This window comes from Saprospira grandis DSM 2844 (assembly GCF_000275825.1).
Lineage (GTDB): Bacteria > Bacteroidota > Bacteroidia > Chitinophagales > Saprospiraceae > Saprospira > Saprospira grandis_A.
The window spans coordinates 1,309,257-1,366,927 of the sequence record NZ_JH719942.1; the positions used below are offsets into that span (position 1 = coordinate 1,309,257).

Genomic DNA, 57,671 nt, shown 5'->3' on the forward strand with positions numbered 1-57,671 from the left:
GCATATATTTAAGGCGCTACAAACTAAAAAGGATGGACTTTTATTCGCTTTTTATAAAAAAAATGCGACATTTGCCCACACTTTCAGAATATTACAAATTTCAAGAACCGCTTTAAATAGATAGGAGAGCATGAGAAAAGCTGATTTGGTAGCTCGTATCGCCGAGAAAACAGAAATCCCCAAGGTTGATGTTTTGGTAACACTTGAGGAATTCTTCAAGCAAGTGAAGGATAGCATCGCAGAAGGCGAAAACGTCTACGTTCGCGGTTTCGGTAGTTTTATTGCTAAAAAACGCGCCCGCAAAGTGGGCCGCAACATTAAAGCAAACCGTGCCATTGAAATCCCCGCACACTATATCCCCGCTTTCAAGCCTGCAAAAGTATTTGTAGAAAAAGTGAAAACAAACTTGAAGGTAGAAGAAAAGGAGCAAAAAGAAACAGTTTCTAAATAAGCTGCTTTTTTAAGCAAGAATTTTTCAAAGATGGACAAAACCTCTAACTAGCCCGTTTGTTGGCTAAAAGGGTTTTGTCCATTTTTTTTAGGGGCCTTCAAGGACCAAAAATAAAAAGTTATGAATGCAAAAACTTGGCAGTGGGCTGCCGTTACTATCGCCATCTTGAGTTTTATTGGATTGATTGCCTTGGGGAGAACCACCCCCAACAAAAAGAAAGTAGATGGCCAAGACCCAGAAACCGATAGCCTTGCCTATACCGACGATGTTTTGATGGCTGGAGCTCGAGCCGCCCTCGATAGTAGCCAATTGGCCTATATGAATAGCCTAGAACAAGAGCTCAAAAAAGCGCAAGACCCCGAGCAAGAAATCCTTACGCTCAAACTTCTCTCTAGAACCTGGAATGAGTACAAAAACTTTGGCGCAGGAGGCTTCTATGCCGAAAAAGTGGCCCAATTTGCCCCAGAAGCCGAGGCTTGGAATATTGCCGGAAGTACCTACGGCATCGCTTTCAATAAAGAAAAAGCAGATGTGAAACTAAAACAGTTTTTGGCCCGAAAATCTATCGCCGCTTTTGAAAAAGCCATAGAACTGGCCCCAGATTCTGTCAACTACGCCATCAATGAAGCGCTAATGTATATTGACCTCGCTATGGTCGATGCCTCCGTTATGCCCATGACAGGCGCCCAAAAGTTATTGGCCCTAGATAAAAAATTTCCGAATAACCTTAAATTGCAAATGCAAATGGGCCGCCTCTCCCTAAACCGTACAGGCGATATTAAAAAAGCCATCCCCAGATTCGAAAATGTAGTGGCCCTCGCCCAAAACGAAGAAGTCAGCGAAACCCTTCTGCTCGAAGCCCATTTCTCTCTGGTCGAATGCTATAAACGACAAGAAAATCCCGAAAAAGTCCTCGAACACTACGATGCTTGCATCGAATTAGCAAAAAATCGCCCCGATTTAGCCATTGAACTGAAAAAGGGTAAGCAGAATTATGCAAATAATAGAAAATAAGTAGTAGATTTGCAGCCCAATATGTTGGGATGCTTCCCAATACTATTTATGAATTTTAACTTTTATCTAATTTTATAAAAAACTAACGCCTATGCCATGTGGAAAAAAGCGTAAGAGACATAAGATTGCTACGCACAAAAGAAAGAAGCGCCTCCGTAAAAACCGTCACAAGAAGAAGAAGAAGTAATTTCTTTTTGTAGATGGATGGGCATGCTTCCTATCTATATAGAATTGTTGGCGGGTCTAATATAGACTTTGCCTCTCCAATATTTAGGGTAAGCTGGCTTTGTTCAACTTGCCCTTTTTTTGTTGGTTCCGACCGCCTAAGGAACCACAAACAGGCCACCCCTACCTGAGTGGTCCTACTGCCCGCCTTAATTAGCTGTTTGTTTATTTAAGCCTAACTCATAAAAATGCCTTTTTTTATGAGCCTTTCATATATCTAGCTAGCCACAAAAGAGTGGCTCGCCAGTACCGAATTTGCGCCAAGCCCTTGGCGCCTCGCTTTTTATCAAACAGAATGCCTTGAACTCATTGCCAATGGGTTCTTTATGGGCTATAAACTTCCTCGCCAACTCCTTGGCAAAAAAGAAAAGGAAGTCAATAAATATATATCATTTTGGAAAAAGAGTTAATCATCAGCTCTGGCGGCAAAGACACAAGAATTGCCCTGCTTGAGGATAAAAAACTGGTGGAGCTCCACTATCAAAAAACAGTCAATAGTTTGGCTGTTGGAGACATCTACCTAGGCCGAGTGAGCAAGCTGCTCCCTGGCCTCAATGCGGCCTTTGTCAATATTGGCCAAAAAGGCAAAGACGCCTTTTTACATTATACCGACCTCGGCCCACAACTCCGCTCGCTCGTTAAGTATACCAATGGTGCAATTAGCGGAGGCCAAGAAAGCCATCTTCTCGATAACTTTAAGATGGAAGCCGATATCCCTAAAATGCCTAAGGGAAAAATTACAAACGTGCTAAAGAAGGGCCAACTCATTATGGTCCAAGTACTCAAAGAACCGATCTCTACAAAAGGACCTCGCCTCTGCTGTGAAGTGACTATCGCTAGCCGCTACCTGGTCCTCAACCCCTTTAGCGAAACCATCGCCGTTTCTAAGAAGATCCAATCGGATGATGAACGCAACCGCCTAAAACTCCTGATCGAAAGCCTGCGGCCAAAAAACTTTGGCTTTATTGTTCGCACCGCCGCCGAAGGCCGCAAAGTGGCCGACCTGCATGAGGATATCCAACAACTGATGGCCAAATGGGAGGAGATCTATAAACAAATGCACAATGCAAAAGGCCCCCTTAAGTGCCTGAGCGAACTTAATAAAACGCAAACCCTTATTCGCGATTTCTGGAACGATGACTATAGCCGAGTGATCGTAGATGATGAAGTGATTTATGAGGATGTTGTCGAGGAACTCAATAAGGTAACCGATGGCAAAAAAGATTTGGCCAAACTCTATAATGGCCAACGCCCACTCTTTGACCAATACGGAATCACTCGCCAAATTAAGGCCTCTTTTGGCAAAACTGCAACTATGCCTAGCGGCGCTTATATCGTTCTAGAACATACCGAAGCGATGCACGTGGTGGATGTGAATAGTGGCCACAAAATGAGTAGCAACGACCAAGAAAAAAATGCACTCCGCGTTAATCTTGAAGCTGCCGAGGAAGTGGCCCGCCAACTCCGCCTCCGCGATATTGGTGGAATTATTATTATCGACTTTATTGATATGCGACAGGCCCCGCACCGCAATGAGCTCTTTCAGCATATGCGAAATGCCATGAGCAACGATAAGGCAAAACATACTATTTTGCCCATCAGTAAGTTTGGCCTGATGCAAATCACCCGAGAAAGAGTTCGCCCGCAGGTGAATATCCAAACGACGGAGACTTGCCCCAGCTGCCAAGGCACCGGTAAGGTGCAACCCACGCTCCTTATCACCGATGATATCAAAAGAGATCTGGATTTTGTGATGAAGTCGCAAAAACCCAATAAGGTGACTCTACTGGTCCACCCCTTTGTTCAAGCCTATATCAAAAAAGGCTGGTTGCACAATCTGCAAATCAAATGGTGGAGAGAATACAAAAAGTGGATCAATGTGCGAGCCGATAACGACTTGCCCATTACTTCCTATAAGTTGTATAATGAAACGAATGACGAAATTCGGCTAAACTAATCAAAAAGGCCTCAGCAATAGCTGAGGCCTTTTTTGCTGTAGGGCCAAAGCCGCCAGCTTAGTAGCAAAGCCGCCAGATGAGCGGCCTAGTGCTGTGGAGGGGTGGCCGAAGGCCAGACCGAGCTTTTGAGCAAAGCGAAAAAGCGAAGGGCCGAGCAGAGCTGCGAGCCCCGCAACATAACGCCCGCAGCTTGCTGCGGGAGGCCCCAAAACAGCCCCTATTTTTCAGGAATCTCTACTAATAATTCATCAAAGGCCTCTACCATGGCGGGCCAAGCATAACGCTTTTTGGCCGCTTGCAAATAGCTCTTGAAGCCATCGTTTTGGTCGTACTCAAAGAATTGCAAGATGGCGTCTGCCACGGCCTTGGGGTTTTCGGGCGGAACCACATAACCCGCCTTGCCATGAGGCACGATTTCGGGCAAACCGCCCACCTCGGTCACCAACATGGGGCGCTCAAAATGATAGGCCAGCTGAGAGATGCCGCTTTGGGTGGCCCGACGATAGGGCTGCACCACCAAATCTGCCGCACTAAAAAATTGGCCCACCTCTTCTTCTGGAATAAAGTCATTGTAGAGCTGTAGCCGATCGCCCAGTTCTAAGCGCTCTATTTGCTGCCGAAAAGGGGCCTCATCTTCATAAAACTCTCCGGCCACCAAGGCCTTAATGTTATATTGGGCCAGACGGGGGTCGCCTAGGGCCTCGAGCAAAATATCTAGGCCCTTGTATTGCCGAATGAAGCCAAAAAAGAGCACATATTTGCCCTCAAGATCTAGCTTCAACTTCGATCTGGCCTCCGCCTTAGGCAATATAGGCCCATAGCTGTCATAGACCGGGTGCGGATGAAAATGGGCAGGCCGAGGCGCGGGCAAAAACTCCTGAATATCTTGAACGACCTTCTTAGATAGGGCCATAAATCCATCTAATGGGCCCACAAAATAGCGGTTGAAAAGCGCATCGCCAGGGCGGCTTTCGTGGGGAATCAGGTTGTGCACCAGCCCCAGTAGTTTGGTATTGGGCGAGTACTTCTTGACGATCCGTAGGACGGTCCCAAAACTAGGCCCCATAAAAGGCAACCAATAAGAGACAATCAGAACATCGGGCTGGCTTTTGGCGATCTTGCGGCCTACGGTCCACCAATTGAAGGGATTGACCGAATTGAGGCAGACCTCAATGTCTAAATCTGGCGCCTTGGCCGTAGAAAACTGGCTTTTGCCCGGAAACAAAAAACTGGGATACTGTAAACTAAAGCTATAAATTTTCACCACTCGCCCCTCCTCGATAAAGGCCTTGGCGAGCCGCTCATTAAAAGCAGCCAGCCCGCCCCGCAGGGGGTGGGCTGGCCCAAGAATAGCGATTTTTTCTGCTTGCTTAATCATGTTTAAGATTCGGCGATGAATTGTTGTGCCTGTTCCTGCCAATTATAGCGTTCTAGGCGATTTTGAAAACCCGAAATTTCGAGATCTAAAGCCTTTATATCCTCTGGCCCTAGCTCGGCCAACTGCTCAAAACGATGAATACCCGCAGCCGCCAATTGCTCCGCCATCACTTTTCCGATGCCCTTAATTTGGCAAAGGTCATCTTGGGCGGGGGCTTCCTCTTCAGGGCTGGGGTTTGTTTCTTCTTGGGCAGCCTCTTCTTCTTGGGGGGCTTGCTGCTCCGCCAACTGGTCCAATCGTCGATTCAATACATCCGAAAGCTCATCAATGCGGCTTTCAAGGCTTTCCAGACGATCTTCTAGATGTCCATAAACACGATGCTCAAACTTCTGGAAAAGGTCCTCCATCTTCTCATAGCGCTTCTGCAGGTCCTTTTTGATCATTTTCTTGGCCTTTTTAAACATGGGATCTTGGTTTTGTAGGGCCTAAAACTGCAAACCGACAAAAAACTGCAAGCTAAAGTTGCGGTCAAAGTCATCTCTTAGGATGAAGTTGCGGTTGTCGTCTAGACGCTGTTGTTCTATATCATAATTATTATTCGTAATATCTAGGAGACCATAATAGGCCCGAGCCCCCATTCTCAACCCTTTGGTAAAGTAGTAAGAGGCGCCAAAGTTGAGGCCCATATCAAAGTAGCGGTAGGCGGGTCCATCTTTTTCATCAAAGAAATAGTAGCCGCCCAAATCTGCTGGATAACTAATGCTGCGCTGGTCCAATTGCCCCGTTCTTGTAAAATCACTATTGAGCTCGCCAGCCGCATCGGTCAAATAACTATGGTCCAAATTGATTTCTACAAAGTCATCGCCCAAAACCGCATCCTCGCTAAGGTCTCCATACTTTAATATACCTAATCCTCTAGAAGAGACCAAAAAAGAAAAGCTCGGTCCAAAATCTAATTGCAGTTTGTCCTTAATCGGGCGGACATAGAACAAGATCGGAACCTCTACATAGCCATTGGTAATATTTACGGATTTCACCCGGCTTTGTCCCTCAAAGGTTTCACTAAGTTCAGGGATGCTCAGGTAGGCATTATCTGCCTCAAAGCGGTAGCGGCTGCCCCGCTGAGAAAAGCCCAGTTCTGCCGCCAAACCTATACGTTCATTGATCGGAATCTCTACGGTGGCCGAAATATGCACCTTGGTGGCCCAACTATAGCCATCTAGGCTTTCGCCCTGGTCATTCTCTTCCGCAGGCCCTATGATGGTCCCAAGGTTGGCCCCCGCCTTAAATCCAAAACGAGCATCAATTTGCGCAAATAAAGCGGTCGATAAGCTGCTAAGCAAAAAACAGCAGAGTACTAAGAAGTTTTTCATGATCATGATTTTAATTTAGGAGCCTAAAGGTACTGCGAAGAGATTTAAAATAGAATTTTTTTATACAAGGCCTTAGATTTGGGGCCTCCGCTGCGGCCTGCGGCCTTGCGGCGCTACGCTTCAGGGCTCGCAGGTCTGCTCGGCCCTTCGCCAGCTTTGCTGGCTCGGTCTGGCCTTTGGCCACCCTTGCACATCGCTAGGCCGTTTGGCCTTCGGCCATAGGCTGCAGCTACAGATTTAGCGGTTTAGCAGGCGGCGAAGCCGCCGCAGGCCCAGCGATGTGTAGGGGTGGCCGAAGGCCAGACCAAAGGCGAAACGAAGTGAAGCCTGCAGGGCCGAGCGAACAGCGAGCCCCGAAACGTAGCGGCGGCCAGCTTGCTGGCCGCGGGCCCCAAAACAAAAAACTAAGGGCCTAACAATCAAAGTATTGAAAAGCAGGACATCTGCTAGGGCGCAAATAAGAGTATAAGTAGAAGGGAAAAGGGAAAGACGAACTATTTTCTGTTAGAAGTTTAATTTTTTCTTAACTTAGCCCAGTAAAATAGGGTCTAGACAGCAGCCCCAACCAACAAAAAGCAAGCAGAGCAACTCACTGCTTGCTTTTTATTGCCTTAAAGTCATTTATTAACAAATAATATCTTTTTATGAGATTATTTTACACTATGCCAAAGCGGAAAAGCTGGCTAGCTTTACTACTCTTTCTTTGCCTGCCCTTTTTGGCTTGGTCGCAAGGCCGCATTGAGGTCAGAGTAGTGAGTATGTCTGTAGCTAACAACGTAGACTGCGACGGCTTTTTGAATGGAGACAGTGATTTTGTCTTTGAATTTTTGGCCACAGATAATACCATTGGTTTGGTCAATAACAACCCTGCAGCTATTGGTGTGTTGGGTGATTTTAACTATGGGTTTCGGAATGGGGACAATGGGCCTTGGACCGTTAGTGCCCCTAGTGGAGATTTGCGTCCCAATGATGGGATATTCTTCAACCAAGAGTATATCTGCCCTGCAGATGTGCCCAGCTTAATCAATATTGATTGGCGGGCCTATGAAAATGATATCTTGGGCTTTAACTACAGCTTGACGGGAACCAGCTTTGATGAGGACCTACAGACAGGAAATCAGACGGCGGGGATTGCCGTGCCCGCAGTAGGAGCTGTAAATACCCAAAGCTTTACGGCCACCGCTACTGATGGTTGTGGCAACCAGAGCTATACTTTAGTTTTGGAGGTGGAGCATTTTGCTTTGCCCGTTACTTATTTGCCTGATCTGATTTGTTCGGCTCCTCTGCTCAACCTCAACCAAACCTATACTTATGGTTGGTGCCCAACGGTTACTCTAGAGCCCAATGAGCCCAATGCTAGTGATGTGAGCAACAACGGTTCGGTTTGGTTTGCCTTTACGGCTCCTGCTTCTGGAGAGGTACAGATTACCACCGACCTAAGCGGTACCGAAATTGGGACCTATATGCAGTTTTATCATGCTGCCGATGGGCATGGCTGTACGGTGGGAAATAACCTGAATACAGGCGCCCAAGTAAAAGATAAATTTGAGTACCTCTCGCATTTAGAATTTGCTGATGGAGTAGATGGTTTGGGCCTCGACCCTGAGGCAGAAATTGAATTTGATGCTTGTGATCCAGTAGGAGGAGTAAGCTACCAAAAGCTACATCCTGGCGAAGTATATTACGTTCAGCTCACTTCTGATGATGCTGGAGAAAGAGGCTGGGTACAGGTCCGAATCAATGATTTGGGCGGTTCTTCGCCCCCCAATGTAGAGGATATTCCCTGTACTGCTCCGCAGATTGCCTTAGGTACTAGCCCTATCTCTTCAGGGGCCAGCTCTACGCCTAGCATTACCCTAGACTTTGACTGTGCCTTTGATGGCGGAAATGATTATGGCGAAACGGGAGCGGCGCATACCAACTCCAATCCCGAGAACTACCACGCCTATGATTATGATCATCCCGCCAGCAATAACAACACCGTTAATGAATCAGTTTGGACGCATTTCACGGCCCCAAATAGCGGTCGCGCTTATGTAGAAACCGACTATACAGGATCCGTCTTTAGCGAGAACATTGCCTTTTTTGGACCAGATCCTCGCTTTTCGCCTGGTACCCCTGGCGATTTCTCTTGTGCCAACCTGACCAACCTAGCTGCTGCCGATGGTGGCCGAAATGGGGTGTTGGGCAATGCCCAAGAAAGTGCTATTGTCTATAGAGAATGTATGGAGCCCGGTTATGAGTACTATGCTATGGCTGACCCCGTTAGTGGACTCAACCCCTTCAATGACCAATTTATTGCGGTTTGGGCCTATGATCCCTCTGTAGATGAACCCTTGGAAAACCCTCCACCCAATGATATTCTTTGCCTTACATTACCTGACCCCTTCTATAAGATTCCCGTTCAGTTGATCGGGCAGCCTCCTCTCCCCTTTCAGGCGGTAGCAGGAAGTAACCAACGCGCCTGTATTGAGCGCTTGGCTGGAGAGCCCGTTTCTGACCCCAACCCTGCTAATCGCGCAGATCAGACGGTATGGCACTACTTTACTGTTCCGCCTTCTGGGGTGGTAGAGATTCGCTTGAGAGCCTACACTAACCTCAACCGCTTGAACTACGCCATCTATCCTTTGCTCAATGGCACGGATTGTTATGGTGGTTTGCAGCCCGCTACTTATACCACTACAGGGGCAGCCAATGGTGGCGCACTAACGCCAATTGCCTCTGGGCATACAGACTTTAACGGCTCTACGATTAGTCTTTGCTGCCTAGAACCAGGTACCACTTACGCCCTTCAGTTGGATGGTGGTTCGCCTGGCGACCAAGGCCAATACATCATCGAATATATTGAAGAGATTGAGGTTTATGCTGGCGACTCTCAGTATGAGACCGAGCAAGGCGACACCATTGCTTTTAATAGCATGGACACCGCTTATATTTGCTATGGCGATAGCATCTTCCCTTCTGTTATGCTAGATCCTTTGGGCCAAACTACTTCTGTAGTGCCTGGCTGTTTGCATGTGGGCTTTATGCTACACAATACCTTCCCTATTCCCGATACGATTGCCAATATTGGCTTTATGTATATTGACTCGACCCGAGATAGCTCGGCTTACTTTGTCAATAATACCAACAACTCAGGCAGTATGGGCAACCCGCTTTTCAACCAAGTATACTATGTATCGGCTGTAGCTGATGAGGATGTAAGTTGGGGAGATTTGACTTGTTCTAGTGCCAGTATGGAAAACGGAGCCCCTCTGGTCTTCCTACAGCCCTTGAACATTCTTACGGGCTACGATCCCAACAACTGTACAATTAGCCTAACGCTCTCTGGTGGTTTGCCCAGCTATGATGGTAGCAGCTATGACTATCTATTGGTCAATAGCTTTGGCGATACGATTCAGGGCCAGGCCTTGGCCAACCAAACCCTTAGCCTCCCTATTTTGGGCGCCGATATTTATGATATCTATATCAATGATGGCGTAAATTGCACAGCCCAGTCTAGCGTTAATGCCAGCCCTTGTAATGACCCTTGTTTGAGCGACCCCATCCGCTTCTTGCCTAGCCCAATTGATAGCACCATCTATCAATGTCAGGCCGGAGGGAATGTAGCCACGGCCACGGTACTCATCAATGGTGGATATCCTGCCCAGAATGGATCGAACTATACTATTGTAGTAAATGGATCTTCTGTAGCAGGCCAAAACGGTAGCTATACCATAGCGGGTTCTGGAAACACCACCGCCATTTCCTTTAGCTTTGATGTAGCCGATGGCGATAGTTGGAGCTTAATTGTAAGTGATAGCGGTGCTTGTAGCGATACTACTAGCCATCTATTTACCTATGATCAGACCAACTGCCCTGATTTCTGTGTGGCGAATCCAGTAGTCGCTAGCTCTGGCTACAACTGTTTCCCTACAGGCAGTGCCTTGGTGGAAGTCACTTTGGGTGGTGGAGCGCCTTCTATCTTTGGCTCTAACTATACCGTTAGCGTTTCTGGCTCAACAGTATTTGGACAAAGCTACAGCAATGCTCAAATTCCAGGAACTATTGGTAGTACTAGCTACCTCTCTTTCTTGGTTAATGATGGCGACAACTGGACCGTTACGGTCATAGATGATAATGGTTGTACAGATACCCTCAGCAATACCTATATCTTTAATAGTACCAACTGTCCGATTAGCTGCGATTCAGTGCCTTTGGCCATTACGCCTTCTAGCTACAACTGTAATCTAGATGGTACCGCAGAGGTCACTATTGATATTACAGGCGGTACGCCTTTCTTTGATGGCTCTGATTATAGCTTAACCATTACAGGACTAAGCACTGGAGACAATGTCTTGAATACAGCAGTAGCAGGCAACATTGGTGGTTTGGCCACTTATAGCTTTACCGTAGCCGATGGCGACATCTGGCAGGTCTTTGTGGAAGATATCGAAGCTTGTCAGGAGACGCTTATCGATACCTTTGCTTGGAATGCCACAAACTGCGGCAACATTTGTACAGCCGCAGGCTATACCCCCATCTTAATCAATGGCGGATCGGATTCGGTTAGCTATGATTGTGATGGCCAAGGCAATGCGGTCTTGTTCTTAGAACTTACGGGCGGTCTGCCTGCAGCAGGAGGCCCCAATAACCTCTATACAGCAAGCATTACCATCAATGGCCAAACAACTAGCCAGCAGGCGCTCTATAGCGGCGGCTTTGCTAGCCTAGGGCTCAACTTGACTTCTGGCGACGACTGGAAGGTGGTTATTACAGATGCTTTGGGCTGTTCTGCCGATAGTATTGAGGCGACTTTCCAAACCGTTACGGCTGTAGCCACTAGCGATGCTGGTTTTGAGATCTTGGTAGGAGAAGCCGTTACCCTAGATGGTACAAGCAGCCAAGGAAACATTACTTCTTACCTTTGGACGCCCATGACGGGCCTCAATGATCCAACTCAAGCCACTACCATCGGTTTCCCGATTGAGACCACCACTTATAGCTTGGAGGTACGAGATGACAATGATTGTGTAGACTACGATAGCGTGACCGTTAATGTGGGCGCTTGTGTGGCCCAGCATTCTGGCTTTACCCCCAATAATGATGGCGTCAATGACCTTTGGGAAATTCCTTGTTTAGGTTTGCTAGAAGGCGACCTAGAGGTCTATAACCGCTGGGGGCAATTAGTTTACCGCAAGGAGGCTTATGACAACAGCTGGGACGGTACCGACTTCCGTTCTGGGAGCAATTTAACTGATGCCACTTATTACTATGTGCTCAAGGTGAACTATCCCTCTCAGCCTAATCCTGTCCTCTTTAAAGGTACGGTAACCATTATCCGTTAATAGTTTAAGTGTGGCGCCCTTCGGGGCGCCCGCTACTAAATTCATAGCTTATGAAACGTTTTTTCTTTACGCTATCGCTACTGCTGCTTTTTGGCTGGCAGGCAGAGGCCCAACAAGAGCCTCTTTTTGCGCAATACAATAATAATAGCTACCTCATCAATCCTGCCGTGGCGGGCTCTAGAGGAATTCACTCTATACAGGTCTTTCATCGCTGGCAATGGGTGGCTTTTCCTGGGGCGCCCCAAACTTTTGGGGTCAATTATCAGGGGCTCATTGGCCAATCGCATGGCATAGGTGGTCTTATTTTCTCTGATGTGACGGGCCCCTCTCATCGTTTCGGCATGAAGGGTTCTTATGCTTTTCATTTGCCTGTAGGCGATGATATGCGCCTATCTATGGGCCTAGCAGGCCGCATTGTTCGACAAAGGGTAAATACCAGCGAGATTACTTTTGTCGATGATAATGACAATGCCATCAATAACGGTGGTGAGGCCGTTACCACTGGCGATGCCGAATTTGGCATTTACTTTTATGCCCGCAACTTTTTTGTTGGGGCCTCGGCGCCCAATTTGATCCAATCTAAATTGGATTTTGCAGGCAGCAATGCCACGGGCCGCGACCCCATTGGCTATAATTATCGCCATTATTTTGTAACCGCAGGCTATAAGTTTTTCTTTGAGGACCAAGAGATGAGCCTAGAGCCTTCTATTATGGTTCGCTATACCCAAGGGCCCCGCCCACAGATTGATGGCGGAATTAAGGCCACTTTCTTGGGCGACCAATTGGGCTTTGGCGTTTTTTATCGCTCGCCGGGCTTTTTGTCTTTCCAAGCTCGCTTTGTTTTTGACAAGCAGATGCCGCTTTTGCTCTCCTTTGATGTGGCCACCAATAATTTCCAGAATTATAGTGTTGGCGCTACGGAGGTCAATTTTGGCTACGACTTTGGCGGCCAACCATTTTATGGGCCCGCGGGCCAGGCTGGTCCAGATATCCCCTCTCTTCCCTCTTCTTCTGAAGATCGAAAAGGAACGCTTTAATTGTTTTAAAGGTCGCTGCTTTGCAGGGGCCTTTTTTTTTGGGGCCTCCGCAGCAAAGCTGCGGCGCTACGCTTTGGGGCTCGCTGTTCGCTCGGCCCTTCGGCGCTTGCAGCGCCTCGGTCTGGCCTGCGGCCACCCCGCCGCATCGCTAGGCCTGCGGCGGCTTTGCCGCCTGTCTGCTGCAAATGGACCAAAATGGCCCAGCCCCCCCCAAGGGATTCCTTAGGGAATCCCGCAGAGGGGTGGGTGGGCGGGGACCTATTAGCGAATGAGGAGCGAAGCGACGAATACCACTTATACGGTTCTACAGGCCCAACGGGCCGCAGGCTGAGGGGCTGTAGCAGGGCCGCCAAAGGCGGCAGACCGAGGCGCTTTGCGCCGAAGGGCCGAGCGAGCAGCGAGCTGCGCAATGGCCCGACCCGAGCGCAGCGAGGGGCAGCCCCAATAAATTCTAAAAAAGGAGCTCCTTCAGTTTAAGGAGAAGAGCGCTGCGTTTTAGTATCTTTGCGCCAAACTATAAATACTAAAAGGATGCAAAAGTTAAAAATTGGCCTCTTAGGTGCAGGCCATCTCGGAAAAATACACCTCAAATGTTTGCAACTACTGCCCAATGTCTATGAGCTTGTCGGTTTTTACGAACCCCAATCCGAACGAGCCGCCAGCATTGCCAAAGAACTAGGCCTAAAGGCCTATAGCGATTTAGATGAACTGATTGCAGCCGTAGATGTAGTGGATATTGTAACGCCCACCAGCAGCCACTTTGAGATGGCCCAAAAGGCCATTGCAGCAGGCAAACACATCTTTGTAGAAAAACCCATTACCCAAACACTAGAAGAGGGCAAAGCCCTTTTGGCCCTAGCTCAAGAAGCCGGCATCAAGGGACAAGTAGGTTTTGTAGAGCGGTTTAATCCCGCCTTTTTGGCCATGGCCGAGCAGGATATTTCGCCCATGTTTATTGAGGCCCACCGATTGGCCCCCTTCAACCCCAGAGGCAATGATGTTTCTGTTGTTTTGGACCTGATGATTCACGATCTGGACATTTTGCTCAAGTTGGTCAATTCTCCCGTGCGTTCGGTGCAAGCCAGCGGCGTGGCCATTGTCAGCCCAGCCGAAGACATTGCCAATGCTCGGATAGAATTTGAGAACCAAGCAGTAGCCAATATTACCGCCAGCCGCATCTCTATGAAAAGCATGCGTAAGTTTCGCCTTTTCCAGTCAGATGCCTACATCAGTATGGACTTTTTGGAGAAGAAGAGCGAGCTCATCCGCCTATACGATAGCCCTGAGGGGGTAGAAGAGGCCGACCGCCTCATGGCCCTAGAGACCCCTCAGGGAGAGCGCTATTTGTTGGTGGACCAGCCCGAGACGCAGGCCGTTAATGCCATCAAAACCGAATTGGAGCTCTTTGCCAAAAGCATTATTGAGGATACAGAGCCAACGGTTAGTTTAGAAGATGGCGTTAAAGCATTAGAGCTAGCCTACCAAATATTGGCGGCTATCTCGGCACATCGCCAAGCCATACAAGAACAATTTTAGAAAAATGATGAAACAACTGAGTCTATTCCTTTTTAGCCTTCTTCTTTTTAGTGCCTGCAGCAAAGACCGCCAGGTAGCCGTACCCGCCTATGTTTGTGTACCCAGTATACAACATAGCCCAGGCGACCCTTTTGTAGAGGGCAGCAGCCAGCACAACTTTGAGGATGCCTGGATTGCCGTTGATGGTCAAATTATAGGGGCCAATAACCTCCCCACTACCCTAGCGGCCATTTTGGGCGAAGGGCCCAACTATAATCTAAGCATTTATGCAGGCGTTCCTAGCGATGGGATTTCAACCCACCGCATCATCTACCCCTTCTTTGATCCCTATGAAATAAATATGGAGCTAGAAGCAGGCAGAATAGATACCGTCTACCCCAACTTCCAATACAATGATGAGGTTGAGTTTTTCATTGTAGAAGATTTTGAAAATGCAGGCGTAGCCTTTGGCGAAGACCGCGACGACTTTGCTGACAGCTATCTAGAAAAACAAACCGATGATGTTTTTGAGGGCGATTACTCGGGGCAAATGCTCTTAGATACGGCCCATTGGGAATGTTATGTAGGGACCTCCTTTCGCATTTCTGATTTGCAGCGGCCCAATACGGCTACCTCTGTGTTTCTAGAAATGCACTACAAAACCGAGGAAGTGATTTCGGTGGGCCTTATTGCTCATTATGATAATGGCTTGCCCGATGAGATCTTCATCAAAGGAGGGGTTAACCCTAGCGATGGCTGGAAGAAAATCTACTTTGACCTCACCGAAGATATTTTCACCTTAAATGCAGCCCGCTACACCCTTATTTTGCGTGCTGCAGTCAGTGATTTTGAGGAAAATGTCAGCCCCAAGGTCTACCTAGACAATATTAAGATTCTACATTTTTAAGGGAGGTTTTCCTTTTATAAGTTTGCCACATGAAAAAGCAAGCCCTAGGGCTCTGGCTCTATATTTTACTAGACTACTTAACAGCTACATTGGCTTGGTGTCTATTTTTTATCTTTAGAAAAATAGCCCTAGAGCAAATTGCTCCTTTTCATTGGGATTGGTTGTGGAAAGACCCCAACTTTATTTTTGGGTTCTTGGCTATTCCGCCCGCTTGGCTGCTTCTTTATGCCCTAACCGATAGCTATCGCAATATTTATCGGATGTCTAGAACCACGGAGTTTCTCCGTAGTCTGGCCAGTATTTTCTTAGGGAGCCTGATTCTCTTTTTTAGTATTCTGCTCAATGATCTACCCAATTATAGCGAAGGCTATCGGGCCTATTATGCCTCTTTTGGGGCCTTATTTGCGCTGCAGTTTGTCCTGACCTTTTTGGCCCGTCTGTTTTTATTGGGCCGAGCGCATGCTCGGGTGCAAAAAGGCGAAATTCGCTTCAAGACGCTGCTCATTGGAAGCCGAGAACGAGCCGCCCAGCTCTATGCAGAAATTGAGGAAGGGCAAACGGCAGGCTATTATGAGTTTGTAGGCGCCCTGGCCCTTAATGAACAGCCCTTAAACTATGGCTTGCCCTATTTGGGCCAAATAGAAGAGCTAGAAAAAGTATTGCAAGAACAGGAAATTCAGGAGGTAATTTTGGCCCTAGAGGCCGATGAGCAACAACAACTCAGCTTTTTGCTCAATGCCTTGGCGGGGCGGCCACTACTCATCAAGGTGAGTCCAGAAATGTATGAAATCCTCTTGGGTAAGGTCAAAATGAGCAATGTCTATGATGCGGCCCTCATTGAGATTTCGCCCAAGTTTATGCCGCTTTGGTTTGCCCTACTCAAAAGAGCAATCGATCTAGTCAGTTCTAGCCTTTTTCTGCTCATTTTTGCCCCGCTCTATGCCTATATTTCACTGCGGGTACGGCTTTCTTCTGCTGGTCCAATTTTCTATTTGCAAGAGCGAGTGGGCCGAGGCGGACAGCCCTTTTTTATCTATAAGTTTCGCTCTATGTATACCGATGCCGAACAAAATGGGCCACAGCTATCTAAGGATGCCGACGACCGCTGTACGCCCTGGGGCCGCATCATGCGCAAATACCGCCTAGATGAATTGCCGCAGTTTTGGAACGTCCTCAAGGGAGATATGTCTTTGGTGGGCCCTCGACCCGAACGGCAATTTTATATTGACCAAATTGCCAAAAAAGCCCCGCATGTCCGCCACCTCCAAAGAGTACGGCCAGGCATTACCTCCTGGGGCCAAGTAAAATATGGCTATGCCTCTAATGTAGAGGAAATGATTCAGCGCCTAAAATATGATATTCTCTATATCGAAAATATCTCTTTGGCCCTCGATATTAAGATTCTTTTTCATACCGTACTGGTTATCCTAAAAGGAGAAGGCAAGTAAGGACATAAAAAAAGAGGATGATCAAATGATCATCCTCTTTTCATTTTCAGACTAGCCAGAATTAGCCAATCGTCTGAATCATATCATATTTGGTAATGATATGCGGAATCCCCGCCTTATCAATAGCGATAACCGCAGGCGTTTTATGGTTAAAATAACCGCCTACCTTCTTTACCGATAGTTCCAAGTCTACAAGAGGGAAAGGCGCACACATGATTTCGCTCAAGGGGCGCTCACTGTTGCTCATCGGGTTTTCAAGCAAGCAGCTAAGGACCAAATTTTCTGTAATGGCCCCTACAATTTCACCCGCCTCATCAACCAAAGGCAGCTGAGAAAGGTCATGGGCCTTCATAAATTGCAAAGCTTCCTTAACGGTTTGGCTGCTCTTGAGGGTAAAGAAATCTGTATTGTCTTTTTTAGCAATCAGGTCTTTTACCTTGAGCTCATCTTCCAAAAAGCCACGCTCGCGCATCCACTCATCATTAAACATTTTGCCCACATAACGGCTGCCATGATCATGAAAAAGCACCACCACCAGGTCGTCTTCTTTGAGCTCACTAGCCAATTGCTTAACGCCCATAATAGCCGAACCCGCAGAATTCCCCACCATAATACCTTCTTGCCGAGCCAATTCTCTGGTCGCAATAGCAGCATCCTTATCCGTCACTTTCTCAAAGTGATCAATGATGTCAAAGTCTACATTTTTAGGCAAAATATCCTCCCCAATCCCTTCCGTTACATAAGGGTAAATCTCTTTCTCATCAAATTCGCCTGTTTCATGGTACTTCTTAAAGACAGAACCATAGGGGTCAATTCCCCAAATTTTGATATTGGGATTTTGCTCCTTGAGGTAGCGACCAACGCCAGAAATCGTTCCGCCGGTCCCTACACCTACTACAAAGTGCGTAATTTTTCCTTCTGTTTGTTCCCAAATTTCAGGTCCCGTACTCTCATAATGCGCTAGGCGATTAGAGAGGTTGTCATATTGGTTGCACCAAAAAGAGTTGGGAATTTCCTTGCTCAATCGCTCGGCTACAGAGTAGTAAGAACGAGGGTCTTCTGGACCCACATTAGTGGGGCAAACAATCACCTCGGCCCCCACGGCCCGCAAAATATCTACCTTCTCCTTAGATTGCTTATCTGTTGTGGTAAAAATACATTTATACCCTTTTACAACTGCCGCAATGGCAATGCCCATACCCGTGTTTCCAGAGGTACATTCAATAATGGTCCCTCCAGGCTTGATCAAACCCGCCTTTTCCGCATCTTCCACCATTTTTAGGGCCATACGATCCTTTACCGAGTTACCGGGGTTGGTGGTTTCTACCTTCGCCAAAACTGTGGCGGGAACCTCTTTGACAATTTTGTTGAGCTTGACCAATGGCGTGTTGCCAATGGTTTCTAGAATGTTGTTATAGTAGCCTGCCATTTTCTTTTTTTTGATTAAAATGAACGCTTTAAGGGCGCAAAATTAGGCTTTTATATGCAGAATGCAGACTTTTAAGGCCTTAGAATTCTTTTCTCTTCCCTTTGGGGCCTCCGCAGCAAAGCTGCGGCGCTACGTTGCGGGGCTCGCTATTCGCTCGGCCCTTCGGCAGCAAGCTGCCTCGGTCTGCGGCTGCGCCGCCCCCCTCCACATCGCTAGGCCAAGAAAAAGGCCCCTTGGGCCTTGCGCTCGAAAAAGAAGAAAGTCTAGCTCCAAAGGCAAAAGCTTTGGGCCTAGCCTGATAAAAAACTATCTTTGCGCAAAAATTAGGATTTGCCATGTCAAAACGACTAGAACAACTTCAACAGCTGCTGGGCCAAAAACCCCAAGATGCTTTCCTCCGATTTGCCCTTGCCAAAGAATATGAAAAACAAGAAGAAACAGAATTGGCCCTGCAACAATATGCGGCCCTATATAAAGATAGCCCCCAATATATAGGCCTCTATTACCATTATGCCGCTCTGCTCATAGAACATGAAAAAGAGGAAATGGCCATGCGCATCTATGAAGAAGGGATCGCCCTAGCCCAAAAAACTGGAGACGCCCACAGCCTCTCCGAACTCAAAAATGCCAAGACCAACCTAGAAATGGGCCTCTAAACCCTGCCTTTTGACCTTTAGACTCGTTCTTTAGGCTGTAGTTGCCCAAAATAAATAATCCTAGGGCCTTGATAATCTTAGAAAAAGCTTATATTTGCAGTTATGTTAAAACTAAAAGTAGGCCTTTATAGCCTCCTCTTCATCCTCCTCAGTTTTGCCTGCCAAAGGGAAAACATTGATAAGATTCGGATGAACCCCGACCTCGACTATCGCTATGAGAAAGCCCTAGCCTTTTACGAAGCCGGAGATTACCAAAAAGCGCAATACCTCTTAGAGGACCTCATGGGGCTGGTGCGCGGAAGTGAGAAGTCGGAAAAAGTGTATTACTACTATGCTAGTACACACCACCGAATGAGAAATTACAGCTTCTCTTCTTATTATTTCCGCCAATTTTACAACACCTACCCCAATTCTGAATTTGCAGAAGAAGCCCTCTTTTTGGCCGCAGAATCTAGCCGAAAGTTATCACCTAATTTTCGACTCACTCAGGAGGATACCGAAGAAGCCATAGAAGGCTATCAGTTCTTTGTCAATATGTACCCCCTTAGCGATAGAGTTAGTTTGTGTAACGAACAAATTGATTTGCTTCGGGCCAAATTAGAGACCAAAGCCCTAGAAGCCGCCAAAGGCTACTATAAACGCAGCCACTACCAAGCGGCAGTGCATAGTTTTAACAACCTCCTACTGGATTTTCCAGATACCCAAGAGGCGCCTTATATCCGCTACATGATTATTAAGTCTTCTTTTGGCTATGCCGAAAAAAGTATCTTATCTAAACAAGTGGAACGCTTTGAAGAGGTCATCGGAAAAGCAAAAACCTTTGAGCGCAAACATAGCGATAGCCGCTATGGCTCGGAGGTAGAAAACATGATTAACATTAGTAAGCAGCGAATAAAAAGATTGCAAAATGAGTGAAATTAAAGAGCGCGCACAAGGAATCAATCCTTACATCGAAGCCCGTAACGTTTTTGCGATGTCCGCAAAAAGTGGCGGCAATATTTATGAGTCTCTAAATGTAATTGGTAGCCGTTCGCGCCAAATTTCTGTAGAACTCAAAAGAGAGCTCCACTCTAAACTAGAGGAGTTTGCTTCTGCTACAGATACCTTGGAAGAGGTGCACGAAAACAAAGAGCAGATTGAAATCTCTAAGTTTTATGAGCGCCTGCCCAATCCCGCCATCATTGCTCTTAATGAGTTTATGAATGATGAATTGGAGTATCGCCTACGTGAAGATGAAGAAGAAGCATAATTATATGCCTAATTTCTGGCCTCTAAGATAGGGGCAACAACAGTTGGAAAAGTCTATTATTTTGATTAGCCTATGGCTTAGACTTTTTCAGCTGTTTTTTTATGCCCCTAGGGCAAGCCTTTTTGGACCTAGCAGGCGGCGAAGCCGCCGCAGGCTGAGGGATGGAAAAGGGGGCGGCGAAGCCGCAGACCGAGCTTTTGAGCCTAGCGAAAAAGCGAAGGGCCGAGCAGACCTGCGAGCCCTGACACAGCCCGACCCGAAGGCCCAAAGGGCCGTAGGGGCAGCCCCAAAAAAAGCTCCCCTTAGCCCCGCTATTTATTCCTTAATTTTCGACTGAGCGCATACAGACAGAAACTTGCGCTCCAAAATGCTTTTTTATGTTAAAAGGGAAAAAAATACTTTTGGCCGTAACGGGTAGCATTGCCGCCTACAAAACGGCAAGCCTAACAAGATTACTCATTAAGGCCGGCGCCGAGGTACAGATTGTCATGACCAATGCCGCCACCAAATTTATTACTCCTCTTACACTTTCGACCCTATCAAAACGTTCTGTCTATAGTTCGGTGACCTCTGAAGAAGGTTGGAACAACCATGTAGAACTAGGGCTTTGGGCCGATGCCATGTTGGTGGCCCCGGCTACGGCCAACACCCTAGCCGCTATGGCTAATGGCTTTTGTAATAATATGGTGCTAGCCACCTACCTCTCTAGCCGTTGCCCCGTTTTCTTTGCTCCTGCCATGGACCTCGATATGTTTACCCATCCGGCTACCTTGGCCAATATTGATAAGCTCAAGAGCTATGGCAACATTTTGATTGATGCCGAAGAAGGCGAGCTAGCTAGTGGTTTGGTAGGTAAAGGCCGCATGGCCGAGCCCGAGCATATTCTAGCGGCCTTGGAGCTGCATTTTATGCAACAAGGACCACAACCGCTCAAGGGATTAAAAGCTATTTTGACCTCTGGCCCCACCGTTGAAGCCATTGACCCCGTTCGGTATATTACGAACCACTCTACCGGGAAAATGGGCACCGCCATTGCCGACACCTTGGCCAAATTGGGCGCAGAAGTGACCCTGATTTCTGGTCCAGTTAAGGTAAAACCCAAGCATCCCGCCGTTAAAATCATTGATGTAAAATCGGCCCAAGAGATGTATGAGGCAGCCATCTCGGCTTTTCCGCAGGCCCAGATTGCCGTTTTGGCGGCAGCTGTAGCCGACTACAGCCCAGAAAACGTAGCCTGTGAAAAGATCAAGAAAAAAGATGGGGACCCCATGCGCATTGACCTTTGTCGCACCAAAGATATTGCCCAAGAACTAGGAAAAATCAAGACCGAGCAGCAATGTATGGTTGGTTTTGCCCTAGAAACCCAGAACTTTAGAAAAAACGCTAGCAAAAAACTAGAGAAAAAGAACTTTGACTTTATCGTCCTCAATAGCCTCCGTGACAAAGGTGCTGGTTTTGGCCATGATACCAATAAGGTTACCTTTATTGACCGACAGCTAGAGATTGAAGAGCATGAACTAAAATCTAAGCTGGAAGTCGCAGAAGATATTGCGGCAAAAATCTGCAAGATGCTCCAAAAAAAAGCTAAAAATGCCCTGGAGCTAACTGCTCAACTTTAGTCTAATATGATGCGAAAATTATTGCTTTCTTTGGCCTTGGTTTTTGGGCTGACACAAGCCTGGAGCCAAGAAATCCGAAGCTCGGTGACCATTAACACCCCCAAGCTACAAACCGCCGACCCCAAGGTCTTTAAGAGTTTGAAAACCGCCTTGGAGGAATTTGTCAATAACCGAAAGTGGACCGATCAAGAATACGAGCCGGAAGAACGAATCGAGATGAATATCATCTTAACCGTAGATGAGGAAATCTCGCAAACTAGTTTTAAGGCCCAATTGACGGTGCAGGCCAGCCGCCCAATTTATAAGAGTGGCTATAATTCGGTGCTTTTTCAATACCTCGATAAGGACTTCTACTTTAATTATGGAGAGTTTGAGGTGCTTGATTTTACGGAGGGGAGCTTTACCTCCAACCTGACCTCTACCATTGCCTTTTATGCCTATATTGTTTTGGGTATGGACCATGACTCTTTTGAGGAATTGGGCGGAGAGCAGTACCTCAATAAGGCCCAAGACATTCTGAATGCCGTGCCTAGAGGTACCGCCAAGGGCTGGACCGTAAACGACGGCAACCAGAGCCGCTACTGGCTGATTGAAAACTTGCTCAATGTGCGGGTAAAACCGATGCGCCGAGCAATGTACAAATATTACCTTTTGGGCCTAGATCGCCTAAGCCAAGAAGATAGCCGAGCGGATGGCATTAAGGCCATGGAAGAAGCTCTACTCAGTATCAAGGCCGTTAATGCGGCTTATCCGAGTATGCTGCTGATGCAAATTTTCACGAATAGCAAAAGAGAGGAGATTCTCAATGTCTTTGAGGTGGCCGATTTTAGGACCAAGCGAAAAATCTACGACTGTATGGTCAAATTAGATGGTACGCATGCCTCCGATTATCAAGTGCTGACCCAACCCTAGGGCTAAAATGCAAAAAGGGCTGCCGAAGATTCGGCAGCCCTTTTTTTTGGCCCAAATTAGTTCAGCTTCTTAAACTGATACTCTTTACCATTATTGTAGATAAAAATACTACGTTCGTTTTCAAAACGGAGCTTTAACTTATCATCAAAGGGGAGGCTATCGGCCTTGAGTTGGAGATAGCTACCATCTTGGGCAACCTCCCATTGGCCCTTATTCTCCAATTGGTCAATTTTGCTCTCATAGCTGCCATTTGCATTAAACTTGAGGTAGCCCGCATTGAGGGCTTCAAAATCGTAGTTGCCCCCATAGCCCGCTTTGAGAATAGCACTCACATTGCTCAATTCCCATTTTCCTTCTAGTTTTTCTGCATAATTGATGCTATCGCCACTACAGGCCACAAAAAGTGCAAGGGCCAAGAGCAATAGACTTGATTTGAGGTAGTTCATAGCTAGTGTATTTTCTAGAAAGTTAGGGAAGCTTTTGATGAAAGCGAAAACTTCAGCAAAAAAAAGGCTCCATCAAGGAGCCTTTCTATCTTTTGTCCACTTATGTACGCCTTTTAGAGCTTGTACATAACAGCTTTGACCGCTTTTACCACTTTAGTAGGATTGGGCATATACTCATCTACATATACAGAAGAATAGCCCAAAGAAGTATCGGCAGAATTGACGCGCATAACGGGCGCATCTAGATAGTCAAAAGCATGACGCTGGATGACATAAGCAATTTCTGAAGATACAGAAGCATAGGGCCAAGACTCATCAACCACCACAAGGCGGTTGGTCTTTTTGACCGAAGCGACAATGCTGTCAATATCCAAAGGACGAATGGTTCTCAGGTCAATTACCTCCGCAGAGATGCCCTCTTTGGCCAATTCATCGGCAGCGGCTTGAGCCACCAACATCATTTTATTATAAGAAACGATTGTTACATCTGTTCCTTCTCTTTTGACAGCCGCCTTACCGATGGGGAGAATATACTCCTCCTCGGGGACTTCGCCCATATTAGAATAAGCCACCTCCGACTCCATAAAACAAATGGGGTCCTCATCGCGGATAGCCGCTTTTAGAAGGCCCTTAGCATCATAGGGATCTATAGTAGAAATCACCTTGAGGCCAGGGACCTGCCCCATCCAGCTCTCAAAGGTTTGAGAGTGCTGCTGCGCCAATTGTCCGGCCGCACCAGAAGGGCCACGAAAAACAATAGGACATTTAATTTGTCCGCCAGACATATGCAAAATCTTGGCGGCATGGTTTACGATTTGGTCAAAAGCCAAAACCGCAAAGTTCCAAGTCATAAATTCTACAATTGGACGCAAGCCCGCCATAGCCGCACCAGTACCAATAGCCGCAAAGCCGAGCTCGGCAATGGGGGTATCAATAACTCGCTTTGCCCCAAATTCATCGAGCATGCCTTGGCTGACCTTATAGGCTCCATTATATTGAGCGACTTCCTCGCCCATCAAGAATACATTTTCATCTCGGCGCATTTCTTCTACCATTGCTTCTCGCAAGGCTTCGCGCAAACGAATCTGTCTTGTTGCCATAGTTGCTGTTTCTGTTTATAGCCTAACTCTGTTGGGCTGCGTTAAAAACTGGGCTCAAAATACAAAGCTCTATTTGATTGTACAATTTTTTTATCGCTACTATTCATCTTTTTGTAGTTTTTGGCCCTTCTGCGTCTAGCAGGCGGCAAAGCCGCCGCAGGCTGAGGGATGGATAGCAGTGGCCCGCAGGGCCAGACCAAAGCGCTGAAAGCGCTGCAGGGCCGAGCGAACAGCGAGCTGCGACACAGCCCGACCCGCCCAAAGGGCGGGGCAGCCCCAAAAAAAAGACCCAGCCAATCCGCTAGGTCTCTTCTTATATTAAAAGGGCAAATCATCTTCATAATCATTGCCTACGGCGTCCTCTTCGGGGGGAGGGGGAAGGTCGCCAACGGGGGCTTCATTGGCGGCGGGAGCGCCTACACGCTCTAGGCGCCAGGCATTGAGGTTGGTAAAATAGCGGCCATTCCACTCGCGGCCACGGATATTAAAGTGTACCCGCACCTTATCGCCTACTTTGTAGTCATCAATCAGGCTACATTTATCTTGAGTGAGTTCGGCCTGAATGAGCTGCGAGTAGTTCTCGTCGGTTTCTACAACAAAGGCACGCTTTTTAAAGCGGTCTGTGACTTGTTGAGTATCTTCAATTTTGATAATCTTCCCTTCATAGATCAGATTGGCATCCATAGTATTTCAATTCAATTGTTACGCTAAAAAGTAAGTGCTCAATAACGGCATTTTCCGTAATTTGGGCAAGCCGCTGCCCCAAAGATACGTCCATAAAAACAATTAATCTATGCGTTATTTATTTTTGTCCCTTTTTTTTCTCTTTTTTTTGCCCTTGATGGCCCAAAAAATAGATCAGTTTCCTACAGAAGACCCCAAACTGCTCCTATTAAGGGCTGAGGCCAGTCCTTTGCAATCTGTTCGGATGGGGCAAAGCTCCGTTTATTGTAGTGAAATTGATTGGGAGGCCCTAATTCATGCTGGCGCTTCTATGCTTGAGTTAGAGCGGATGGAGCTGAGCGATAAAAGGTTGTTGAGCTCGGCGGCTTTATCGATTCGCTTGCTTTCTGATTTTGAGTCTTCGGTCTGTTATCATCGGCCAAAAACCTATGCAAAGTACCTCAAACAATGGTTGAGCAAAGAAGAACAGGACGATTTGGATGCGGAGCTGTTGCGGATGTTGCAATGGGATAAAAAAACGCTACTATGGCATTGGGAGGCCTATCTACAGCGCTTTCCGAGCATCAAAAACTTTAATGTGTATGGCGATAGCCTGCTGCGTTGGGCCAAGGAGGTCCCCGAACTAGATGCCCTAGATTATGAGGCGAGCATTCGAGCCCATTGGGGCCTTGCCCTCTACGATGCCGATTATCTGGAGGAGGCCGTGCATCATTTTGAGCGCTGTTTTGAGATCAGGATGCAGCGCAAGGATCCGCTTTATTATGTAGAGTGGCGACTGGCCGATATTTACGATAGCCTAGAGGAGGATGTCCAGCTGGCGCAGTTTTATAAGCGCATTTTGGAAGTTGGCCGAAGCGATTTGGACCGCCTGCGGCCCGTGCAGCTTTGGCGCGCTATGGAAACCCTGATCCAATTGAAGGACCCCGAACCCGCCCTGGCTTTTTATGAGGAAATTTATCTGCCCAATGCCGATTTACCCCAGCTTTGGGAGGATGCTAACCGCTCGCCCTACCGCTGGGCCATGATGGAGTCGCATTCTTGGGCCCAGGCCAAGCCCTATGCGGTTCGTTGGTACAAAAATCTCAAAAAGTATTGCCCCAAACCCCGCTGGAGAGAGGCCAGTAGCTATTTGCTCCGTACTTGCCGCCTCTATCAAGAAGAGGCCGATGCCCGCGACTTTATGCAAACTTGCTTTGAGGAACTGGTTTTTACGCATCTGCAGAGCTGGGGCCAAGATGAGTTTTACTTTAAGTGGGAGCACTATCTGCCCTATGCCTATCAGCTCAAATATGCCCCCAGCCAGGCGGATTCTCTGCTCGTTTTGGACCACTGGACCGAGCAGGCCCTACGCACAAAAGATACGGCCACCATCCAAAGTATGGGCCTCAGCCTCTCGGGCAAATATCGCAATATGGGCCAATGGGAAAAAGCCGATCAGTATTTTGAGGATTATTATTGCCGCTACCTCCCCCCCTATCTCCAAAATCCAGCCGATGAACTGCTCTACGACAGCTACATTCCCTGGTACCACCAAGCCCCCTACTATTATGCCCTTGCTCAAGATCAAGACTATGATCGCTGGGCCAGTCGATGGGTCCAATTGGCCGACCAATACGGCTTTCAAAAGCTCCGCAATTGGTGCCGCCTCAGCCGTGCTGGCCTAGCCTGCCAAGCCGGAAATTTTGCCCAAGGTCTCGCCTATTACGAGCAAAATGTAAACGAATTAGCCGCCTTAGGCGATACCGCTGCGGTGATCCATCAATGCTATTATTGGCTGGGCCAAAGCCGCGCTAGCCAAGATGTTTTGGCCATCTGGAAGGCCGCCAGCCAAAGCTATGCCCTAGAATGGCAATACTACAAAGAAGACCATAGCGAACATCTAGAAGCCGCCATCTCTACAATTGTTCAACTCCCCTATCAACGAAAAATCAAACGCAAATTGCTCCGAAATATGAATAAATGGCGCAAAGAACAAAAGAAAGCTGGAGAATTTGGCGCTGCCGCTCATGCCAAACGATTAAGGCAGTTTATTAAGAAAAATTGGCGATAATACTGCTGTTTTGGGGCCTCCCGCCTTCGGCGGGCGCTACGCTTCAGGGCTCGCAGGTCTGCTCGGCCCTGCGTCGCCTTCGGCTCCTTGGTCTGCGGCTTCGCCGCCCCCTTTCGCATCGCTAGGCCTTTGGCCTTCGGCCATGGGCTGCGCCGCACTGCTGCACATCGGTTAGTCGAAGACGCTAGAAGTAGAAAAGCGAACAAGGACTTTAGTCCGTCAGTTCGGTCAGTCAATAACCCTGGGCTTCAGCCCAGGGCTATACCCCATCAAAACCTTTACGCCCTATTCTGCAGATGCAAAACGGCCCATTCCAGTTGGAGAAAGCTATTCTGCAGAAACAAAAAGCGGCAGTCGATTTAAATCGACTGCCGCTAGGCAGGACCAGTACTTGGCCCATAAAATTTAGTGATTGACTAGATTAGGGCGCCGCCTTAATAAAGGGCTTAGAATAACTAAAGTCATCTGTTTTGATCGTTAGAATATAGGCCCCATTGGCTTGATTGCCCAGATGAATTTGGCGTTGGAGCTCAGCTTGGGGCTGGTCCACTTCCTCCCAATAGAGCAACTGCCCCAAAGCATTATGGATAAAGATTTCCATCTTATCTTGTTGTTTGGGCAGCTCGAGCGTAAACTGCAAGTTAGTTTGAACGGGATGTGGGAACAGCTCTAAAGCTAGGGCGGGCTTAGCCGATTGGCTGATTGCATTAGTGAGGTCTACCGTTACCAAAAGGCTATCTTGATCGCTACAATTATCTCGTAGGGCGGTAAGGACCACCCAAAACTGCCCAGCTTGGCTATAGTTATGGCTGAGGCTAGCCAAGCCGCTAGTATTGCCATCGCCTAGGGTCCATTGGTAGCTAGCGGCATTGGTAGAGAGCACCGACTGTAAATTGAGGCTTGCCCCTTGGTCCAAATACAACTGTGTATTACTGCTACTAATTTGGGCCATAGGAGCTTGCTGTTCTGTAATTTGGATGGTCGTGCTACTTTGTTGGCCTTGCCCATCTTGCACATAGACCGTATAATTGCCTGCAGCCAAATTATTAAAGACTGCATTGGCTTGAAAAGAGTTGCCATCTAAGCTATAGCTATAGTTTCCGTCTCCACCAGAGGCCGAAGCGGTTAGGCTAGCATTAGTTTGGCCACAGCCCGCCACCGTAGCCTGTGGAGTTCCAGCCAGCAAAGGAGCGGTTTGGTTGAGGCAAAAGGCATTACTTTCTTGGGTAGTAAACTGCCCTGTACTATTGACTAAAATATTGCCTTGGGCATCTAGGAGTTGGTAGCTTCCGCTGCCGTAGCTACAGCAGATCCCATCGCCATAGCTATCATAGACATTTAGGGTAAAGCAACCGTCTCCTAGGCAGACATTTTCAATTTGGCTATTGGCCCCATTGGCATAGCTTCCGCCGCTGGCCAAGACTTGGCCATTTTGGTCCAGGACCTCCCAAGAAGTTTCTGAAGCATAATTATCAAAATCGAGGACGAGGTTTAGTTCATTGGGTGCATAATTAAGCTGAACTTGTTGCTGTATGGTATCGGCTCCATGTTGGTTTTGGACAATCAGGCTAGCGGTATAGCTACCCGAGGCTGGATAATGCACCTTGGGGTTGGCCAAAGTAGAGCTAGCGGGACTACCGCCGGGGAAGCTCCATTGCCAGCCGGGGCTAGCATTACTAGAGAGGTCGGTAAACTGTAGCGAATCTGAAGCACAAAGCAACTGACTATTATACATAAAGCTAGCTGTAGGAGGGCTGGGGATACTCCCAAATAGATCGGACTCCCAAACGCCACGGCCATAAGTAGCTGCTCTAATTTTATCAATCCCATCATGGATTTCCAGTTCATAGACCGGGACATTGGGCAGGTCCGTCATATAAGACTGCCAATTGCTGAGGGTAGAATCGGTATAATAAACCCCCACGTCGGTCCCCACATAAATGCCATTATGCGAGTTATTCTGGTAGACAATACAATTGATGGGCAGATTGGGTAGATTCCCAGATACATTGGACCAAGTTTGTCCCCCATCGCTAGTGCTCACTACTTTTTCGCCAGCATTATAGCCAGAGAGGGCCAGCCAAATTTGGTCGGGATTATTGGGGTGGATCGCCACATACTTAATTGCTGAATTATTGGGCAGGTTTGGGGTAATGGTAGACCAATTTTGGCCGCCATCGCTTGTGCGGTAGAGGGTGCTATAGGTCCCGGTATAAATATAATTTGCATTAGAGGGGGCAATATGTAGATAGCGAAGATTAGAGCCCGTTCCAAAATTTGATATTTGGGTCCAGTTATCACCACGGTCGGTAGTTTTCCAGACCTCCTCATAGCCGGCAAAGAGTTCGTTGGGGGCTAGGGTGTTAATTTGGTAGGGGGTAATCCAGGCGCCACCATTGGCATTAGCGGGTTTGATGCTGGACCAGTTTTGGCCGCCATTAGTTGTTCTTCTGAGGGCTCCATTTTGGATACAGCCGTACATAATCTGGCTATTGCTAGGGTCTATAGCCGCCTCCATGCCATCGCCACCTAGGGCGTGCAACCAAGTTCCGTTTTCTAGATAATTGGTTCCATTATCTTGGGCCCCGCCAATTATGCGGTAGGCACTTTGGGCCGAAACGCCAATGCGGTAAAACTGTGTAATTTCCATCCCTGCCGAGCGGAAGGTCCAAGTAGCCCCCGTATCGGCAGAAGTAGAAAAACCGCCATCGCTACCGCAGTGCAAAACAGCCCCAAAGAAATCTAGGGTATGGATATCGGCATGTACATAGCCGAGGTTATTGGGGTGGACCCAATGCGTTTGGCAGCGCCAGTTGGCTCCCCCATCATTAGATTTCCAGACATTGATCCCGCCAGCATAGACCTCATTGGCATCGCTGGGCGATACCGCTAGGGCCATATCATACCAGCTTTGGCCGCCGGTTCCGCTACCATCGGTTTCATAGGTAAAGATATTGGGCGAATTAGATTGCAGGCTAAAGCTTTGGCCGCTATTGGTAGAGCGATAAATGCCATAATAACCGGCGTCGCTACTTGCGCCAAAGAGGATATAGAGATAATTGGGATTGGCGGCAGAGACGGCAATAGAGGCTCTATTGACATCGGCGGCGGCGGGTAGGCCCACCGTAATCTTGCTAAAAGTTTGGCCACCATCGGTAGACTTATACAGCTCGTCGGTGCAGGCATAAACGGTATTGGGGTCTCCGGGTTTAAACTCTACATCTCGCATGCTGCCTGTTTGGGTTCGGCTCCAGTTGGTCCCTCCATCTGTTGTGCGATAGATCCCATTATTGGTAGCGGCAAAAATAATTTGATTATTTGTGGGGTGCATAATCATTCTGCGGATCAGGCGGTTGCGGCCTGTAAAGCTCAGGCCTGTAGTGGACCAGTTGGCTCCTCCGTCTACTGACTCTAGGACGCCAATACTGTAGGTATCGGAGCCATCGCCATCGCCGGTGCCGATATAGAGGTGATTAGAATTATTGGGATCGATAAGGATAGCGGAAACGCCTAGTACGGGCAGATGGTCCGTTAGGCAGCTCCAAGACTGGCCGCTATTTGTGCTTTTCCAGAGGCCACCGGAGGGGGCGCCGGCATAAAGGACATTTGAATTATTGGGGTCGGTGGCGGTACAATTGATACGGCCATTTCCGGGGTTCCAGCCCGTTTGGTTGGTCCAATTATTTGGGCCAAGGGGCTGCCAGTTAGCGGAGCGGCTGCCCCAATTTTGGCCTTGGCGGTATTTATTTTTGAAGGCGAGATGTTCCTCCCAGGCCTTATTGGGTCGGGGGCGTTTGCCATGCGGGAAAGAGCGGTCCTCCATAAAGAACTCCCAGCGTTTGTACTGTTTCCAGCCTTTTCCTCTTTCGTATGGGCGGTTCCCCCATTGGTTTTCAAAGGCTTGTTGGACCTGATTAAAATTCACTTCGGGCTCTTCTAATAACTCGACCCAAGTTTGGGCAAAGAGCGAGTTGCCCCAGCTGCATAGGCAGAGCAGCAGTAGAGTTGTTTTGATAGTTTGATTCATAAGCTTTGTTTTGGCGGAAAGAATGCTCTAAAATAACTTATAAAGGAGAAAGAACGGCTAGCAGCCTGTCCAAAAGACATATATATTTGGCCTTAAACTGATAGGCAGCTAGCGATTTAGCGAGCTGGGGGGCTGACTAAGGGGATAGTATAGCGCTAACATTTTGGCTTTAGTGGTAAAATATGAGTATTGCGTATTTATTTGGCCAAACAAAAGCGGAGTCTGACAGAACTGCCTCAATTGGCAGGCTAGAAAGAGTAGGTCGAATGGCCGAAGGCCATACTGGCCTAGCGATGTGCAGGGGTGGCCGTCAGGCCAGACCGAGGCGGCAAAGCCGCCGAAGGGCCGAGCAGACCTGCGAGCCCCGAAACGACAACAAGAACTTTAGTTCGCAGTTCGACGACCGAAGGGAGTAACCGCCGCAAGGCCGCAGGCCGCAGCGGAGGCCCCAAAAAACAGATAAATCAAAAGAAAAGCCCTAACTGCGCAGCGGCAATTAGGGCTTCATTATGATGGCTAGTTTTATATTCTATTTTTGGACCAGAAAGCGTTTCATGCTAGTATTTTGGCCGGCGGAGAAGCGCAGCACATAAATGCCATTGGGCAAATCGTTAATATCGACTTGTTTGAGGTGGTAGCCGGCCTCGAACTGTTGGCTTTGCAAAACATTCTTAACTAGGCGGCCATTCATATCATAGAGTTGGATTGTAATTTTGTCGGAGGAGACGGTATGGAAAGGGATATTGATGGCATCTCGGGCGGGGTTGGGGTAGAGTTCTTGGAGTAGAGATACGCCAGACTCTTGGACGGGTGTAATAGACTTAATATTGGTATGTCGGTAGCTGCCATCGGTCATTTCTTGGCGGAAGCGATAATAAAGCACCTGAGCTTGGGGGAGGTCTTGGTCGATATACTCATATTGGCTATCTAATTCGGCAGTGCCATAGGCGGGGATAAAATCGATATCTTCAAAGTCGATAGCATCAAAAGAGCGTTGGACAAGGAAGCCTTCTTGATCTTCCTCATACTCTAGTTCCCAGTTCAGTTTTGCGCTATTGCTTGCCTCTTTATACTCCAGATCAAACTCCTTGAGTTGGATAGGGAGTAGAGGGCCATTGATGGCTTCGCGGAAGACCCAATCGCATTGAGCACCGGCATTGCCGTCTACTACCAATACATAGCTACCTGGGGGTAAGGAAGCGATACTCAATTGGACGGCGCCAACGCCTACTGCGCAGCCATATCCGGTTTCGCTGGCGAGGTTGCAGCTGGGAGAAGCGGCGGTACCTGAATTGGAAAACACCCCTAATTGAGCAGCGGCGGCGCCACCAGTACAGATCATATTATCTACGGCAATATTGAAAGGGCCTCCGGTATGGTCAAAAGTATACCAGACCATATTTTCGTTGGAGGACCAGACTGCATTTGTTCCTGAATTGCCATCGCCATCTTGGCAGAGGCCACCGGGGTGGGCGCCTGCGGTCCAGGAGCTGATATCGGGTTCGGCATAGGGGCCAGAATCATCAGAAGTTGCTTGATAGTTGCAGCCTAAAGTAGAGAGTGGCATAGCGGTATAGCAGCGATCTGCGGGAGCGATAGGTTGAATTTGGTTAATGGTAATATCAAAACCTTGGTCATCTTCTTCCCAGATGCGGACCCAGACCTCTTCATTGGCTCGGCCATCCACACGGATTTCGCCATCGCTACAGCCGATAAAGCAAGAAACGGCATCGCAGCCTCTATACTGTAGGCCCGAGCAGCTTCCGTTGGAGCTAGTATACCAAGCGTAGGCAATATTGGTATAACAGGCAAAGCCAGAGCAGCCTCCATTATTTTCAAACTGGATAATCACTCCTCCAGAAGAATCGGGGATAGTCGTACGAACCCAAACATCTTCGGGAGAGCTACCATCGATATCGCAAGAAATTCCTGCGGTGCTATAGCTATTTTGAGAAGCGTCGGCGGGTTCGCGGGCGCGGATAGGCACATTTAAAGACATGGTAGATTGTGTACCATTGCATTCATATTCGGGGGCGGTGGGCAAGACATAAGGATCGCTACATTCGTCCTTACATAAATCGCCGCCAGTAATTCGGTATTGGAGGGTAATGCGCCAAGTGACCGTACTTCCACTACCACAGGGGTCGCCGCTAGCGGTTGCCGTATAGGTGTTGATTGTGGTGAAGCTAGTTTGGTTAAGGTTCAGGCTAGCGACGGGAATACTAATTGTTCTATAGCCGGTATTGGCATCAGAGCCAAAGCCATCATCCTCAAAGCCTCGCCAAACGAAGGTAAAAGAGGGAATTTCGCAATCATAGGTTTCTGAAAAGAACGTATTGTTAATTGTTCTCCAACCAGGACAGTCGGTATCTCCAAACTCTCGGTCATCATCATCGCTGGTTCCAAAAGCGTCTGTAATTTCAAAGTCCCATTGTGGGTCAGAGTCGCCGGCACCCCAGCCATCCATATCATCTACATTAGAGTAGACCTGCGAGATGCGAAACTGCACCGTTTTCTGAGCCATTAGCGGCGAAAAAAAGAGGCAAAAGGCCCCTAATAAAGATAATGTATTTGTCCAATTCATAAGCTTATTTATTTTTAAGTTAGGCGATACATTATATAGAGGAGGAAAGCCTAACTTTGGTAAATTATGGTTGATCTTGAATAGCTCATTTCAGCTAAAAAACTATCCAAATTATTTAAACTAGTAGAACAAATTTAGTCTTTTCTTGAATAGTTCGTCTATTTTTTAACAAAAACTTAGACATAGTGCCCCCTATATACAACTGACATCCAGCATCATAGGTACAAAACAGTCAAATTCTAACAGCCCTAAACAGCCTTCTTCTTTACAACAATTTTGCAAAAGCAGCTAATTATCCCGCTCCATGAAAAACGTTCTCTCCATATTATTTTTATTTGTGACTATCTTTTTTGCAAAAGGGCAGTTTTCTGCAGCGGATAGTCTGCGAGGTGGGCTCAGTCCCCTGCGTTCTTGTTATGATGTAGAATTTTATGATCTCTATTTGCAGATAGATTTTAATCAAAAGTCGATTCGGGGCCTCAATAGCATTCGTTATAAGGTCTTGCAAGGCTTCAATATGATTCAGCTAGACCTTTTTGAGAATATGAAGATTGATAGCATTCTGCATGGGAGTCAACAACTTGATTTTCATCGGAAGGGGAATGCCTTTTTTGTTGATTTTGGCAATATGCAGCCTGCTGGCATCACCGATGTCATCACGGTCTATTATCATGGCCACCCTATTGAAGCCCAAAACCCACCTTGGGATGGGGGCTTTATTTGGCGTAAGGACGAGGCGGGCAATCCCTGGCTGGCCGTTTCTTGCGAGGGTATTGGCGCTAGCCTTTGGTGGCCCAATAAGGATCATTTATCCGATGAGCCCGATAGTATGCGGATCAGAACGATTGTGCCCCCCAACCTAATGTCGGTCTCTAATGGCCAACTCCGCTCGGTCTTCAAAAATCAATATGTGGCCAATTATACTTGGGTGGTCACCTACCCCATCAATAATTATAATGTGACCCTCAATGTGGGCAATTATACGCATTTCGAGGACCGCTACACCTCCCCTACCGACAGCAGCCAGCTGGCCATGGATTATTATGTCTTGCCCGAGCATCTGGAGCAGGCCAAAACCCAATTTAAGCAGGCCCATGAGGTCCTGGCTACTTTTGAGCAATACCTCGGCAAATATCCCTTCTGGAACGATGGCTACGCCTTGGTCGAAACGCCCTATTTGGGCATGGAACATCAGTCGGCCATTGCCTATGGCAACCAGTTTAAAGCGGGCTACCTTGGCCGCCACCCCGAGGGTATGCCCGAGGATTTTATTATCCTTCATGAAACAGGGCACGAATGGTGGGGCAATAGCGTCAGCTGCCGAGACCATGGCGAGATGTGGCTGCACGAAAGCTTTTGTACCTATATGGAATCCGTTTTTATGGAGGAAAAATATGGTCCCCAAGCCGCCGAACGCTACCTAAAATTCCAATACCATTATATTGAGAACAAACAACCCCTACTCGGCCCCCTACATGTCAATTTCCTAGGCAATGATTCCGATATTTATTATAAAGGCGCCCAAATGCTCCACAGCCTCCGCCAATGTTTCCAAAATGATAGCCTTTGGTGGGCCAGCCTCAAGGGGTTTTACCAAAAGTACAAAATCAATTCGGTCAATACCCAAGATTATATTCAGTTTGTCCAAGAGTTTACGGGCCAAAATTATGGCTATTTTTTTAAGCAGTATCTAGAGGAAACCCAAATCCCTAAACTCGAATATGAGGTCTACAAAAAAGGCCGAAAACGCTTTATCCGCTACCGCTGGACCAACTGCCGCCCAGATTTTAAAATGCCCGTTTTCTTAATCAATGAGCAAAATGAACGCCTAGCCCTTTATCCAAAAACAGAGGAATGGCAGAGCCAAGCTATCAGCAAAAAGAGAGCTAAAAATATCCAGTTTGCCTATGCCCTTTTCTTGCTCCAAGATCTTAATGATTAAGATAAATAAGGTGTTTTGGGGCCTCCGCCTCCCTTCGGTCGTCGGCGCTACGCTTCAGGGCTCGCAGGTCTGCTCGGCCCTTCGTCGCTTCGCTCCTTGGTCTGCGGCTGCGCCGCCCCCTTTCGCATCGCTAGGCCAAATGCAAGTCTTGCGCTTCGGCCATTTTGGACCAACTTCTTTGCGCTTATAGGCGGCCCCATAAAAAAGCGCCCTGTTTCCATAGAAACAGGGCGCTCACTTTATCGGCTAACTAGAAGTTATCGGCGATTATTTCGGCCACCGCGATCTCCACCACGGCCTCCGCCACGACGATCATCATTGCGATCACGCTTTTCGCGAGGAGGACGCTCTACATAGCCCTCGGGCTTTTCAAGCAACACCTTGCGAGACAAACGGAATTTTCCAGAACGAGGATCAATTTCAAGTAGTTTCACTTGGATCGCCTCTCCTTCTGTCAATACTTCTTCTACATTTTCAATGCGTTCCCAAGCCAATTCAGAAACGTGAAGGAGCCCCTCACGGCCAGGCAAAAACTCGATAAAGGCGCCATAAGGCATCAACTTAACGATTTTTGCATCATAGACTTCTCCTACTTCAGGCTCGGTAGTAATTCCCTGAATAAAGGCAGCGGCTTTTTCTACATTGGGTTTTTCACCAGAAATGCGAACATAACCTTTGCCCTCTTCTTCAGTTACAGTAACCACTGTACTGGTCTCTTTTTGTAGCCCTTGAATCACCTTACCACCAGAACCAATCACGGCACCAATATAATCGGCATCAATGATGATCAGCTCCATACGAGGCGTTTGAGGCTTGAGATCTTCCCGAGCTTCAGACATGGTTTCATTCATTACGCCAAGGATGTGTAGTCGTCCCTCACGAGCTTGTAGCAAGGCCGTGCGAAGCAACTCATAATCCAAACCGTCAATCTTGATATCCATTTGTACGGCACAGATACCATCTTCGGTACCCGTTACTTTAAAGTCCATATCGCCCAAATGGTCCTCATCACCAAGGATATCGGTAAGAACAACAGAGCGGCCTTTACCGTCGGTAATCAAACCCATAGCAATACCAGAAACGGGCTTGCGGATAGGTACACCAGCATCCATAAGGCCCAAAGAACCTGCGCAAACGGTCGCCATAGAAGAAGAACCGTTAGACTCTAGAATGTCTGAGACAATACGTACAGTATAAGGATAATCTTCGGGCATTACACGGGCCAAAGAACGGCGAGCCAAGTGACCGTGGCCTACTTCCCGGCGGCTAGTCCCTCTTGGACGTCCCACCTCATTTACAGAGAAAGGAGGAAAGTTATAGTGCAGCAAAAAGTTGTCATTGTGCAATGACAGAGCAGTGTCAATCAAGGCCTCATCCATTTTAGACCCCAAAGTGACGGTGGTCAAGGATTGAGTTTCTCCACGAGTAAAAAGGGCAGAACCGTGAGGAGCGGGTAGGTAATCTACTTCACACCAGATGTTACGCACCTCTGTGGGGGTACGGCCATCTAGGCGTTGTTGCTTACTCAAGACCACCTCACGAGCACACTCTTTCTTGAGGGCATCAAAGTAGCCACTGAAGAGATGAGACATTTCGCCCCAAGCTTCTTCGCCAAACTGTTCTGTTAGGGCGGCTTTGGTTTCGTCTTTTAGTGCTTTAAACGCATTTTTGCGGACCTTCTTATCAGAAGGAGTGCCTGCAATATCCATGAGTTTTTCGCGGCAAGCGCTATCTACAGCGGCTTTTAGCGTTTCGTTCTCTTCTTTTTCCGCTACGGGGCGGTTTTCTGTTACGCCTTTTAGCTGGCGAAGTTCGAGCTGCATTTTGCATTGCTCTTTGATGGCTTCATGGGCCACTTTGATTGCCTCGATGAGTTCCTCCTCTTGGCATTCATCGGCTTCCCCTTCTACCATAACGATATTATCCATGCTACCGGCAATGATAAACTCCATATCGGCAGTTTCTAGCTCTGAGCGAGAAGGGTTCACGATAAACTCGCCATTGATACGAGCAATGCGCACCTCTGAGATAGGTCCAGCAAAGGGAATATCAGAAACCATAAGGGCAGCAGAAGCGGCAAAGGCGGCAAAAGCGTCGGGTAGGGTTTCTCCATCGGCAGAGATGAGGAAGATAAAGATTTGCGTCTCGTTGAGGAAGTGATCGGGGAAGAGCGGGCGGATGGCACGGTCTACCAAACGAGAAGTAAGGATTTCATATTCTGAAGGGCGGGCCTCTCTACGGAAGAAGTTGCCGGGAATACGACCTGCAGAAGCAAATTTTTCGCGATAATCTACTGAAAGAGGAAAAAAGCTCTGATCAGGGCGGGCTTCTTCAGCGGCTACGGCAGTAGCCAAAAGCATAGTGTCACCATAGCGCAGTACAACTGAACCATCGGTAAGGGCGGCAAGTTTGCCAGTTTCTAGTGTGAACTCCTTACCTGCAATAACTGCAGAGGTGCTCAAAGGGATTTGTTTACCCATTTCTAATAATTGTTTAAGATAACGTCTGACAGCAGACCTCCTTAGCCTGCTGCTAAAAATGCAATTTGTTGTATTGCGGACAAGAACTGTGGCTAAAACAGAAAGGCTTGCGGGCTCTCTGTTTTATTTATTGCGTGTAGAAGGCGCGAAGCGCCTGGACTAGCGATGCGAAAGGGGGCGGCGAAGCCGCAGACCAAGGAGCGAAGCGACGAAGGGCCGAGCAGACCTGCGAGCCCTGAAGCGTAGCGCCCGCAGCTTGCTGCGGGAGGCCCCTAAAAAACAAAAGGGCCTCTACTAAAAATAGCAGAAGCCCCAATGGTTTCTTATTGATTGCGGCCCAAAGTATCGCGGATACCTAGTTTAGCGATCAACTCACGATATTTGAGAATATCTTTCTTTGCCAAGTACTTGAGCAAAGACTTACGGTGACCAACCATTTTGAGCAAAGAACGACGAGTTGCGTGATCTTTGTGGTTGGCTTTTAGGTGCTCAGACAAGTTTTTGATGCGGAAAGATAGCAAAGCTACCTGGCCTTCTACTGAACCTGTGTTGCTGGCGCTGCCTGCGTAAGTTTCAAAAATTTCGTTTTTGGTCTCTTTAGAGAGGTAAGTTGCCATTGTTTAAAATTTTAAATGGTTTACTAATCAAGATTGCTGAGAATCATATCTTAGCTGGGGCAAAAATACGATAAATAGGGGGATAAGGAATTTTTTTTTAGGCCTTTTTCAATTTTTCAGGCATTTTCGACTATCTTCCTTTGTCTTTGAGGCAATATTGGCCTCTAAAGGCCCTATCCCTGCACCAAAAAACGAAAATTAAAGCCAGTCATGGGCAAAAAAAAGTATCAGAACTCTGTAGAGAAGACCTTGCTCGAGTGCGAAGCGATGATTGACCACGCTTTGGCCGAGGGCAAGAAGCTTCCCCCCGGTCTCTTGGCCAGCCTCAAAAAATTTAAGCTCTACCAAGATTATGTAGAAAATGGGCCTGTTTCGGATGGCAGCCGAAATGCCAATGGAACTCACCCTTTTCTGGAGTATAGCCGCCGCCAAACCCTTGGCGGGATGGCCCATCGCTCGGCCCAGGCCGAGGAGCTGCACGTTCCTTCTCAGGAAGATATGATTAACCAATTGAGTATGGTGCATGAGGATTTGACCGCTGCGGTTTATCCGGCTCAACCTAGCTCTATTGTGTTGTTGGAAGAGCAAAAGAAGAGTGCTTTTCGCTTTTTGGGGCCTATTCCCCTCATTCAGCGGATGACCTTTGTGGCCATTATTGCCTTATTGACCTTCTTGGGGCTATTTATGTTTGAGGAGGTAGATGCTCGCTCTGTCAATGGAAATATCCTGGATTATCAGGATCCTATGAAGTTTTTGCTCAACCAGCTATTTATTTTGGCCATTGCAGCCGCTGGTGCCTCTTTTTATGCCCTCTTTGAGGCCTATAAGTATATATCTAATGCCTCTTTTGATGCCAAATACGAGTCTATGTACTGGATTCGCTTTATTCTAGGTATCGTTTCTGGGGTGATTTTGGCCCAGTTTATCTTTATTGACCCTACGGTTTATGGTGGCGATGCCTCTGAGGTGGCCAATCCCGCCCAGAGCCTAGGTGGCTTTATTACCTATAAGCCTATTTTGGCCTTTTTGGGCGGGTTCTCGGCTAGAGTGGTGCACAAAATCCTTACTTCTTTGATTGAAAGTTTGGAGACCTTTATTAGTGGCTCTGCCCGCGATATGGTTCGCGCCCGTGAAGAAGCCGCCAAATTGCAAATGGAAGAGCGCCTCGCCAATGTCAAAAGAGAAAATTCAGTTAATCAGGCTAGCCAACGCTTTGAGGCCGCCCTCAAGCTGCTAGAACTACAACGCAAACTGGAAAAAACTGGCGATGCCCAACAAGTTAATAGCCAACTGCAAGCCATGATTAACGATGAGCTGGCCAATGTGCAATCGGCTACCGGCGCCAATGTTCCCAATAGCTTTGTGGCCCCTACAGAAGACCCTTTTGCCAATAATACAAATGGCGAAAATGAAACCTATGGCTTCAATCCAGAAGATATGCCCGCCGATTTGACGGTCATGCCCGGCGATATTCCCGTTCCTGTGGCTACAGAGGAAAGCAGAGATGAGTTTCCCGCTATGCCCGAAGAGCTGCCCGAAATTCCCGAATATCCCGAGAACTTTGGCGAGGAGCTTCCGCCCCTAGACCTAAATCAGGAGGAGGAATTTAAGGAGCTCGATATTCCCGAGGGCTTCAATGAGATCGATCAGGATATTCCCCTCGATCCGCCTCCCTTTAAAGACTAATTTTATAGTACCTATACCCAAAGGCTGTTAGATAATTGAACTAACAGCCTTTTTCTTTTCTTGCACTATGAGCCGCAAAAATATACTCATCCTTATTCTGGCCATGCTGTTTTTTGCTATCTGGCTGTCTCTAGCCCAGAAGTATTACTATTGTGTCATCTTAGCGCAATGTGGCCCCCCGCCCCCCCCTGTCGATAGTAGCCAATTGGCCCATATTCCCAACGACCTTAGTGTCTCGGCAGAGGGCTTTCCCCTCTGGGAAAATTATCCAGAATTTGAGTTTGATTATGGCAGTACCGCCCCGCTCTACCTCCCCAAACAATTGGCCCTGCTCGAAGAGATGGCCCTGCTGCTCAAAAGCCAACCCCAAGCCAAACTGAAGATTATTGGCCGCTATAAAAAGGAGGAAACCCTGCCCGAACAAGCCAAACGCTACGGCAATTTGGGCCGAGCCCGCGCCCTGAGCATCGCCGATAAATTGATGGCCGAATACCAGTTGCCCAGCCAACAAATCTATATTCTAGGCGATACCATGCCCCTAAATAAAAAGGCCTTTTATATCGATTTAGAGATTATTGGCTATCTGCCTAGCGGCCCAGAACAAGAAAAAAAGGAGGCCGAACGCTTCCGCCAAGCTTATCTGCAAGATATTAAGCGCCTGACTTATGATGGCCGCATGGCTTTTTTTCGATCGCCCGATCAACGCTTTAAGTTAGCGCCCCCCGTTTTTGGCGAGTATCTCGATAGCTTGCAAAATTATTTGGCCCAAAATCCACAAGCCCAACTGATTGTTATTGGGCATACCGACTCTAAACTAAATGGCCAAGCCGCCCAGGAGGAAGCCCTCAGTTTTGCCCTGCAAACCAAGGCCTATCTAGAAAATAAGGGGATCAGCTGCCCCATCCAGACCCAAAGCCGCTCCAATCAAGAGCTCTTGCAAATGGATACCTTAGCCGATGGCAGCCGCGCTTTGTATAAGGCGGCCCAAAACCGCCGTGTAGAAATTTTAATCGAAGAGGTTCCTTAGTAGGAGGATGTTTTGGGGCCTCCGCCTCGCTTCGCTCGTCGGCGCTACGCTACAGGGCTCGCTGTTCGCTCGGCCCTTCGCCGCTTTCAGCGGCTCGGTCTGGCCTTCGGCCCCCCTTTCGCATCGCTAGGCCAGCAATTGCGCTGATGAAAAATAGAATAATAGTGCCTACATCCAGTTTGGACCAACTACTTCCTAAACTCCATTCCTTTGCGCTCATACATCTGTTGCCAGAGCTTAATCCCATAGCGGTCGGTCTCTAGCCAATACTGAAACCAATTGAGCAAAGAGGGGCTATGCCACCAGCAGGCGGCCTCCCAATCTTCATCTGGACCTAATAGTTCGGGATCAAAGGCCCAGACAGGGGCCTCAGGGTTTCGGCTATCAAAGAGGGAGTAGACCCCAGTGCCCCAATGCAAAAAGGGGATGAGATGTGGGTAATGCTGCCAAAAGGCCCTCTGTTTTGGCTTGGCCTCTAAACTTTTGCGAGCGGCCAACAAAGCGGGGCGGCCCAAATTGGGCAATAAGGCCAACAGGCCGCTATCTGGTCCCCAGCCCCCGGCCAAGCCATTATATAAATAGAGTTGTTGGAGCAAAGGGGGCAGGGCAAAGGGCAGGCGCTCTTCTGCGGCTTGAATATCCTGCCAATGCTGCTGCAGCTCCCAAACCCCAAAACTGGGCCGTTGCGGAAGCAATTGGGCCAATTTGCGCCAATCGCTCCAGAGCTCGGTTTGGGGGCGCCAGGCTCCCGCTTGCCAAGCTAGGCGGAACTGCGGGTAGAGCTGTCGCCAGCCCGATTTGAGGGCCAATTCTAGGGCAGCGGATAGTGTTTTGGGGTCGAGTTTATCGCTGCCTTTGGCCTGTTCTATCCGCAACTGTTGTTCGGGCAGGAGAATGGGCCAAATGCGCCATTCGAAGCGTTGCGGTCGAAAAGCTTCTTGAAGTTCGTAAGCGTAATTTTCGCCAAAGGCCCAAAGCATAATATAAAGGGATTAAAGTGGTCAAAGTCTTGGGTTGAAGATACAAAATTCCTATTTTGCCAATGCTTCTTCCATCTAAAAAAAGCCTTAATTTATGCCTGCTCCTATTCATAATTTGTCCTTAGAAAACTCTATTGCCAATCAATATGTAGCCGAATTGCGCTCCGTTGATATTCAGCAAGACCCCATGCGCTTTCGCCAAAACTTACAACGTTTGGGTGAAGTTATGGCCTATGAGATTAGCAAAACCATGGCCTATCAGGCAAAAACCGTAGAAACGCCCTTAGGCGAAGCCGAAGTGGCCCTGCCTATTGAGCAGCCCGTTTTGGCCACCATTCTGCGGGCGGGTTTGCCCATGCACCAAGGCTTGTTACATATTTTTGATCGGGCGGATAACGCCTTTGTTTCGGCCTATCGTCGTCATCATAAGGATGGCAGTTTTGAGATCAACCTAGAGTACGTTTCTTGTCCAGAACTAGAAGACCGCACCCTTATTATTGCCGACCCCATGTTGGCCACCGGTGCCTCTATGGCCATGACCATAGAAGCTCTATCGGTTTATGGGCAAGCTAGAGATATTCATGTTGTGGTGGCTATTGCGGCGGCGGATGGCATTGAGCACATTCAGCGGATGCACCCTAGAGTTCATATTTGGGCTGCTGCTATTGATGATGAACTAACGGCCAAATCCTATATTGTTCCGGGTTTGGGTGATGCGGGGGATTTAGCCTACGGCTCTAAGATTCAGGATTAGGAAAAGATTTTTGCGTCTAGAAGCTGGCGGAGCCAGCTGGCCTAGCGATGTGCAGGGGTGGCCGTAGGCCAGACCGAGGCGGCTTTGCCGCCGAAGGGCCGAGCGAACAGCGAGCCCCGAAACGTAGCGCCGCAAGGCGAAGCCGCCGCGGAGGCCCCAAAAATAAACAGCAGAACAATAAAAAAAACCATTTTATGGAAATTTCTAAGTTTCAGAAGACCAAGATTTTGGCCACTATTGGCCCGGCCTCCAATGATTATCAGAGCCTATTGGGTTTGGTCAAAGCGGGTGTGGATGCCATTCGGCTAAATTTTTCGCATGGGCAGCATGAGGACCATAAAAAGGTCTTTGACTATGTGCAATATATTAACAAAAAATACGGGACCAACATTAGTCTTTTGGCCGATTTGCAGGGGCCCAAACTGCGTGTAGGCCAGATGGAAAACGGTAAAATTCCTTTGAGTAAGGGGCAGATTTTGACCTTTACGGCTGAGGAGTGCCTAGGCAGCGCCGAGAAGGTGTATATGAGCTATACCGACTTTGCCAAGGATGTGAAAGTGGGGGAAAAAGTGCTGGTAGATGATGGAAAAGTGGAGTTGCTCGTCAAGAGTAGCAATGGCAAAGATGAGGTCCAATTGGAGGTCTTATATGGCGACTTTCTGTCTTCTCGGAAGGGGGTAAATTTGCCGGACACCAATATCTCGCAGCCTTCTTTGACCGAAAAGGACCTACGTGATTTGGACTTTATTTTGGGTTTGCCCTTTAACTGGATAGCCCTTTCCTTTGTGCGTAAGGCCCAAGATATTGAGGATTTGCGCAAGCGGCTCAAAAAGGCCAATCATCCGGGGCGGATCATTGCCAAAATTGAAAAGCCCGATGCCATTACCAACATTGACGAAATCATTGCGGCCTCGGATGGGGTTATGGTGGCTCGGGGTGATTTAGGCGTAGAAGTGCCTATGGAGCGTCTGCCGATGTTGCAAAAAATGATCATTCGCAAATGTATTGAGCAGGCTTGTCCCGTTATTGTGGCCACCCAGATGATGGACAGTATGATCAAGAGCCCCACTCCTACTCGGGCCGAAATCATTGATGTGGCCAATGCCGTTTTGGATGGGGCCGACACCGTGATGTTGAGTAATGAGACCGCTATGGGCCTACATCCTGCCAAGGTGGTAGAGGCGATGAATAGAATTATTGCTGAGGCCGAGCAAATGCCCACGGTTTATAATAGAGAGCTCACCCCTTCTGATGATTCGGAGTCCTTTTTATCTGATGCGATTTGCTACAATGCTTGTAGAATTGCCAAGCAGGTCAAGGCCAAAATGATTATTGGCATGACCAAATCGGGTTATACGGGTTTTATGGTGTCTAGCTATCGGCCAGAAGCCGATGTGGTGGTCTTCTCTTCGGATGAGCATTTGATTAAGACCCTCAACTTGGTTTGGGGCACTCGCTGCTACTATTATGATAAGTTTACCAGCACCGATGATACGATTCAAGATGTAACAAACATTCTCAAGGAAAAAGGCCTGCTCGAGGCTGGAGATGTGATTATCAATACGGGCTCTATGCCGCTACATGAGCGGAAAAAGACCAATATGTTGAAAGTGACTTTGGTGCAGTAAAAGTAAATAATTAACCCTTTAAATAAATAATTATGGCAAACTTAAGTGCGGAGAGTAAATCGCTTAATGAAGTATTTGGACTTACTTACAAATACGTTATTCCTGCTTACCAAAGGGACTATCAATGGGATTACGATCGTTGCTACACATTATATAATGACTTGATAGAAGCCTATTATAAAAGTAAGGATGATTCTGAAGCGCCAAATTACTTTATTGGAAATATAGTTCTTTCAAAAGATAAGTCTCATAAAGGTTTATATAGAATAATTGATGGTCAACAAAGAATGACAACTATTCTTTTAATGGTGAAATCTATCTATGTTTTAGATCAAGAACTTGAAGGCTTAAAAGACTTTTATTTGGTCAATGCTGGAGGCCTTAAAAAAAATAAAAAGGCTCCTCGCTTCACTTATGAAGCAAATCAGAATCAAAGCCTTTTATATGATGTACTAGAATCTAATGCTACAGATTTTAAAGCTCGTTATGAAGAATGTATAGATGGAAGTAAAAACTCAAGAGAACGAACAAACAACCTAGAACAAAGGTGTACTAATATTTTTGAAAAAAATTGTTTTCTATTCTATAGTTGGTTTTCTTTCTTAAAAGAAGAGAAAAAAGAAGACTTATCTGAAGTAACTAATTTCATTGTAGATCAAGTCATTCTTCTACCTATTTACGTAGACGACAAGGATGCCGAGGATGCAGAACAAAGTGCTATAACCATCTTTGAAACGATTAATAATAGAGGTATGAGTCTGCGTGATGCAGATATCTTTCATGCCAAGTTATATGAAAAGGCAAAAAAAATAGGCGAAGAAGATGACTATATGGCAAGATGGGAGAATCTAAAACAAGACTGTGAAGAACTTGATATAACTATTGATGACCTTTTTAGATACTACAGTCAAGTCATTCGAGGAAAAGCAAACAATTTTGGTTCAGAAACAGGGCTACGAGACTTTTTCATAAAAACAAAAAATTCCCCTTTATATAAGACCCCTTACTCAGAAACTGTTGATGCCCTAGAGAAAATTGTTCAGATTATTTTTGCTCTCAATAAAGCAACGACCCTTGCTGATTCCAGTATAACTCCTTGGCTACAAATAATTGGAGAGTATAGTAACAAATACCCTCAAAATGCTATTGTTGTTTACTGCTATACCTACGACCTAAAAGATTCTAAAACAATGAGCGATAATGAGAACTTTAAACTCTTTTTACAGGAGCTCATTCGTCGAGTGTTTCGATATGGTCCTAGCTCAAGTGTAAAACGTGAAATTTATAAAATCGTAGCCACTATTGCTAATGGGAAAAAGCTAGATTACTATTCTGGAGGCACTTTAGAAAAAGAGGAATTGTTATATCAAGGGAAGTTTTCTAAAACATGGGCCCTTTTAGCCTACTACCTTAACAGTAATAACAGCCTAGTCTTAGAGTATAAACTCGAAAGTATTATTGGTAATAAAGATGTGGGATCAAATGGCTGGACTTCTGAGGATGTCCAAGCTGCCAAGGACACTATTGGTAACTATGTTCTAATTACAGGGTCAAGAAGCTATGCTAACTTCGAAACAAAGTCTAAACGATATTTGAATAAGAAAAACCTCCCCCAAGAGACCCTAGAAGTTTTTCAAAAACCTCTTTTTAAGAAAAAAGACTTAGAGCAAAGAGATCAAGAACTAAAAACAAGAATCATCAACTTTTATACTAAGCCAAAATAGACCAACACAGCATGTCAACGAATAACTACATATCAAAGATAAAAATATGCAACTTTAAGGGGTATAAGGAAAATCCCGAAGACGACAATTATTTCACTTTAGCAATCCCCTATGATGAAAAACCCCACGCACTCATTTACGGAGCTAATGGAGCGGGAAAAAGCTCTCTTTATCAAGCAATTAACTACTTCTTCAACTATCAGTCTTTAGCTGACCTATACATGGCCAACCAGCCTTCTTTTTCTGAGGAAGAAAAAGAAGCAAGAGACGAAGAGTTTCGACGCAACTTAGTTAATTCAGCTAGTGATAGTACAGAGTTCAACATAGTACTTAATGACACGATTGAAAATGCTCATGAATTAGACATTCAAGCATTTTGTTTTGCTCCTTTTGACTTTGAGCTATTTGATTATATTGCCTTCACAGATTTTGTACAACAGAGCTACCTTCCTCATGATAATGATTTAGATGAATTTTCAAAGGAGCATGCTCCCACTGTTGCAGAAAAAGTAACAGAAGTCCTAAATAATCAGTTTCAAGAAAAATCATTAAGTATCAGCTTCAACATTGAGGGAGATTACAACCTAATCGTTAAAGACGCTGATCGATTTCCAAGTGGTATAACCAAAGATTTTAAAAACTTTCTTAACGAAGGGAAGCTTAATTTGATTAAGACGCTCTGCATGTTTGAGATTTTTAAAATTTTAAAAAGCAGAGAGAAAACCAACCTCATTGTCCTTGATGATTTTGTTTCTAGTCTTGACGACATTAACAGAACTGAGTTGCTTCGGTATTTATTTGAACAGGTTCTTGAAGGTAGCCCCGTGATACGTTATCAACTTATTATCCTTACTCATCACACTCACTTCTATAATCGAATCAAATTTGCCATCAGTGAGACTTATCCAGAGCATAAATCGAAATGGTCTTTTTTTAGATTATATGAACACGATAACTACATTAACGCCTTTTCAGAGGACACTATAGATTTTAATAAAGAATTCAACGAATTAAATAAGCGCTTAGAGAGTCAAGATGCTAATCAATGTCTACCGTCTATTGGAAATGATATTCGAAAACTATCAGAAATAATGGGCTACTTGGTGGCTGAAACGCTTCAGTTATCCCCAAAAACATCAATAGAAGATATACTACAGCTAAGTAATATTGGTAAAAACCCTTTTTATTTCAAAAGAGAAAGAGTAAACAAAAAAATAGTAACAAAATTAGCTGTACACTTACTAGAAGACATAAAAGAGCTACTAGAAGACTCAAATCAAAATGAGCTAAAAACTCAACTAGAAGCTAAAATAGCTGAATATCAATCAACAGAAAATCTAGAAATAATAGATACTATATTGCAGCAATTTAGACTCATAAAGCTATACAGAAAAGCCGCGCTCCATTCATTATCTCATGGTCAAGTAGAAGAAGTTAACTATAGTGTATCTAATCTAAAAGCCTCTATAAAAATTTTGAAGGAAGTTAACATTCTTAGAAAAAAGGTAAATAAAAGCAACTAAACAACCCCAAAACGGCCAGCACGCAAATTTGCGTACTGGCCGTTTTCTTTTCCTGCTCTAGCTGTTCCTACTGCACCTCAATCACTTCCACATCAAAAATGAGGACGCTATTGGCGGGAATGCTACTTGTGCCCGTAGCTCCATAGCCCAAAGCCGAGGGAATCAGCAATTTGCCACTGCCGCCTTCCTTAAATTTGGGAATCCCCAGCTGCCAGCCCTTGATCACATTGGCTAGGGGAAAAGTAGCGGGAGTACCCCGATCTATAGAAGAGTCAAATTTGTCTCCATTGAGCAAAAAGCCCTCATAATGCACCTTAACATCATCGGCAATAGTGGCGGTATCTCCAGTTCCCTCTACCTCAATGACATAAAAGAGGCCATCCTCCCCTTCTTGGGCATTCAGATTATTATCTTCAATGTAGTCGAGGATCTTCTCCCGGTCTTTCTCCGATTGCTTTTCGCAGGAGGTCAAAAAAGGAAGGGCCAAAAGACAAAAGATAAAAAATTTGTAGTTCATAAGTCGTTCTATTTTTTGAAAAGATGCAATTTACTGCCAAGTGGTGGGCAAAATATAGCGGATGGTCAAGGCGCCACGCAATAAAGAGCTGCGGGGGCTCCCCAAAACAGGCTTCCAATCTAAAGCAATATTAACGGGCGTAAAATTAAAGGTATACTCCGCCCCCAAGGCAATGGCCAAACCCGCCCCAAAGCGTCGTTTTTCGCCCACCGGGGTATAAACCCCCATATGCAAGCCCGCAGCCCCATAAGCCGAGAAGTTGGTGTTAAAACCAATATCTCGATGATAGTACCACATTCCCTCTACCACATAACCATTGGTAAAAGAGCGGCGACGCTCATCGATATGTACCCCCACCAAAACCTCCCAAGCCATTTGAGGCGAGGGATAATAGGAAAAGAATTCTTTATAACTGAGCTGAAAAGAGGTCCCTCCACGCAAACCAATAGCCTGATCGTAATGCTGGGCCGACAAGCTAGAGAAGCCCATGAATAAACAAAAACAGATAGATAGAAATCGAGCAACTGACATAAGTAGAGTTTGATGGTGTTTTCCAAAAAAAGCAATAGTCGCAAAACGACAAAACGCTTGCGACTATTTTATACAGACTGCTTTTCCTCTATGCTTCACAAAGTTGCTTTCTATAAAAGCCCTTTTCATTGTAGGGCCTAGCAAAGTCAGATGCTTTACATTGAATCGAACAGGCTCCCGCCAATTCTTGGCTACAGGCTTCACACTGTACAATATGATCATTGCAATGTGAGTTGCAGCAGTTAACCATTCTCGTGGTCTTTTTGCCACAGTTGTAGCAACGGCTAATCACCGAAGGATTTACCGTATTGACAGGTACATGCACTCGGCCATCAAAAACATAACAATCGCCCTCAAAATCTTCTCCTCCAACCTCTTTGCCATAGTTAATGATGCCCCCATGTAGCTGGTAAACCTCCTCAAAACCCTGCTGGATCAAATAAGCCGAGGCTTTTTCGCATTTGATGCCGCCCGTGCAATAGGTCAATACTTTTTTATCTTTCAAATGGTCCATTTCCTTGATCTTCTCCGGAAACTCCCGAAAGTTGTCAATGTCCATCGTAATCGCCCCCTTAAAACGCCCCAGCTTATGCTCATAATTAGATCGCATATCAATCACCACCACATCTTCTTGGTCCTTTAGGGCCTTAAACTCTGCTGGCTGCAAATGCTTGCCGGTCTCTTTTGTTGGGTCTACGCTATCATAAAGGCCAGAGTTTACAATTTCTGGCTTGTAGCGAACGTGCATCTTAACAAAAGAAAGCTCCTCCACCTCGTCAATTTTCCAATGAATGCCCTGCAGACGCGGATCAGATGCTACATAATCCATATATGCCTGGCATTGCTCTGGCGTTCCCGAGATCGTTCCATTCAATCCCTCATTGGCAATAATAATGCGGCCAAAAATGCCTAAATCCTTACAAAATTCCAGATGTTTAGGCGCCATTTCTTCCGCATCTTCTAGATGGGCGTACTTGTAGTACAACAAAGTTTGATACATGATTGTCAGTGTTATATTATGCAAAAATATAAGACTGCAAAGATAAAGGATTTTTTTGTCTTTTTTTATTGCTGCTGTTTTTCTTCTGCTGTTTTTGGGGCTGCCCCTCCCTACGGTCGGGTCGGGCTGTGTCAGGGCTCGCAGGTCTGCTCGGCCCTGCAGTTTTTTTCGCTTCGCTTCAAAAAACTTGGGTCTGGCCCTGCGGGCCACCCTTATCCATCCCTCAGCCGAGGCTGCGGCCTGGCTGTAGCGCAAGGCCTTTTACTCTTCTCGAGAAAGGGGCTGCACCGCCAAAAAGCGATATAAATGCAGCAAAAGCAGGCTCGAAAATAGCCCCAAAAATGGCCGCAAAAAAAATTAAAAATAATTTGCAACTCCCTGATAAACAAGCTAATAAAATGCAAGTAATTTAAGCAAAAAAGTAACAAAATGCAATTCTGTACGTATAATAATTATACATTGTTCACAACAAAACAGGCTAATCTTATGAAATCGAACAGCGCATTGCATCTCAATCTACACCACGCTATTGCTCAACAACTTTTAGTGGCTTTTCGCTACAAGGACCAAGACGATTGGCGGGTGGTAGAACCTTTTTGTTTGGGCCTTAGCTCGGCCAATAATTGGAGCCTAAGAGCTTTTCAACGCTCGGGACCCGCTGGCTCCAAAACCGACTGGAAACTTTTCAATTTGGATAAGGCCCAGGACCTTCGGGTACTTAGCCAGCAATTCACTGCCGATTTGCGCAAAAAATATCGCATTGGCGATAAGCATATGCAAACCATTTTCCGACAGCTTTACTAAGATTTTTTATAGATTATCCAACTTGGCCAGGGCGCTCTTGCGCCCTGGCCTTTTTTGCGGCTATAAATAGTTATCAGGAAAAATACTATAAAGCTTCCTCAACTATTGCAATCTCTTCCTCGGTTAAACCATATAACTCATAAACCATTTGGTCGATCTCATTATCTATTATGGTGATTTTGCTTTGAATAGCTTGAGCTTTTTGCTTCTGTTCCTCAAAATATTGCATCCACTCCGCTTCTTCTCCTAAGCCTAATTTTTTGTAGGCTTCACCTTTATCTTTTGCAACTTTTTTTCGGGCTTTTTCTAGTTCTTTCCAGAATTCTGCAAACTCTAATTCATTCCAATGTTGAAGCTTTTTTGACCCTAGTATTTTAAATTTAGATTCTATTAGGCAAACAAGTCTTTCTTGAATTTCAGACAAAAAGCTTTCTTCTTGTAAGATACTCTCTACACTTGTCTTCAGCTCCTTATTTTGAAAACTTTTAGGAATTGGAATATTTAAAATATATTGGCTTTTCAACCTTAAATATCCTCCCCTAGCTTTAACACAAGTAGTATTAAGAAATACCGTAATTAACTTTGAATTTAAGACTCCTAGTAAGGATTCTGAGTCAGAAGGCAACCCAAAACATGTCATATCATAGTATATTTCCTTAGCAAAGGTAAAATTGACCGATAAAGATATATCTGGATAAACAATATACTTAGCATGATAAGGAAAGTCCGTTTTTATTTGCTGAAACTCATACCAAGTTTTTGTCCCTTTCAATATACCTTTATCTATAACAGCCCTTTTAGATAACTTATCTCTATTTTCTTCTAGAAATCTATATTCTTTTTCAAAGACTTTAATATTCACTAATTCTAAATTACGACCTCCACTTGTATATGGGATTAAAATTTTATTCTTAGCTATTGCAGGTTTATATCTTTTGACCTCTCTTCCTATCAAATAGTTTTGGATTAAAGGAGAACCATCCAAAACTTTAGGTACATCATTAGAAGGAAAAATATAACTTGAATTTGACCCTGTCTTTATACCGACCTGGGGCTTTGCTACGATTTCAGATAGTGGATTAAAATTCTCTTGAATTCTTTTTAGTAAATTGAATAGCCCTTCATCTGTAGCTCCTGAAGTCCAAGAACCAAGCCTATCAAATAATTCTGATTGATTAACTTTCAAAGCACCTGAAAATAAATTATCAACCTCTCTATAATTATCATTTGAAACAACAAGAAGTAAAGTTTCTTTATTTTTAGAACCCTTCCTCTTGTTATACACAATAACTGACGGATAGGCTATAGCACCATTAAATACATCTAAATCTTGAAAATCAATAAATACAGAAATTGAAGTTTTCTTTTGTAAAAAGTCGATTAACACTTTTCCATACTTTGTTTTTGTGTATTTACTAGATACAATATACCCACATTCCCCCGAAGAGTTTAATATATTAAAAGCATGTTCAAAAAAATACACATATAAATCCGATTTTCCAGTATATACCGAGTATTTAGAATTAAATGCCTGCTTATCCTTTTCAGAAATAAATTCATTTCTAACATAAGGCGGGTTCCCGATCACCACATCAAAACCTCCTTGAGCAAAGACTTCGGGAAATTCTTTTTCCCAATTAAATGCTTTATCTCCTGCAACCTCAGGGTCATCGATTAAGGAGTTTCCACATTTAATATTGTTGTTTAAGCTAGTTAATTTCCGGCCTTTTTGAGCAGTACGCAACCAAAGCGAGAGTTTGGCAATTTCTACAGATTCATTGTTAATATCTACACCGTATAGATTTTTTTCCAAGATAGAGTTGGCCACATCCGACAGCATCAGCGTTCCTCCTAAGAGCTTATTTTGGAGTTCATCTACATAATGATGCTCTTCAATCAAAAACTCTAAAGCTTGATTTAAGAAGGCTCCACTTCCACAGGCGGGGTCACAGATAGTCAAGTCTAGCAACCAATTTCTGTAATCATCCAATTGCTTTTGTAATCGTTCAAGGGTTGCTTTTCGTCTTCCTTTTCTATTTTTCTCAAATTCAGACTCATCAAGCCCTATAGCTTTCTTTTGCTCTTCGCAAAGTGCGCCTACTGTATTATCTACTATATATTTGGTAATGTATTTGGGCGTATAAAAAACGCCATCTTTCTTACGCTTCGTCTTAGTTCTATCTATATCTTCGCCTTCTATTTCTGCGGAAATCTCCTCTATTTCATTCAAGGAGTTTTCAAAAATATGGCCTAAGATATTAACATCTACATCCGAGTCAAAGTCATAATCACTTAGCTGTTTTGTATGAAAATAAAGTAGATCATCATCTATTTTGATACTGTCTAGAAGCTCATCTGGCTTAAATAAGCCTCCGTTATACGCAAATATATCATACTGCCGTCCCTTATGCCCTTTATCTAAATAGCCAAAATACTTTTTGAACCTACTATATAATGGAAAATACGCATCTAGTTCATCTTTAAGCATTTTCCATTGATTCAATATTTCATAAGTAGAATTTGGAGGCAGCAAGAGGCGATCTTCAGCAAAGAAGATAAACAAAAAGCGATCTAAGAGCTTTTGTGTTTTTTTGAACAGCGTTAGCTTGTCATACTGGGGGTTTAACTCCACAATATTGTTAAAGAGCTTCTGTCTAAAAGTAGAGTAGTCTTTGTATAGCTTTTTAGTAATTTGTTCCTCTTCCGTCAAAGAGTCATTCTTAATTTGCTTCCCAAGATCTTTAAAGATGTTGTCCTTGGCTAAAAGCAGCCATAACAAAGCAAAACGTTCAAAGCTTAGGTCAAACAAATAGAATTCTTCAAAATCAATAGCATTATCTATATACAGACGAAGTTTCTCAAAATTTGAAGTAATAATATATGTTACTCCCTCATGATTATTTTTATATCCAAAAGCTTGGTTCTCTATTTTATTTAAATCAGTTGTCGAAGTTCCCTTTAGCTCAATAACTCCAATTGGCTTTCCTGCTGACAAAATAGCTCCATCGGCTTTTTTTGCATCTTTTACATTTTTAAGCTCTGTAGTTAAATTATAGTTAGGCTCAGGGTTAATGGTATAGCCTAATACTTTTACAAACAATTCCCGAAGAAATCCTTCTTGGAACTGTTCTTCCTTGGACTTTCTAATATTTTCTTGTCTTTCTACATTGTGGAAGTAAGTTGTAAACTTCTCATAAGCAACTTTGACTTCCTCCTTGCTTTCAATGCTTTTTAGGTACTTCTTTAGTACAGATGTTTGGAATAAGGGCATAATTTTATTGAGTTTGTTTAAAAATTTCGTTTTAGGAAAATAAGTATAAAGGCTAAATAGTGTAGACTCGCCCAGTTGTCGGCTTTTCTTTCAAAACGAATGAGTAAAATTTTGAATGCGTCAATCCATGCGTTAGTTCGCTCAACAGAAAAGCGTTCTTTGTAAAGTTCCTCATCTATAATATCTTGATAATAAGCTTTTTTTCTATTTCTTTTGTTGTGGTCAATATTAGGGATAATGCCCATTTTTTGGCAGTTTTCTCTAAGTTTTTTGCTATCAAACCCTGCATCAGCATTCATAAATAAACCATCAGGAGAGATGTCTGAAAGCTGCAGATCGGCAAGCATTTTTTGGAAATGACTCTCGATTTCAAACAAATCATTATGGTTTCCCGCAAAAGGCGGAGACATAGCGATTGGCAGCCCATTTTTATCTGTGAGAAAGAGAGCATTTGTGGTTTTGGACTTTTTTCGGCCCTGATAACCCACAGCTTCGCCCCCTCTTTTCGCTGGGGTATGACTTCCGTCAAGCTGTATACTAGATAAATCTAAACAAGATTTTTCATGGGCTAGAAATTGGATCCACACTTTTTGCCAAATACCAGACTCGGACCAGCTATTGAAGTAGTAATATACTGTTTGCCAGCAAATTAGAACTTCGTCAAAAAAAGATTGTATCGGTAATTCTCTCCACTGACAACCTGTTTTAAGCCTATAAATTATCGCTTTAACAATTTGCCACAGAGGCGCTTTGGTTTTTCGAGCCAATTTTTTTTCGGGAAAAAATGCTAATATTTTTTCCGTAATAAATTCTTTTGATAAATTCACAACCATGTTGCAAAGCCTTTTTTTGTTTTTGTCGTAATCAACAATAATAAGCGCTTTGCAGCATTTTTTTTTGCCTTAGTCTAGCTGCTGACTAAAAAATTTAAACAAGCTCATTTTAATAGTTACTATCCTAGCAGCTGAAAATACATTTTTTTTGATTCCTTAGCCTATGATTTAATTCAAAAAAATGAGCCCGCAAACCAAATTTTAAATCTTGGCCAGCCGCAGTTTCTGCGCCCTGGCCTTTTTGCGGCCTTTGGCCGCCTTTTCTGGCTGAGGGATAGTAGCGGGTGGCCCACAGGGCCAGACCCAGCTTTTGAGCATAGCGAAAAAGCGCAGGGCCGAGCGAACAGCGAGCCCGCGCATAGCCCGACCCGCCCGCAGGGCGGGGCAGCCCCAAAAAAGAAAAGCCCTTAAAGAAAATTCTAGTAGATAGGAGCATTAAAGGCTTTTTTTGCTAGTTTGCCTATTCAATTCAGAAACTAGGCTATGATATATTATAAGAAAGATAGTGAGGGGATTGTTAGCCTCACCTTAGATAAAAGCGGCGAGCGAGTCAATACGATTAACCCACAGATTGCTAAGGCTTTTTTGCCTGTATTGGAGCATCTGGAAGCGGACAAAAGCTTGAAGGGGGTGATTATCCTATCGGCCAAACGCTCTTTTTTGGCGGGTGGCGACCTCGATTTTTTGCACCGAGCCGAGGAACCCGCTAAAATCTTTGAACATACGGCCCTCTTGGGAGAGATTTACAGACGTTTTGAACGCTTGAAAGTGCCCGTGGTGGCCGCCATTAACGGCGCAGCTTTGGGCAGTGGTTTTGAGTTGGTACTGGCCTGTCATTATCGCATTGCGCTAGACCACCCCAGGACCTTATTGGGCTTACCCGAGCTATCGCTGGGGATGATTCCGGGCGGCGGGGGCATTATTCGCCTGATGTGGATGCTGGGCCTAGAAGAAGCCTATAAATTTATTAGTAACAGCCGACTCATACACGTTAAAGAGGCCTTGCAAAAAGGCATTATTGATGAGGCCGTAGAGCGGCCCGAGGAGCTTATCCGCAACGCTAAGCGCTGGATCCTCTCTTCGCCTTGTATAGAAAAACCCTGGGATGCCGAAGACCGCATTGCCAAGGAAAGTAACCCCAAACATCCAAAAACGGCCCAGCGCATTGCCAAATTGAGCACAGAGCTGATTGCCAAAACCCGAAACAACTACCCTGCCCTGCTGTCTCTACTCAACTGCATGGCCGAAGGGGCCTCTGTTGATTTTGATGCGGCCACCCGAATCAATGCCCGCTATTTTACGGCCATGATTATGAGTAAAAATTGCCGCAACCAGACCAAAGCCTTTTGGTATGATTTGAATAAAATCAAGCAAGGGATGAGTCGCCCTAAGGGCTTTGGCCGCTTTAGAGCCCGAAAGATCGGCGTGATTGGGGCTGGGCAAATGGGATCGGGCATTGCCTATGTGGCCGCTATGCAGGGCATAGAAGTATTGCTTCGAGATGTGAGCAAACGCCTAGCCGAGCAAGGAAAAAACAACGCCAGAGAGAAGCTCAGCCGCCTAGAGAAAAGTGGAAAAATGACGACAGAGCAGGCCCAGGAGATTCTGAACCGCATACAAACCACTAGTGATTTGCGGGAGATGGAAGATTGCGATTTGGTCATTGAAGCCGTCTTTGAAAATATGGCCTTAAAGCAGCGCATCATTAAAGAAGTGGAGCTGGAAATGCAGCAACACAGCTTTTTGGCCACCAATACGGCTTCCTTACAAGTGTCGGATTTGGCCCAGGCCAGCATACAGCCCGAGAATTATATTGGGATGCACTTTTTTTCGCCCCTCAATCGCATTCCCTTAGTCGAAATTATTGTGGGCAAGAAAACGGCAGATGAAACCGTAGCTCGGGCCTTCGACTTTGTATTGCAATTGCGCAAAACGCCCATTATTGTGCAGGACCGTCCCGCCTTTTTTGTATCTAGGGTGGCTAGCACCTATTTTATGGAGGGCATTTTACTGCTCAAAGAGGGGCAAGGGCCTGCGGCCATAGAAAATGCGGGCTTGCAGGCGGGTATGCCCATGGGGCCACTAGCCTTTGCCGATAATTTGGGCTTTAAGTACATTATTTCGGCAGAAGAACAGGCCGCCCAGCAGCTAGAGAGCCGCTATCAGGCCTCGCCAGCGATTGCCGTTTTGCAAGAAATGCTGGCCCAAGAGCGCTATGGCAAAGCCCGCAATGGGGGATTTTATAACTATAAAGAAGAGCCCGCCCGTTTGTGGGGGCAGCTCAAAGAGAACTTTCCCTTGGCCCAAGAACAATTGTCGCCCAAAGACTTGCAAGACCGCCTGCTTTTTATTCAGTGTCTAGAGGCCGTTCGCTGTTTAGAAGAAGGCGTCATTCAAAATAGCTATGATGCCAATTTAGGGAGTATTTACGGCTGGGGCTTTGCCCCTTTTAAGGGGGGCGTGATTCAGTTTATCAATGATTATGGTTTGCGGGAATTTGTGGCTAAGGCAGAGGTTTTGGCCCAGCGTTTTGGTCCCCGCTTCAAGCCTTCTGCCAGCTTATTAGAGATGGCCGAACAGGATACTAATTTTCTCTAAGCTCTAGTTTTTTACAGCATGTTCTTATACACGATTAAGCGGCTCTTGCTGTTTATTCCCAGCTTTTTCTTGGTCTCTTTACTGGTCTTTGGCCTGAGTCGATTAGTAGAAGGAGACCCCGTAGATATGGTCCTCAATAAGGGGGGCGAAGAAAGTCCCTTTGCCTCGGCCCAAGCCTATCGGCAGAAAGCCAGGGAGCTGGGCTTAGACCGGCCCGCCTTTTATTTTAGATTGAGCTCGCAGGCTTATCCTAAAGATTTGTATCAGTTGCAACCGCAGCAGCACAGCACCCTATTGTCTCGCTTGATGGACCAATATGGGGCGGCAGAGCATTGTATGGCTTACTACCAACAACTAAAAAATTGGG

General features: G+C 46.0%; 41 protein-coding genes (1 of these 41 only partly in view). 24 read left to right on the forward strand and 17 right to left on the reverse strand.

All coding sequences use genetic code 11. The annotated features are described in order from the left end of the window. Window positions 1–130: 130 nt before the first annotated feature. The 3 genes from SAPGRDRAFT_RS05985 to SAPGRDRAFT_RS05995 all read left to right on the forward strand — a co-directional run bounded on the left by SAPGRDRAFT_RS05985 (window position 131) and on the right by SAPGRDRAFT_RS05995 (window position 3,647). A complete protein-coding gene (locus SAPGRDRAFT_RS05985; protein WP_002657994.1) occupies window positions 131–451 on the forward strand; it encodes an HU family DNA-binding protein in 321 nt (106 codons plus the stop codon). Between the two features lie 120 nt (window positions 452–571). Further along, the gene (locus tag SAPGRDRAFT_RS05990; RefSeq protein WP_002657995.1) at window positions 572–1,465 is read left to right on the forward strand and encodes a hypothetical protein; all 894 of its coding nucleotides are present in this window, start codon (window positions 572–574) and stop codon (window positions 1,463–1,465) included. Window positions 1,466–2,084: 619 nt separating this feature from the next. Continuing rightward, window positions 2,085–3,647, forward strand: coding sequence for an Rne/Rng family ribonuclease (locus SAPGRDRAFT_RS05995; protein WP_002657997.1), 1,563 nt, complete (start codon window positions 2,085–2,087; stop codon window positions 3,645–3,647). Window positions 3,648–3,865: 218 nt separating this feature from the next. Here SAPGRDRAFT_RS05995 and SAPGRDRAFT_RS06005 read toward each other — a convergent pair whose 3' ends face one another. From SAPGRDRAFT_RS06005 to SAPGRDRAFT_RS06015, 3 genes are read right to left on the reverse strand one after another with little or no spacing between them, the layout of a single operon-like run. Then, window positions 3,866–5,026: a glycosyltransferase gene (locus tag SAPGRDRAFT_RS06005; protein ID WP_002657998.1), complete on the reverse strand. Its 1,161-nt coding sequence runs from the start codon at window positions 5,024–5,026 to the stop codon at window positions 3,866–3,868. A 2-nt stretch (window positions 5,027–5,028) separates the two neighbouring features. Further along, window positions 5,029–5,490 carry a helix-hairpin-helix domain-containing protein gene (locus SAPGRDRAFT_RS06010; protein ID WP_002658000.1) on the reverse strand — a complete coding sequence of 154 codons (462 nt, stop codon included), beginning with the start codon at window positions 5,488–5,490 and terminating at the stop codon, window positions 5,029–5,031. Window positions 5,491–5,511: 21 nt separating this feature from the next. After that, entirely contained in the window at window positions 5,512–6,399 is an 888-nt protein-coding gene (locus tag SAPGRDRAFT_RS06015) for a porin family protein (RefSeq protein ID WP_002658002.1), read from the reverse strand. Between the two features lie 644 nt (window positions 6,400–7,043). On the opposite strand from SAPGRDRAFT_RS06015, the gene SAPGRDRAFT_RS06020 reads away from it, so the two are divergent. The 5 genes from SAPGRDRAFT_RS06020 (at window position 7,044) to SAPGRDRAFT_RS06050 (ending at window position 16,633) form a co-directional block, all read left to right on the forward strand. Beyond that, complete coding sequence (locus SAPGRDRAFT_RS06020) at window positions 7,044–11,726, forward strand: gliding motility-associated C-terminal domain-containing protein (RefSeq protein WP_002658004.1); 4,683 nt, start codon at window positions 7,044–7,046, stop codon at window positions 11,724–11,726. Between the two features lie 50 nt (window positions 11,727–11,776). Beyond that, window positions 11,777–12,763 carry a PorP/SprF family type IX secretion system membrane protein gene (locus SAPGRDRAFT_RS06025; RefSeq protein ID WP_002658006.1) on the forward strand — a complete coding sequence of 329 codons (987 nt, stop codon included), beginning with the start codon at window positions 11,777–11,779 and terminating at the stop codon, window positions 12,761–12,763. Between the two features lie 531 nt (window positions 12,764–13,294). Further along, window positions 13,295–14,299: a Gfo/Idh/MocA family protein gene (locus SAPGRDRAFT_RS06040; RefSeq protein ID WP_002658008.1), complete on the forward strand. Its 1,005-nt coding sequence runs from the start codon at window positions 13,295–13,297 to the stop codon at window positions 14,297–14,299. Window positions 14,300–14,303: 4 nt separating this feature from the next. Beyond that, window positions 14,304–15,185, forward strand: coding sequence for a hypothetical protein (locus tag SAPGRDRAFT_RS06045; RefSeq protein ID WP_002658010.1), 882 nt, complete (start codon window positions 14,304–14,306; stop codon window positions 15,183–15,185). A gap of 29 nt (window positions 15,186–15,214) precedes the next feature. Further along, the gene (locus tag SAPGRDRAFT_RS06050; RefSeq protein ID WP_002658012.1) at window positions 15,215–16,633 is read left to right on the forward strand and encodes a sugar transferase; all 1,419 of its coding nucleotides are present in this window, start codon (window positions 15,215–15,217) and stop codon (window positions 16,631–16,633) included. Window positions 16,634–16,694: 61 nt separating this feature from the next. On the opposite strand, the gene SAPGRDRAFT_RS06055 is transcribed toward SAPGRDRAFT_RS06050, so the two are convergent. Next, on the reverse strand, window positions 16,695–18,062 hold the full coding sequence (locus SAPGRDRAFT_RS06055; RefSeq protein WP_002658015.1) for a pyridoxal-phosphate dependent enzyme: 1,368 nt from the start codon (window positions 18,060–18,062) through the stop codon (window positions 16,695–16,697). Window positions 18,063–18,397: 335 nt separating this feature from the next. On the opposite strand from SAPGRDRAFT_RS06055, the gene SAPGRDRAFT_RS06065 reads away from it, so the two are divergent. The 5 genes from SAPGRDRAFT_RS06065 (at window position 18,398) to SAPGRDRAFT_RS06090 (ending at window position 22,498) form a co-directional block, all read left to right on the forward strand. Continuing rightward, the gene (locus SAPGRDRAFT_RS06065; RefSeq protein WP_002658016.1) at window positions 18,398–18,718 is read left to right on the forward strand and encodes a hypothetical protein; all 321 of its coding nucleotides are present in this window, start codon (window positions 18,398–18,400) and stop codon (window positions 18,716–18,718) included. A gap of 102 nt (window positions 18,719–18,820) precedes the next feature. Next, the gene (locus SAPGRDRAFT_RS06070; protein WP_002658018.1) at window positions 18,821–19,633 is read left to right on the forward strand and encodes an outer membrane protein assembly factor BamD; all 813 of its coding nucleotides are present in this window, start codon (window positions 18,821–18,823) and stop codon (window positions 19,631–19,633) included. Continuing rightward, window positions 19,626–19,967, forward strand: a complete 342-nt coding sequence (locus SAPGRDRAFT_RS06075) for a DNA-directed RNA polymerase subunit omega (protein WP_002658019.1) — start codon at window positions 19,626–19,628, stop codon at window positions 19,965–19,967. Before SAPGRDRAFT_RS06070 ends, SAPGRDRAFT_RS06075 begins: the two co-directional genes overlap by 8 nt. A 377-nt stretch (window positions 19,968–20,344) precedes the next feature. Further along, window positions 20,345–21,586 (forward strand): bifunctional phosphopantothenoylcysteine decarboxylase/phosphopantothenate--cysteine ligase CoaBC, encoded by a 1,242-nt coding sequence (gene coaBC / locus SAPGRDRAFT_RS06085; RefSeq protein ID WP_002658021.1) that lies wholly within the window; start codon window positions 20,345–20,347, stop codon window positions 21,584–21,586. Window positions 21,587–21,592: 6 nt separating this feature from the next. After that, window positions 21,593–22,498, forward strand: coding sequence for a DUF4835 family protein (locus SAPGRDRAFT_RS06090; protein ID WP_002658023.1), 906 nt, complete (start codon window positions 21,593–21,595; stop codon window positions 22,496–22,498). A 56-nt stretch (window positions 22,499–22,554) separates the two neighbouring features. Here the strand turns inward: SAPGRDRAFT_RS06090 and SAPGRDRAFT_RS06095 are convergent, their stop codons facing one another. The 3 genes from SAPGRDRAFT_RS06095 to SAPGRDRAFT_RS06105 form a co-directional block, all read right to left on the reverse strand. Beyond that, a complete protein-coding gene (locus SAPGRDRAFT_RS06095; protein WP_002658025.1) occupies window positions 22,555–22,944 on the reverse strand; it encodes a hypothetical protein in 390 nt (129 codons plus the stop codon). Window positions 22,945–23,057: 113 nt separating this feature from the next. Further along, complete coding sequence (locus SAPGRDRAFT_RS06100; protein WP_002658027.1) at window positions 23,058–24,044, reverse strand: pyruvate dehydrogenase complex E1 component subunit beta; 987 nt, start codon at window positions 24,042–24,044, stop codon at window positions 23,058–23,060. A 318-nt stretch (window positions 24,045–24,362) separates the two neighbouring features. Then, entirely contained in the window at window positions 24,363–24,728 is a 366-nt protein-coding gene (locus SAPGRDRAFT_RS06105) for a DUF3127 domain-containing protein (protein ID WP_002658029.1), read from the reverse strand. A gap of 109 nt (window positions 24,729–24,837) precedes the next feature. Between SAPGRDRAFT_RS06105 and SAPGRDRAFT_RS06110 the strand changes: the two genes are divergently transcribed. Next, window positions 24,838–26,778, forward strand: a complete 1,941-nt coding sequence (locus SAPGRDRAFT_RS06110) for a hypothetical protein (RefSeq protein ID WP_002658031.1) — start codon at window positions 24,838–24,840, stop codon at window positions 26,776–26,778. Between the two features lie 421 nt (window positions 26,779–27,199). Here the strand turns inward: SAPGRDRAFT_RS06110 and SAPGRDRAFT_RS06115 are convergent, their stop codons facing one another. Continuing rightward, window positions 27,200–30,805, reverse strand: a complete 3,606-nt coding sequence (locus SAPGRDRAFT_RS06115; protein WP_002658033.1) for a VPS10 domain-containing protein — start codon at window positions 30,803–30,805, stop codon at window positions 27,200–27,202. A 529-nt stretch (window positions 30,806–31,334) separates the two neighbouring features. Next, a complete protein-coding gene (locus SAPGRDRAFT_RS06125) occupies window positions 31,335–33,389 on the reverse strand; it encodes a T9SS type A sorting domain-containing protein (RefSeq protein WP_002658035.1) in 2,055 nt (684 codons plus the stop codon). Between the two features lie 304 nt (window positions 33,390–33,693). On the opposite strand from SAPGRDRAFT_RS06125, the gene SAPGRDRAFT_RS06130 reads away from it, so the two are divergent. Then, window positions 33,694–35,331 carry a M1 family metallopeptidase gene (locus SAPGRDRAFT_RS06130; RefSeq protein WP_002658037.1) on the forward strand — a complete coding sequence of 546 codons (1,638 nt, stop codon included), beginning with the start codon at window positions 33,694–33,696 and terminating at the stop codon, window positions 35,329–35,331. 257 nt (window positions 35,332–35,588) lie between these two features. Here SAPGRDRAFT_RS06130 and pnp read toward each other — a convergent pair whose 3' ends face one another. Both pnp and rpsO read right to left on the reverse strand, forming a co-directional pair. Further along, window positions 35,589–37,811, reverse strand: a complete 2,223-nt coding sequence (pnp, locus tag SAPGRDRAFT_RS06135; protein ID WP_002658041.1) for a polyribonucleotide nucleotidyltransferase — start codon at window positions 37,809–37,811, stop codon at window positions 35,589–35,591. 323 nt (window positions 37,812–38,134) lie between these two features. Then, on the reverse strand, window positions 38,135–38,428 hold the full coding sequence (gene rpsO / locus SAPGRDRAFT_RS06140) for a 30S ribosomal protein S15 (RefSeq protein ID WP_002658042.1): 294 nt from the start codon (window positions 38,426–38,428) through the stop codon (window positions 38,135–38,137). A gap of 210 nt (window positions 38,429–38,638) precedes the next feature. Between rpsO and SAPGRDRAFT_RS06145 the strand changes: the two genes are divergently transcribed. Together SAPGRDRAFT_RS06145 and SAPGRDRAFT_RS06150 are read left to right on the forward strand one after the other, a co-directional pair. Then, on the forward strand, window positions 38,639–40,114 hold the full coding sequence (locus SAPGRDRAFT_RS06145; protein WP_002658044.1) for a hypothetical protein: 1,476 nt from the start codon (window positions 38,639–38,641) through the stop codon (window positions 40,112–40,114). Window positions 40,115–40,181: 67 nt separating this feature from the next. After that, a complete protein-coding gene (locus SAPGRDRAFT_RS06150; protein WP_002658045.1) occupies window positions 40,182–41,141 on the forward strand; it encodes a hypothetical protein in 960 nt (319 codons plus the stop codon). 188 nt (window positions 41,142–41,329) lie between these two features. On the opposite strand, the gene SAPGRDRAFT_RS06155 is transcribed toward SAPGRDRAFT_RS06150, so the two are convergent. Then, the gene (locus SAPGRDRAFT_RS06155; protein ID WP_002658047.1) at window positions 41,330–42,121 is read right to left on the reverse strand and encodes an SMI1/KNR4 family protein; all 792 of its coding nucleotides are present in this window, start codon (window positions 42,119–42,121) and stop codon (window positions 41,330–41,332) included. A 94-nt stretch (window positions 42,122–42,215) separates the two neighbouring features. On the opposite strand from SAPGRDRAFT_RS06155, the gene upp reads away from it, so the two are divergent. From upp to SAPGRDRAFT_RS06175, 4 genes are all read left to right on the forward strand, one after another. Then, a complete protein-coding gene (gene upp, locus SAPGRDRAFT_RS06160) occupies window positions 42,216–42,875 on the forward strand; it encodes a uracil phosphoribosyltransferase (protein ID WP_002658048.1) in 660 nt (219 codons plus the stop codon). 194 nt (window positions 42,876–43,069) lie between these two features. Then, the gene (gene pyk / locus SAPGRDRAFT_RS06165) at window positions 43,070–44,503 is read left to right on the forward strand and encodes a pyruvate kinase (protein WP_002658050.1); all 1,434 of its coding nucleotides are present in this window, start codon (window positions 43,070–43,072) and stop codon (window positions 44,501–44,503) included. A gap of 32 nt (window positions 44,504–44,535) precedes the next feature. Then, entirely contained in the window at window positions 44,536–46,227 is a 1,692-nt protein-coding gene (locus SAPGRDRAFT_RS06170; protein ID WP_002658052.1) for a DUF262 domain-containing protein, read from the forward strand. A gap of 11 nt (window positions 46,228–46,238) precedes the next feature. Next, window positions 46,239–47,750 (forward strand): AAA family ATPase, encoded by a 1,512-nt coding sequence (locus SAPGRDRAFT_RS06175; RefSeq protein WP_002658053.1) that lies wholly within the window; start codon window positions 46,239–46,241, stop codon window positions 47,748–47,750. Between the two features lie 67 nt (window positions 47,751–47,817). Here the strand turns inward: SAPGRDRAFT_RS06175 and SAPGRDRAFT_RS06180 are convergent, their stop codons facing one another. From SAPGRDRAFT_RS06180 to trhO, 3 genes are all read right to left on the reverse strand, one after another. Next, complete coding sequence (locus SAPGRDRAFT_RS06180) at window positions 47,818–48,267, reverse strand: FKBP-type peptidyl-prolyl cis-trans isomerase (RefSeq protein WP_002658055.1); 450 nt, start codon at window positions 48,265–48,267, stop codon at window positions 47,818–47,820. A gap of 30 nt (window positions 48,268–48,297) precedes the next feature. Beyond that, the gene (locus tag SAPGRDRAFT_RS06185; protein ID WP_002658056.1) at window positions 48,298–48,798 is read right to left on the reverse strand and encodes a hypothetical protein; all 501 of its coding nucleotides are present in this window, start codon (window positions 48,796–48,798) and stop codon (window positions 48,298–48,300) included. 88 nt (window positions 48,799–48,886) lie between these two features. Beyond that, complete coding sequence (gene trhO, locus SAPGRDRAFT_RS06190) at window positions 48,887–49,798, reverse strand: oxygen-dependent tRNA uridine(34) hydroxylase TrhO (protein WP_002658058.1); 912 nt, start codon at window positions 49,796–49,798, stop codon at window positions 48,887–48,889. A gap of 486 nt (window positions 49,799–50,284) precedes the next feature. Here trhO and SAPGRDRAFT_RS06200 point away from each other — a divergent pair, with 486 nt between their 5' ends. Then, a complete protein-coding gene (locus SAPGRDRAFT_RS06200; protein ID WP_002658060.1) occupies window positions 50,285–50,602 on the forward strand; it encodes a WYL domain-containing protein in 318 nt (105 codons plus the stop codon). Between the two features lie 85 nt (window positions 50,603–50,687). On the opposite strand, the gene SAPGRDRAFT_RS06205 is transcribed toward SAPGRDRAFT_RS06200, so the two are convergent. Then, window positions 50,688–53,873, reverse strand: coding sequence for an Eco57I restriction-modification methylase domain-containing protein (locus SAPGRDRAFT_RS06205; RefSeq protein WP_002658062.1), 3,186 nt, complete (start codon window positions 53,871–53,873; stop codon window positions 50,688–50,690). 17 nt (window positions 53,874–53,890) lie between these two features. Next, complete coding sequence (locus SAPGRDRAFT_RS06210) at window positions 53,891–54,706, reverse strand: IS5 family transposase (RefSeq protein ID WP_002657728.1); 816 nt, start codon at window positions 54,704–54,706, stop codon at window positions 53,891–53,893. A gap of 483 nt (window positions 54,707–55,189) precedes the next feature. On the opposite strand from SAPGRDRAFT_RS06210, the gene SAPGRDRAFT_RS06220 reads away from it, so the two are divergent. Both SAPGRDRAFT_RS06220 and SAPGRDRAFT_RS06225 read left to right on the forward strand, forming a co-directional pair. Next, entirely contained in the window at window positions 55,190–57,304 is a 2,115-nt protein-coding gene (locus tag SAPGRDRAFT_RS06220; protein ID WP_002658066.1) for a 3-hydroxyacyl-CoA dehydrogenase NAD-binding domain-containing protein, read from the forward strand. Window positions 57,305–57,322: 18 nt separating this feature from the next. Beyond that, window positions 57,323–57,671: the 5' portion of an ABC transporter permease subunit gene (locus SAPGRDRAFT_RS06225; RefSeq protein WP_002658068.1), read on the forward strand. 1,751 nt of this gene lie beyond the right edge of the window; only the first 349 of its 2,100 coding nucleotides appear in the window; the start codon lies at window positions 57,323–57,325; the stop codon falls past the right edge of the window.

Coding starts and splice junctions, on each gene's coding strand:
- SAPGRDRAFT_RS06020 (WP_002658004.1), top strand. CDS start 7,044: ATGAGATTATTTTACACTATGCCAAAGCGGAAAAGCTGGCTAGCTTTA.
- SAPGRDRAFT_RS06150 (WP_002658045.1), top strand. CDS start 40,182: ATGAGCCGCAAAAATATACTCATCCTTATTCTGGCCATGCTGTTTTTT.
- SAPGRDRAFT_RS06100 (WP_002658027.1), bottom strand. CDS start 24,044: ATGGCAACAAGACAGATTCGTTTGCGCGAAGCCTTGCGAGAAGCAATG.
- SAPGRDRAFT_RS06055 (WP_002658015.1), bottom strand. CDS start 18,062: ATGGCAGGCTACTATAACAACATTCTAGAAACCATTGGCAACACGCCA.
- SAPGRDRAFT_RS06005 (WP_002657998.1), bottom strand. CDS start 5,026: ATGATTAAGCAAGCAGAAAAAATCGCTATTCTTGGGCCAGCCCACCCC.
- SAPGRDRAFT_RS06010 (WP_002658000.1), bottom strand. CDS start 5,490: ATGTTTAAAAAGGCCAAGAAAATGATCAAAAAGGACCTGCAGAAGCGC.
- SAPGRDRAFT_RS06070 (WP_002658018.1), top strand. CDS start 18,821: ATGTTAAAACTAAAAGTAGGCCTTTATAGCCTCCTCTTCATCCTCCTC.
- upp (WP_002658048.1), top strand. CDS start 42,216: ATGCCTGCTCCTATTCATAATTTGTCCTTAGAAAACTCTATTGCCAAT.
- SAPGRDRAFT_RS06075 (WP_002658019.1), top strand. CDS start 19,626: ATGAGTGAAATTAAAGAGCGCGCACAAGGAATCAATCCTTACATCGAA.
- rpsO (WP_002658042.1), bottom strand. CDS start 38,428: ATGGCAACTTACCTCTCTAAAGAGACCAAAAACGAAATTTTTGAAACT.
- SAPGRDRAFT_RS05990 (WP_002657995.1), top strand. CDS start 572: ATGAATGCAAAAACTTGGCAGTGGGCTGCCGTTACTATCGCCATCTTG.
- SAPGRDRAFT_RS06200 (WP_002658060.1), top strand. CDS start 50,285: ATGAAATCGAACAGCGCATTGCATCTCAATCTACACCACGCTATTGCT.
- SAPGRDRAFT_RS06110 (WP_002658031.1), top strand. CDS start 24,838: ATGCGTTATTTATTTTTGTCCCTTTTTTTTCTCTTTTTTTTGCCCTTG.
- SAPGRDRAFT_RS06045 (WP_002658010.1), top strand. CDS start 14,304: ATGATGAAACAACTGAGTCTATTCCTTTTTAGCCTTCTTCTTTTTAGT.
- SAPGRDRAFT_RS06130 (WP_002658037.1), top strand. CDS start 33,694: ATGAAAAACGTTCTCTCCATATTATTTTTATTTGTGACTATCTTTTTT.
- SAPGRDRAFT_RS06205 (WP_002658062.1), bottom strand. CDS start 53,873: ATGCCCTTATTCCAAACATCTGTACTAAAGAAGTACCTAAAAAGCATT.
- SAPGRDRAFT_RS06220 (WP_002658066.1), top strand. CDS start 55,190: ATGATATATTATAAGAAAGATAGTGAGGGGATTGTTAGCCTCACCTTA.
- SAPGRDRAFT_RS06050 (WP_002658012.1), top strand. CDS start 15,215: ATGAAAAAGCAAGCCCTAGGGCTCTGGCTCTATATTTTACTAGACTAC.
- SAPGRDRAFT_RS06125 (WP_002658035.1), bottom strand. CDS start 33,389: ATGAATTGGACAAATACATTATCTTTATTAGGGGCCTTTTGCCTCTTT.
- SAPGRDRAFT_RS06095 (WP_002658025.1), bottom strand. CDS start 22,944: ATGAACTACCTCAAATCAAGTCTATTGCTCTTGGCCCTTGCACTTTTT.
- SAPGRDRAFT_RS06175 (WP_002658053.1), top strand. CDS start 46,239: ATGTCAACGAATAACTACATATCAAAGATAAAAATATGCAACTTTAAG.
- SAPGRDRAFT_RS06025 (WP_002658006.1), top strand. CDS start 11,777: ATGAAACGTTTTTTCTTTACGCTATCGCTACTGCTGCTTTTTGGCTGG.
- SAPGRDRAFT_RS06210 (WP_002657728.1), bottom strand. CDS start 54,706: ATGGTTGTGAATTTATCAAAAGAATTTATTACGGAAAAAATATTAGCA.
- pnp (WP_002658041.1), bottom strand. CDS start 37,811: ATGGGTAAACAAATCCCTTTGAGCACCTCTGCAGTTATTGCAGGTAAG.
- SAPGRDRAFT_RS06155 (WP_002658047.1), bottom strand. CDS start 42,121: ATGCTTTGGGCCTTTGGCGAAAATTACGCTTACGAACTTCAAGAAGCT.
- SAPGRDRAFT_RS06145 (WP_002658044.1), top strand. CDS start 38,639: ATGGGCAAAAAAAAGTATCAGAACTCTGTAGAGAAGACCTTGCTCGAG.
- SAPGRDRAFT_RS05985 (WP_002657994.1), top strand. CDS start 131: ATGAGAAAAGCTGATTTGGTAGCTCGTATCGCCGAGAAAACAGAAATC.
- SAPGRDRAFT_RS06065 (WP_002658016.1), top strand. CDS start 18,398: ATGTCAAAACGACTAGAACAACTTCAACAGCTGCTGGGCCAAAAACCC.
- SAPGRDRAFT_RS06015 (WP_002658002.1), bottom strand. CDS start 6,399: ATGAAAAACTTCTTAGTACTCTGCTGTTTTTTGCTTAGCAGCTTATCG.
- SAPGRDRAFT_RS06040 (WP_002658008.1), top strand. CDS start 13,295: ATGCAAAAGTTAAAAATTGGCCTCTTAGGTGCAGGCCATCTCGGAAAA.
- trhO (WP_002658058.1), bottom strand. CDS start 49,798: ATGTATCAAACTTTGTTGTACTACAAGTACGCCCATCTAGAAGATGCG.
- coaBC (WP_002658021.1), top strand. CDS start 20,345: ATGTTAAAAGGGAAAAAAATACTTTTGGCCGTAACGGGTAGCATTGCC.
- SAPGRDRAFT_RS06090 (WP_002658023.1), top strand. CDS start 21,593: ATGATGCGAAAATTATTGCTTTCTTTGGCCTTGGTTTTTGGGCTGACA.
- pyk (WP_002658050.1), top strand. CDS start 43,070: ATGGAAATTTCTAAGTTTCAGAAGACCAAGATTTTGGCCACTATTGGC.
- SAPGRDRAFT_RS06185 (WP_002658056.1), bottom strand. CDS start 48,798: ATGTCAGTTGCTCGATTTCTATCTATCTGTTTTTGTTTATTCATGGGC.
- SAPGRDRAFT_RS06105 (WP_002658029.1), bottom strand. CDS start 24,728: ATGGATGCCAATCTGATCTATGAAGGGAAGATTATCAAAATTGAAGAT.
- SAPGRDRAFT_RS06180 (WP_002658055.1), bottom strand. CDS start 48,267: ATGAACTACAAATTTTTTATCTTTTGTCTTTTGGCCCTTCCTTTTTTG.
- SAPGRDRAFT_RS06170 (WP_002658052.1), top strand. CDS start 44,536: ATGGCAAACTTAAGTGCGGAGAGTAAATCGCTTAATGAAGTATTTGGA.
- SAPGRDRAFT_RS06115 (WP_002658033.1), bottom strand. CDS start 30,805: ATGAATCAAACTATCAAAACAACTCTACTGCTGCTCTGCCTATGCAGC.